This is a genomic window from Bradyrhizobium sp. WSM4874 (assembly GCF_055811835.1).
In genome coordinates this window covers 1-55135 of the sequence record NZ_JBVVPR010000032.1, presented here as the reverse complement: position 1 = coordinate 55135, position 55135 = coordinate 1, and the positions used below count along the sequence as shown (strand labels likewise).

Genomic DNA, 55135 nt, shown 5'->3' with positions numbered 1-55135 from the left:
TGGGCGGCTTGTGGCGAACGCGGCGCGCCGAACGGATTTTGCGCGAGGAGATCGTGGAGCGCCGCGTCGGCAACGGCAACGACGAGAAGAACGCCCGCGCAGACGGCGAGCCCGCGCCCGAGAGGCGTGAGTTTCGGCTTCAAGGACAATCCACCGTGATCTTGTTAGCGAACATCATGCCGAAATTCGAATTCTCGCCGTTCATGAAGGTCTGCTCGTTGAGCTTCTGGGCACTCGCGGTGCCGTCGCTCGGCCGGTCAAGTTTCATCTGGCAGCCGGCGGGCGCGCCAACCAGCTTGACCGGGTTGTCCTTGGCCATCTGGAAGTCGATGAAGAAGGAGCGGTCGAACACTTCGAGCATCAATTGCCTGGGCTTGACCGGGTTCTTAAGCGGCAGCGTGAAGTGCAGGGTCAGGACCGTATCCTTGTAGTCGAGGAAATAGTCGACCGGCTCCTGGAATCGCTCCTTCTTGCCGTCGGCTCGCGCGAAGGTGAAATAGGCATATTCCTTCAGCGACTCGACATTGGTCTGCGCCAGCGGCCCGAGCTCCTCGCGCGAATAGGTTCCCTTGGTCTTGCTCTCGAGCCCCTGCACCGCATAGGCGGAGAACATGTCGTCGAAGGTCCATGCATGGCGCACGCCGGTGATGGTGCCGTCGGGAGCGTAAAGCAGCTCGCTGGTCGCGGTGATCCAGACATGCGGATGCGCCCGCGCCGCGCCTGCCGCGAGCGACAGAGCGACGGCGAGCAGCAGTCCGAGAAGGGCGCGCATGCCCATCAGGCCGCCTTCGGGGTGTCGAGCAGGCCGCGGCGGCGCAAGAGCGCGTCGGGCTCCGGCGGCCGGCCGCGGAACGCCTCATAGGCGGCTTCCGGATCGACCGATCCGCCACTCGAGTAGATGTCGTCGTGCAAGCGCTTTGCGACGGCGGGATCGAAGATGTCGCCGGCTTCCTCGAACGCGCCGAAGGCGTCGGCATCCATCACCTCCGACCACATGTAGCTGTAATAGCCGGCCGCATAATGATCGCCGGTGAAGATGTGACCGAATTGCGTGGGACGGTGACGCAGCGATATCTCCTCGGGCATGCCGATCTTCTCCAGCTCGCGTCTCTCGAAGGCGCGGACATCCTGCGCGGCGGAGGCCGGCTGGGTGTGGAATTCGAGATCGATCAGCGCCGAGGAGACGAACTCGACGGTGGCAAAACCCTGGTTGAATTTTCGCGCAGCCAGGAACCGTTGCAGCAGATCGTCCGGCAGCGGCTCGCCGGTCTGATAATGGCGCGCGAACTGCTGCAGCACCTCCGGCCGCTCCTGCCAATGCTCGTAGAGCTGCGAGGGCAATTCGACGAAGTCGGTGAACACGGAGGTGCCCGACAGCGAGGGATAGGTCACGTTGGAAAGCATGCCGTGCAGGCCGTGGCCGAACTCGTGGAACAGGGTGCGGGCGTCGTCGGGCGACAGCAGCGAGGGTTCCCCATCCGCGCCCTTGGAGAAGTTGCAGATGTTGAGGATCAGCGGCGCGACCTCGCCGTCGAGCTTCTGCTGGTCGCGCAGCGAGGTCATCCAGGCGCCGGAGCGCTTCGACGGCCTGGCGAAGTAGTCGCCATAGAACAGCGCCTTGTGCTTGCCGTCCCGCCCCTTCATCTCCCAGACCCGGACGTCGGGATGCCAGACCGGCACATCCTTGCGCTCTTCGAAGGTGACGCCGAACAGGCGCGTGGCGCAGTCGAAGGCGGCGGCGATCATGTGGTCGAGCGCGAGATACGGTTTGATCGCGGCGTCGTCGAAATTGGCGCGCTGAAGGCGCAGCTTTTCGGCATAAAAGCGCCAGTCCCAGGGGGCCAGCTTGAAATTGCCGCCCTCCTCCGTGATCAGCGTCTGCATGTCGTCGCGGTCGGCGAGCGCCCGCGCCCGGGCGGGCTTCCAGACCCGCTCCAGAAGGCCGCGCACAGCTTCCGGCGTCTTGGCCATGGAATCCTCGAGCCGGTAGGCCGCGAAGGTCGGGTAGCCCAGGAGATTGGCGCTCTCTTCGCGCAGCTTCAGGACCTCGACGATGGTCGCGTTGTTGTCGTTGGCATTGCCGTTGTCGCCGCGCGCGGTGAAAGCCTTGTAGACCTTCTCGCGGAGGTCACGCCGGGCCGAGCTCTTCAGGAACTGTTCGACCGAGGAGCGCGACAGCGTGACGATGGCCTTGCCGGCCATGCCGCGTTCTTCCGCCGCAGCCTTGGCGCTGGCGACAAAACTCTCCGGCAGGCCCTGGCGGTCGGCTTCGCCGAGCTCCATGAACCATTCCTGCTCGTCGCCGAGCAGATGATGACTGAAGCTGGTGCCGAGCTGGGCGAGCCTCTCGTTGATCTCCGCCATCCGCGTCTTGGCCTCTTCGGAGAGGCCCGCGCCGGAGCGGTGGAAGCGGGTGTAGGTACGCTCGAGCAGGCGGAGCTGTTCCGGTGTCAGACCGAGATTGGCGCGGTTCTCGTGCAGCTGGGCGATGCGGCCAAACAGCACGGCGTTCATCATGATCGGATTCCAGTGCCGCGCCATCCGCAAGGAAACCTCCTTGTCGATCTCCAGGATGGCCGGGTTGGAATGCGCCGAGACGAGGTCGTAAAAGACTGACGCGACCTTGCTGAGCAGCTTGCCCGAGCGCTCCAGCGCCGTGATGGTGTTGGCGAAGTCGGCCGCGGTCGGGTCGTTGGTGATCGCGGCGATCTCGGCAGAGTGGTCCGCGAAGGCCTGCTCGAAGGCCGGCAGGAAGTGCTCCGGCTTGATCTCGTCGAAGGGCGGGGTCGCAAATGGCGTCACCCACGCCTTCAGCAGCGGGTTGGTCTCGGAGTCCGTAGTTTGGCGGGGTTCTGACATTACAAGTCCCGATTTGTGGCTCGATTGTTGCGGCCAGCTATAGCACGCGATGGGGCTTTTTTGGGCCATTTGCCCTTGCTCCCGGCTGCCTTTTCGGGGAGATTGCGGCCCTTCAAGCCTAGGACCCCTGAGCTCATGAACGCGACTTCCTCCTCTTCTCGTCGGATCGTCTGGCCGAGCGTCATCACCGTCATCAGCGCCGCCATCCTGATCGGCGCCGAGGTGTTCGGCGCGGCGTTTGCCGGCGGCTGGGCGCTCGCGATCCTGTTCGGGCTGGGCGAGCAGGGCACGCACATCCTTCAGGCCGCGCTGTTCGCGCTCGGCGTGCTCGTGATGACTGCCTTCATCCGCGCCGCTCAGCGCGTCGAGCCGTTCACGAAGCGCGGCTGAAGCGCGCGCGCGAGAGACACGCGCGCTGAAAACTTAACGCGCGTTCATCTTCCGGGTCGCTCGCGCAACACTGCGCAAGCAGATGTTAGGCAATTCTGTTCGCAGTCTAAAAAATCTCTTGCGAAGCAGAGTCAAAACACTTATGTGCGGATTGCCCAATTTCGCACGTGCCTGTGGTCGTGTGTCAGTCGGTAGGTATCCGGACAAGAGGCCGGACAGCCGCCAAGGGGTGAAGAAGCCGAGGGGCTCTTCGGAAGTGTGGAAGTCGGAAGGCTCATAGCCGGAAGACGAAAGCAAACCCGGAGTGTCCAGCATCTCTCTCAAAGGGATGCCTTGTCGAAGGTGACTTTGCTCTTTGCAACCGTGACTGGCAGCCGGAGGCGAACCGGCGCACCCCGCTCTCAACGGGGGACGCGACTTAAAGCAACGACGGATCGGGCTTTTTTGGTCTCTACCGGCAGTCCAACGCCGGCGCGGGCTACTGAAAAGGCTTGTCCTTCATTGCCAGGTGTGCGGGCGGGAACATTCCCAACCAATCCACGGCAGCACTGTCTGATCTGAGTCTTTGGCTCGTCGCGCCTCCATCGCGTGATCTGGCCGGAGCGCTCTTATCCGACGTCATTTTTTGAACGGATCCCCGTCGCTGGGCCGTTTGGGAGAGTGCTATGACTGACCGTATCCAGGAATTCCTGCGCAACCGCCGCAGCGAGGGCCTCGACACCGAACCGTGCCTCGTCGTCGACCTCGAAGTCGTGCGCGACAATTACCAGACCTTTGCCAAGGCGCTGCCCGACAGCCGCGTGTTCTATGCCGTCAAGGCGAACCCGGCGCCGGAAGTGCTGGCTTTGCTCGCCTCCATGGGCTCCTGCTTCGACACCGCGACGGTCGCCGAGATCGAGATGGCGCTGGCCGCCGGTGCGACGCCCGACCGCATCTCCTTCGGCAACACGATCAAGAAGGAGCGCGATATCGCGCGCGCCTTCGCGCTCGGCATTCGGCTGTTCGCGGTCGATTGCGCCGCGGAAGTCGAGAAGGTCGCCCGTGCCGCTCCCGGCGCAAAGGTGTTCTGCCGCATCCTCTATGACTGCGCTGGCGCCGAATGGCCGCTGTCGCGCAAGTTCGGCTGCGATCCGGAGATGGCCGTCGACGTGCTCGACGTTGCCAAGCGTCTGGGCTTGGAGCCGTGCGGCATCTCCTTCCATGTCGGGTCGCAGCAGCGCAAGGTGAAGGCGTGGGACCGTGCGTTGGCGATGGCCTCGCAGGTGTTCCGCGACTGCGCCGAGCGCGGCATCAACCTGACCATGGTCAACATGGGCGGCGGTTTCCCGACCAAGTACCTGAAGGACGTGCCGCCGGTGGTGACCTACGGGCGCTCGATCTTCCGCGCGCTGCGCAAGCACTTCGGCAACCAGATTCCGGAGACCATCATCGAGCCGGGCCGCGGCATGGTGGGCAACGCCGGCATCATCGAATCCGAGGTCGTGCTCATCTCGAAGAAGAGCGATGAGGACGAGGTGCGCTGGGTCTATCTGGACATCGGCAAGTTCGGCGGTCTCGCCGAGACCATGGACGAGTCGATCCGTTACGCCATCCGCACCCCGCATGACGGCGCGGACATGACGCCGTGCGTGCTCGCTGGGCCAACCTGCGACAGCGCCGACGTGCTGTACGAGAAGAACCCGTATCCGCTTCCGGTGACGCTCGAGATCGGCGACAAGCTGCTGATCGAAGGCACCGGAGCCTATACGTCGACCTACTCGGCGGTGGCGTTCAACGGCATCCCGCCGCTGAAGACCTACCACATCTGATCGCCTCTCTTTCCGAGGCCTGACGAACCCGGGAGCCGGCTTGCCGGCTCCCTCCCTGACATTTCGATTTCTGACGACGCCTTGGACCGGCGTGCTTTGCGCACGTCGGTTTCAAGCGGGGACTGACGCGCCATGACTGCTCTTCGGAAGACACAGGTTGAACCCACCTCGAAAGCCGCTCCGTTCGCGATCCGTGCGGAGCGTGCTGGCGACGTTGCGATGCGTGAAGCGCTGCTCGATGCGTCCTTTGGCGAGAACCGCCATGGCCGCACCTGTCAGCGCCTGCGCGACGGACGCGCACCCGCCGCCGGCCTTGCGCTGGCCGCGATGCGCGAGGGGAAGCTCGTGGGAACCGTGCGGCTGTGGCACGTCAGCGCCGGAGGCAGGCCCGCTCTGGTCCTCGGACCGCTGGCGGTGGACCCTGCCTGCCGCGAGCTCGGGATCGGCGCCGCGCTGATGCAACAAGCGCTGGCTGCCGCCCGGGCGCGCGGGCATGCCGCCGTGATCCTGCTCGGTGATGCCCCTTATTACGCCCGCTTCGGCTTCTCGCCTGAGAAGACCGGCGAGCTGTCGCTGCCCGGCCCGTTCGAGCGCGACCGCCTGCTGGCGATCGAATTCCATGCCGACGCACTGGATGACGCCGCCGGGATGATTGTCCCGACCGGCGCAGCCTTGCCCAAACGGAGGGTAGTTCGCGCCCTCCAGGCGCACGCGGCGTAAGAGATCGCCATGATGGCGACGACCGAGCCGCGTTAAGCGGCAACGCCCGGCTGGGCCTGCGTTAAGCTCCATTCCTTTGGGGTTGCGCAGGCCGGCAAATTGCCCGTAAACCCCACGAATTCCTCTTCAGTCGAGGCCACGACCATATCCCGCCGCCTGATTTCCACCGGCTCCCCGTTCGAGAAGACCGCCGGCTACAGCCGCGCCGTGATCGACGGCGAGTTCGCCTTCGTCGCGGGCACCACCGGCTACGACTACACCACGATGACGATGCCGGCCGATGTCACGAGCCAGTCACGCAACTGCTTCAAGACCATCGAAGCTGCCCTGAAGGAGGGCGGTTTCGAGATGGCCGATATCGTCCGTGCGACCTACTACGTCACCGACGCCAGCACCATCGATGCCCATTTCGCCGTCTGCGGCGAGGTTCTCGGCAACATCAGGCCGGCCGCGACCTTGCTGGTCGTCAGCGCCCTCGCCAAGCCCGAGATGAAGGTCGAGATCGAAGTCACCGCCAAGCGCCGCAGCGCCTGATCCACCCACCCTTTGCCGCCAGCACGTTCCGGAGAAACCATCCCATGAGCCCCGCCTCGCAGATCTACGCGAAGATTACCGGTCCCATCGTCATGGTCGGCTTCGGCTCCATCGGCAAAGGCACGTTGCCGCTGATCGAGCGGCATCTCGACTACGACAAGTCGCGGATCACCGTGATCGATCCCAAGGACGAGGGTCGCAAGGCGCATTGCGAGAAGCACAATGTGCGCTTCATCCAGAAGGCAGTGACCAGGGACAATTATCGGGAGCTGCTGACCCCGCTGCTCACCGAAGGCGGCGGCCAGGGCTTTTGCGTCAATCTCTCGGTCGATACCGGCTCCACCGACATCATGGAGCTCTGCAACGAGCTCGGCGCTCTCTATATCGACACCGTCAACGAGCCCTGGCTCGGCTTCTATTTCGATTCGTCGAAGGGCCCGGAAGCCCGCTCCAACTACGCTCTTCGCGAAGCGACGCTGGCCGCCAAGAAGGCGCGCCCCGCGGGCTCGACGACGGCCGTCTCCTGCTGCGGCGCCAATCCCGGCATGGTCTCGTTTTTCGTCAAGCAGGCGCTGCTCAACGTCGCCGCCGACCTGAAGCTCAATGCCCCCAAGCCGAAGACCAAAGCCGAATGGGCGGACTTGATGCGACAGGCCGGCATCAAGGGCATCCACATCGCTGAACGCGACACCCAGCGCTCCAAGAAGCCGAAAGAGCCGGATGTCTTCGTCAACACCTGGTCGGTGGAAGGTTTCCTGTCGGAAGGCGTGCAGCCATCAGAACTCGGCTGGGGCACCCACGAAAAATGGATGCCCGAGAATGCGCGGACTCACGAAGCCGGCTGCGGCGCTGCCATCTATCTGATGCAGCCCGGCGCCAACACGCGCGTGCGCACCTGGTGCCCGACCCGCGGCGCGCAGTATGGCTTCCTCGTCACCCACAACGAGTCGATCTCGATCGCCGATTACTTCACGGTGCGCGATGCATCGGGCACCGCGGTCTACCGGCCGACCTGCCACTACGCCTATCATCCCGCTGATGACGCCGTGCTGTCGCTGCATGAAATGTTCGGCCGCGCCGCGAAGATGCAGGAGAAGCATCACATCCTCGACGAGAACGAGATCGTCGACGGCATCGACGAACTCGGCGTGCTGCTGTTCGGCCATGACAACAATGCCTACTGGTACGGCTCGCAGCTCTCCATCGAAGAGACCCGCAAGCTCGCGCCCTATCAGAACGCCACCGGCCTGCAGGTGACCTCCGCCGTGCTCGGCGGCATGGTGTGGGCACTGGAAAACCCGAACGAAGGCATTGTCGAAGCCGACGAGATGGATTTCGATCGCCTGCTGGAGATCCAGCTGCCCTATCTCGGCCCGGTGAAGGGTTTTTACACCGACTGGACGCCGCTGACGGATCGTCCGGGGCTGTTTCCGGAGGATATCGACACGAGCGATGCCTGGCAGTTCCGGAACGTTCTGGTGCGTTGAGAGCCGTCACCCAACTCTCCGCTCGTCATTCCGGGGCGCGCCACTTGGCGCTAGCCCGGAATCCATCAGGCGACAGAATCCGCTGACAAATGGATTCCGGGGTCGCGCTACGCGCGCCCCGGAATGACAGGGGACCTACTTCCTCTCGATCGGCGGCGCGATCTTCTCGGCTGGCGCTGGCGGCAATGCTGGTTTTGCCGCGCCGGCGGCGCCTTGCGTCTGCGGATCGGGCCGCGCCGGCTCTGGGGCCGGCGTGGTCGGCCGGTCGCCGCCGGGCTTGGCTTCCGCGGGCTTGTTCTGATCGTCGGACGGCGTGCCCTGAAGCGGTTGCGTCGCCTGGGCCGTCTGCATCCGGGTCTCGGCGCGGATTTGCGCCAGCGACAGGCCTGACACCACGACGCCGGCTGCGAACAGCGTGCAGGCAACCATCAGGTCGAGCTTCAGTCTGCGCTTGTCATATTGGCCGGGCATGTCGATCACCGCCTTTGTCCGCGAGATCAACGAAATCGCCCGGCTACGGTTCCCTGCCTGCGACGTTGGGAACCCGACACCTGCGCGCCAATCGCCACGCTCAATCCGTGGTGCTGACTTCCCAGGTGGCGTGGCGGACGCCGGGCAGATGCTGGAGATCAGTCGCCACTGCATTCAGCTCATTCGGATCGACGGCGGTCGCGACCAGCTTTGCCACGATCTCGATCAGATCGTCCCCAGTTTCGACCATTTCGATGTCGGCCACCAGATATTTTGCGCTCTCAAGCTTCTCGACCAGCCGGTCACGCATGTCGGGCAAGGCGTCCGGTGCGACCGCGAGCTTGAAGTAGTAGGTCGCCTCGGAGGTCTTCTCGTTCAGCGGAATGCGGTTGATGGCGTTGACCAGCGGCCGCAGCATGGTGTTGCCGGCAATCACGAACACCGTCAGCGCCGCGGCCTGCGCGACCATGTCTGCGCCGGCGCAGGAGCCGACCGCGGCCGAAGCCCACAGCGTCGCCGCGGTATTGAGCCCGCGCACGTCCATGCCCTGCTTCATGATGACGCCGGCGCCGAGAAAGCCGATGCCCGAGACGACGTAGGAGATCACCCGCACCGCGCCGTCGGCGCCGGCCAGGTGCATGGCGAGATCGACGAAAGCGGCGGCGCCGACCGCGACCAGCACGTTGGTACGCAGGCCCGCGGTGCGCTGACGATATTGCCGCTCAGCGCCGATCAGCGTGCCCAGCACGAAGGCCGTGAACAGGCTGACCAGCGTGTCCGCAAAATCAGCGATCTGGAAGGTCGTCAGAAACCGCATGGCCCCATCTACGGTCGGAACGATGACAGATTAAAGCTCCAGCAGGCCGCCGTCCCCATTTTCGTCGGCGAACGCCAGCAGCGTCCCCTTGGCGTTCCAGGCGAGCGCGGCCACCGGCGGGGTGCCATTGCGGCGGACAAGGATCTCGGCACCGTCCTCCAGACGCACCATCAGGACGGTGCCGTCGCTATAGCCGGCGGCGGAGATGTCGTTCCTGGGATGGCAGGCAACGACCGACACGCGCGCCTGGAGCGGCGCAAGCATCGCGGGCTCCTTGCCCATCGGGCCGTCCTTGCTGGCGAACGGCCACAGGATGACCGTGTCGGCGCCCGAGGTCGCCAGCGCCTTGCCGCCCGCGCTCCACGACATCGAGCGAACGCGGCCGGGATAGCCGGTCATGCGCATGTGCCTGTTGTCGGCAAGCCGCCAGCCGTGCAGCGCCGATTCGTGCATCGTGGTGACCAGGAATTTGTTGTCCGGGCTGAAGGTGACGCCGAGATGCGAGCCGGCCCAAGGCAGGAATTCGGCCGATCCCGCCATGTTGGGAAACCACAGCGTCGCGCCGTTGTAATGGGCGATCGCGAGACGCTGGCCCTTCGGCGCAAACGCGAGGCCGCCGACGGTCGAGGGCACATCGAGCGACTTCTCCTCGCTCTTGCCGCTCTTGAAGAAGGCGGTCTTGCCGGCCGACCAGGCGTAGGCCCCATCCGGATGCAGCGCCACCGCATCGATCCAACGCCGCTTCGGGTCAGTCGCAAGCAGCGTCACTTCGCCCTTGGCGTCGAGCGACACGACTTTTCCATCGTCGCCGCCCATCACGAGGCGCTTGCCGTCGGAGGCCGCCGACAGAATGCCGCCGCTGTGCACGGCGACCTTGCTGATCTCGCCCTGGCCATCCACGAACGCGACATTCTCCTCGCCGCCGACGAAGGCGGCGCGGCTGCCAAGGAAATGCACGGAGGTCACAACCATCCCGAGCGCGAGCGGCTTGACGCGCTCGGTGACGGAGACGATCGAGGCGGAATCGGGGTCCGGCGTAAACTCTTTCATCACGAGACGATGCAGCTCTCGAAGCCCTGGCGAATGAGCTCTTGCGGCAATTCGCGGCCGATGAAGACGAGGCGGCTCTCGCGCGGCTCGCCGTCCTTCCACTTTCGCTGGTGGTTGCCCTCCAGCATCATGTGCACGCCCTGAAAGACGTAGCGGTCATCATCGTCGTGGAAGGCGAGAATGCCCTTGGAGCGCAGGATCTTGCCGCCCTCCACCTGCACCAGATTCTGGAGCCAGGGCATGAACACGTTCGGATCGAGCGGCTTGTCGGTTTTGAGCGACAGCGACTGCATGTCCTCGTCGTGATAGTGCTTCAGGCCGTGGCCGTGATCATGATCGTGGTGATGGTCGTGGCCATGATGGTGATGATCGTGGTCGTGGACATGATCGTCGGCATTCAGGAAGTCCGGCTCGATGTCGAGGATGCGGTCGAGGTCGAAGGCGCCGCGGTCGAGCACGTCGGCCAAAGCCACCGAGCAGCGCTCGGTGCGGTGCAGCTTCGCATAGGGGTTGATAGCGCGGATGCGGGCCTCGACCTCGGCAAGCTCACCCTTGGTGACGAGATCGGTCTTGTTCAGCACGATGACGTCGGCAAAGGCGATCTGGTTCTTGGCCTCGGGCGCGTCCTTGAGGCGATCGGACAGCCATTTGGCGTCCGCAACCGTGACCACCGCGTCGAGGCGCGCGTTCTTCTGCACGTCCTCGTCGACGAAGAAGGTCTGGGCGACCGGTGCCGGATCGGCAAGACCGGTAGTCTCGACGATGATGGCGTCGAACTTGCCCTTGCGCTTCATCAGGCCTTCCATGATACGCACGAGATCGCCGCGCACGGTGCAGCAGATGCAGCCGTTGTTCATCTCGAACACTTCCTCATCGGCCCCGATGATGAGGTCGTTGTCGATGCCGATCTCGCCGAATTCGTTGACGATGACGGCGTACTTCTTGCCATGGTTTTCCGACAGGATGCGGTTCAACAGCGTGGTCTTGCCGGCGCCGAGATAGCCGGTCAGGACGGTCACGGGAATTTTTGGGGCGGTCACTTCAGACATAACAACTCCGGACTTCGGGCTTTTCGCGCGACGCGAGGCGGGGTGGCCCCTGCCCTAATGGTCAAGCGCGCTGGTCAGGGTCTTTATATTGTGCCTGACCATATCAATGTAAGTGGGTGCAGGCCCCTTTTCGCCGGTCAAACCGTCCGAAATCAGGGTCCCGCCGACTTTTGAGCCGGTCTCCGCCGCGATCCGCCGGATCAGCCGGTCGTCGCTGATATTTTCCAGGAACACGGCTGGGATTTTCTGGGCCTTGATCTGGCCGATGATGGTGGCGATGTCCCGCGCGCTGGGCTCGGTTTCCGTGGAGACGCCCAAGGGCGCGATGAACTGGACGCCGTATTCAGCGGCGAAATAGCCGAAGGCGTCATGGGTCGAGATTACCTTGCGCCGCTCCTGCGGGATTTTGGCCACGGCTTCGCGGACCTCGCGGTCGAGCGTTTCGAGCTTTTCCAGATAGACCTTGGCCTGGGCGCGGAAGAACTTCGCGTCGTCAGGGTCGGCCGCGGCCAGCGCATTCGCGATGTCGGTGACGTAGACCTTCGCGTTGAGGACGGACTGCCAGCCATGCGGGTCGGCGGCAGAGCCGAGCTTGAGCGGTGCGATGCCGGCGCTCGCGGTGACCACATGCGCCTTGCTGCCCGAGGACTGCACGAGGCGCGGCAGCCAACCCTCGAGACCAAGTCCGTTCACAACGACGAGCTTTGCGTCCGCGATCCGCTTCGCATCGCTGGGCGCGGGCGTGTAGACGTGGACGTCGCTGTCGGCCCCGACCAGCGTCGTCAGATTGATCCGGTCGCCGCCGACATTGCGGACGAAGTCGGCGAGGATCGAGAAACTCGCGACGACCTTCAGCTGCTCCGCGGCGTGCAAGGGCGAGGCGATGAGCAAGAGCACACAAAGCAGGATGCGCCGCATCGCTGTCACGCTTCCAGATGCCGGCCGGGAAACAGCTGCCTGACGACGCCGCCGACCCGGCCGAACAGGACGGAGACGGTGTAGAGCGCGCTCGCCACCAGAATGATCGCAGGGCCCGACGGCACACGGGTCTGGAACGACAGCACGAGACCTGCATAGCCGGAGACGGCGGCAGCGACGACCGCGATGCAGATCATGACGGTAAGATCGCGCGACCAGAACCGCGCGATGCCGGCCGGCAGGATCATCAGGCCGACCGCGAGCAGCGTGCCGAGCGCCTGAAAGCCGTTGACGAGGTTGATCACGACCAGCGCGAGGAAAGCGAGATGCGCAGGCCCGCCAGCCCGGCTCACGGTGCGCAAGAACAAGGGATCGACGCTCTCGATCACCAGCGGACGGTAGATCACTGCGAGCACCAGCAGCGTCACCGTGGCGTTGAAAGCGACGACCAGCAGCGTCTGGTCGTCCATCGCCAGAATATTGCCGAACAGCACGTGCAGCAGGTCGATATTGGTGCCCTTGATCGAGACGATGGTCACCCCCAGCGCCAGCGATGCCAGATAGAAGGTCGCGAGCGAGGCGTCCTCCTTCAGCCCGGTCGAGCGCGCGACGAGGCCTGCGAGGATTGCGACGGCAAAACCTGCGATTAGGCCGCCGGCCGTCATCGCGAACAGATTGAGACCGGAAAGCAGGAAACCGACAGCGGCGCCGGGAAGGATTGCATGCGCCATGGCGTCGCCGACCAGGCTCATCCGTCGCAACATCAGGAACACGCCGATCGGCGCACCCGCGAGCGAGAGCGCGATCACGGCCGCCAGCGCACGTCGCATGAACTCGAATTCGGTGAACGGGCCGATCAGCGCGTCATAGAGCATCGGATATCAAGCCGCCCGTGAGCGGGCATCATCGGCCGAGCAGGCGGCGGCGCTGTCGTCGAAGGCTTCGCACATCCGCATCGCGACCATCAGGTTTTCCGGCGTCAGCACTTCCGCCGTCGGGCCCCACGCCACAGGGCCGCGCGCCAGCACCAGCGTCTCGCTGAAATGGGTGCGCACCATTTCCATGTCGTGCAGCGCGGCGAGCACGGTGCGGCCCTCGCCGTGCCAGTGCTTCACCAGTGCCAGCAGATCGGCCGTGGTCTTGCTGTCTATGGCGTTGAAGGGCTCGTCCAGCACGATCAGCCGCGCGTCCTGGAGCAGCACGCGCGCAAACAGCACGCGCTGCATCTGGCCGCCCGAGAGTGTGCCGATCGGACGGTTTTCGAAGCCGTTGAGGCCGACGGAAGCGATCGCGCGGAGGATGTTTTCGCGCGCCGCCTTGCCGATGCCGCCGAACAGGCCGGTCCCACGCCACAGCCCGGTGGCAACGAAGTCCAGCACCGAGATCGGGAAGCTGCGGTCGATCTCCGCACTCTGCGGCAGATAGGCGATATCGCGGCTGTCGAGCCCGCCGAGATGGATGCTGCCGTCGAGCGGCTTGAGGATGCCGACGATGCCACGCAGCAGCGTCGACTTGCCGGCGCCGTTCGGGCCGATCACGGCCAACAGCGCGCCCGGGGCGACCTCCCCGTTGAGGTGGTGCACGGCCGGATGGCGGTCATAGCCGAGCGTGACGTTGTGAAAATGCAGCGCCGCCATGGTCACCTCATCGCCAGGAAAACCACGGCCCAGAGCACGGCGCAGACCGCGAGCGCGGCCGCGAGGCGGGCGGCCATCGTCATGCGCAGGATCGACCAGTGCGCCGCCTGAGCCGGATGCGGAGAGGCCGCGGCGTGGACGTGTGCGTGGACGTGTGCGTGGATGTGATCGTGTCCGTGCGAATGCCCGTGGTCATTGAAATGGCCATGAGCGTGGTCGTGATGATGGGCTTGGGACGCGGCGGGAACCATACCGAAAACGTTATATTATAACATTACCCGTGTCCACGCTGGGCTCAGGGCCTGCCAATCACCATGGCGATGGCGGCGGCGACGAACGGGAACGGCACCGAAACCGCACAGCGGAACCAGACGAAACGGGCCGGCATGAACGGAATTTCCCACAAAATCACCCGTTGGAAGGCAAACAGCGCCCAGGCAACGACATAGGCGACCACTTGAGGCACCCCGCCGCCCGATTTCAGCGCTACCGTACCGATGGAGAACCCGATCACCGGGCCGCCGGGCGTCGCGGCCCCCGCGACCACGGCGGTCGCGACCCCGAGCCAGCCGCTGTCCGGGCCGAGCCAGCCGCTGATCACCTCCTGCGGGATGATGGCGGCGATGTAGCCGGAGCCGATCACCCCCAGCGCGATCCGCGGCACGATGTTGATGAAATCCATCGAGCCTTCGCGCAGCGAGGCCTTGAACACCGTTGGGCCGCGGCGAAAGGCGATCAAGCCCACGCCGAATACCGAGCCCCACAACAGGATGTCGATCAGAAGCGCGGCGCTCACGTCTCGTCGTCCTTGATGGCCGGCTTCGGATAAAGCCGGACATAGACGAAGCGGCCGAGCGCGCCTGCGAGCACCGGCAGCGGCAGCGAGATGACGATGCGCCACAGCGTGAAGTCGGTGCCCATGATCGGGATTTCCCAAGCCACCGCCCGGCCATAGCCGATCAAGGTCCAGCTCACGACCATGGCGATGGTGGCACCGAAATCGGCGCCGACCGCCAGCAGCGCACTCGCCACGGGATAGGCGGTGAAGGGACCGCCGGGCAGGATCGCGCCGAAGGCGGTGCCGATCAGAAGGCCTTTCAGGCCCGAATTCGGCCCGAGCGCGCGCGAGACTTTTTCGTGCGGCAGGATCTCGGAGATGAACGCGCCGAGCAGGCAACCGGCCAGCACGCGCGGCAGGATGCCGCCGAACAGCGAGAGATCGTGGGTCAGTATTTCGAGAACACCGTCGCTGCCGTCACGCCGCCAGACCAAACCCGCGCTCACCGCCACCAGCGCTGCAATGATGATGGTCGACCAGCCGATCGGCTTGCGCACGCGACCCGGCCGCGGCTCGGAATCCGCGTCCTCGGCGGGCGCGGTGTCTTTCGGGGAGGGTTCTGACAACGGGCGCGTTCGGCTCGAGGGTGATGCCCGTCCTGATTAAGGGCGCCGCAGATGCGATGCAAACAGTACGATGACTTGAGCGATGCGCACCTCGCGCAGGGCCATGCGAGGTGAAGTGCGAATTCCGCACAGCAAAAAGGCGGCCGCGCCTGCGACCGCCTTTTCGTTTATGTCATTCCGGGGCGGCAAAGCCGAAGCCGGAATCTCGAGATTCTCTGGTGCGGGAGCCCGCACCATAGTTCGATGATGCGCATCGTCCCGGAATGACGGAGTGAAGCCTCAGGCCTTGTCGAACAGGGACTCGACGTATTCCCAGTTCACGAGGTTCTCGACAAACGCCTTCAGATAGTCGGGACGGCGGTTGCGATAGTCGATGTAGTAGGAGTGCTCCCAGACGTCGCAGCCGAGGATCGGGGTGGCGCCGTGCACCAGCGGATTCTCGCCGTTCGGGGTCTTGGAAATCTCGAGCTTGCCGTTCTTGACCTGGAGCCAGCACCAGCCGGAGCCGAACTGGCCGACGCCGGCCGCCTGGAAGTCCGTCTTGAACTTCTCGAAGCCGCCGAGGTCCTCGTTGATCTTCTTCTCGATCTTGCCCGGCAGTTTGGTGCCGCCGCCATTGGGCTTCATCCAGCTCCAGAAATGGATGTGGTTGTAGTGCTGGCCGGCATTGTTGAACACCGCGGGGTTCTTGCCGAACGAGCCCTTGACGATCTCCTCAAGGGACTTGCCTTCCCATTCGGTGCCCTTGAGCGCGTTATTGCCGTTGGTGACATAGGCCTGATGATGCTTGTCGTGGTGGAATTCGAGCGTTTCCTTCGACATGAATTGCCCGAGGGCGTCATAGGCGTAGGGGAGTGGGGGCAGCGTAAAGGTCATGGGTGTTGTCCGCGACTGATGGGGGAACGAGACTTAACGGTCACCCCTTATAGAAGGTTCCGTGGCCGTTAAATACCGCGAATTTTCCAAAACGCTGGCGCGGCGGCTTGGCCGGATTGCATAAAATCGTCGCAAGGATGTGGGGCGTTTCAGCCGGGCCGCAAAATATCATTGCCTTTGAGGTGCTTATGGCAGAACGAAACGCACCGACGGCGCGGAGATGCGAAAGAGCGAGCGATGAGCATCGAGATCGACATTTTGAACGGCGACGCCTCGTGGCGGATGGCGGAGCCGCTGCATCAGGCGGTCTTCGGACCTGATATCGTCGGCAAGCAGCCCTGGGCTCACGTCAAATGGGCCAATGCCGATTTGCGCGTGCTGATCGAGACGCCCGAGGATGGTCTCGTCTGCCATGTCGGCATCTACTTCCGCACCGTCACCTGGAACGGGCAGAAGGTTCACATCGGCGGCATCGGCGGCGTCTGCACGCGGGAGGACCGGCGCGGCCGCGGCTATGCGACCATGGCGATCGACGCCGCAGTGCATACCATGCGCGCCAACGAGGCGGTCCGCTTCGCGCTGCTGTTCTGCGAACCGCATAATGTGGCGTTCTACCAGGGCCGCAGCTGGCTCCCCTTCAAGGGCGAGGTCTATTGCGAGCAGCCGGAGGGGCGGATCCGCTTCACCTACATGGCGCCCTATGTCTGCAATATCGTCAGCGCGCCGACGCTGGGCACCATCGACCTCTGCGGCCTGCCCTGGTGAGCCCTGCGTGAAGCGAGGCTGGTGCCGGCGCTCCACGCTATATAGTATGTCGAGCATCATCCAATATTCCGCGCGGTGACACATGACGATCGACGCCTCCATAGACGCCGTGCCGCCGCCTGCCCCGGTCACCTCCCCCATCGCCAGCTTGCTGACGGCACCGATCCTGCCGACGCTGCTGCGGCTCGCGATCCCCAACATGATCGCGATGGTCGGCAGCACGCTGGTTGCGATCGCCGAGACCTCCTATATCGGCCGGCTCGGCACCATCCCGCTGGCAGCGATCGCGCTGGTGTTTCCGTTCGCCATGCTGACCCAGATGATGAGCGCTGGCGCGATGGGCGGTGGCGTCTCGTCTGCGATCAGCCGTGCGCTCGGCGCAGGCGACCGGAACCGTGCGGCGACGCTGGCGCTGCATGCCGCCATCATCGGCCTCTGCGGCGGGCTTTTCTTCACGGTGACGATGCTCGTCTTCGGCCGCTCGTTCTTCACGCTGCTGGGCGGGCGCGAGCGCGTGCTCGAGGAAGCCAGCGGCTATTCGCAAATGCTGTTCTCCGGCGCGGTCGCGATCTGGCTCGTCAACACGCTGGCCTCGGTGATCCGCGGCACGGGCGACATGCGTCTGCCCTCGATGGCGCTGATCGGGACGAGCGTGCTCCAGATCGCGCTCGGCGGCACGCTGGGGCTCGGCCTGTTCGGTGTGCCGCAATTCGGCATGCCAGGTGTCGCTGCCGGGCAGTTGATCGCGTTCACCTGTGCTGCGATCTTTTTCCTCTGGTATCTCTGGTCCGGCCGCAGCCGGCTGCCGCTGGATTTCCGCGCCTTCCATTTCGATCGCGCGTTGTTCTTCGACATCCTCAAGGTCGGCGCGGTCGCCTGCCTGTCGCCGCTCCAGACCGTGCTTACCATTTTGATCTTCACCAAGATCCTGGCGACCTTCGGCACCGAGATGCTGGCCGGCTACGGCATCGGCTCGCGGCTGGAATTCTTGCTGATCCCGATCACCTTCGCCTTCGGTATCGCATCGGTGCCGATGGTCGGCATGGCGATGGGCGCCGGACAGGTGAAACGCGCGCGTCGCGTGGCCTGGACCGCGGCCGCGGCCTCGGGAATCACAGTCGGCCTGATCGGGCTCGTCATCGCGCTCGATCCGTCACTGTGGGTCTCGCTCTTCACCAGGGATCCCGGCGTTGCTGCCGCCGCGCACAGCTATTTCCACTGGGCAGGCCCGACCTTCGTGTTCTTCGGCATGGGCGTGTCGCTGTATTTCTCCTCGCAAGGCGCGGCGCGCGTCGGCGGTCCCGTGCTCGCCTCCACCGCGCGGCTACTGATCGTCGCGATCGGCGGAGGCACCCTCATGATGGCACAGGCTCCAGCCTGGACCCTGTTCGCGCTGGTCGGCGGCGCCATGGCGGTGTTCGGGCTTTCGACCGCAGGCTCGGTCGCCTTGGTGCGCTGGGGCAAATGAGCGCAGGTTACACGCAGGCAAATAAACGCAGGAATGTGATTCCATCCAGCGTTGCACTATCCTGCTGGGCTGCTATGGAGGCGCTCCATTTCGGGGCTCTCTCCATGACTTCAAGATTCGCTGCTCTCATCGTCCTTCTGGCTGCGCTCCTTGGAGCGACTGCCGCCCATGCGCAGAGCGTCGACGGGACCTGGCTGACCCAGGCCGGCGATGCCCGCGTCAAGATCAGCAAATGCGGCGGCGACATCTGCGGCAACGTCGTCTGGCTGCGTGAACCCCACGACACCGCGACCGGCCTGCCTGCCACCGACAGCAAGAATCCCAATCCCGCCCTCGCCAGGCGCCCGATGATCGGCTTGCCATTGTTCAGCGGCATGCAGCCTTCAGGGCCGAACAAATGGTCGGGCCAGATCTACAATGCCGACGACGGCAGCACCTATGCGAGCAGCGTGACGGTGACATCAGCGGATTCGCTGCGGGTCGAAGGCTGCGTTGGCGCGCTCTGCGGCGGCGAGACCTGGACGCGCGCGGGGCGCTAGCGCTTCACGCCATCATCGCCTTCAGCGCCGTCGCAGCCGAGGCGTAGCCACCCCGCGCGCCGTCGATGAAATGGACGTGGTCGCTGCGCAGCGGCGATGGGGTAAAGCAGGTCATCATCGCGGCGTCCTGCTGGTGGAGACCGTAGCGCACGATGCCGTCGCGCGCGGCAGTCGCGAGACGATCGCTGAGGGCGCGCTCGAGCTCCGGCGTACAGTCGAGGATCATGCGCAGGCCGTCGTCATATTTTCGGAAGTCGGAGTTCTCCACGACCTGCCGCGTATAGACCTTCGGCACGAAGCCGCCGACCTTGAGATCGAAGCGCATGATCAGATAGACGAAAAGCGTGTAGGCCAGCACCCGGGCGCGGCGTGCGAGCAGCGGACCCCCGCGCATGGTGCGCGCCTCATATTCCAGTCCCTGCGGCGGCCATGTCAGCGGCGGCCCTTGCGGCGGCACGGGCCGACCGGCGTCCGGGCTGCGCTCGACGAGATGGATGACGTCCTCGATCACCTTGCGGAAGACCCGCGGGTCGGCGCCCAGAGCCGGCATCACCAGCACCGACAAGATGAGGCCGCGCGCGGCCGGCATCACTTCGAAACGGCAGGACAGGCCGGAGAGATCGGGCTGCGTGCCCGCGGGCGCTTCCGCGACCGCGAACTCACCGCGCTTCATCGCCGCATCAGCCCAGGCGAGCCCGCCACCGGAGAACATCGCATAGGACAAATTGGCCGATGGACCGAAGCGCGCGACGCGCACGTCGAGGCCCTGAGCGCGGATAGCCCTGACCGGCACCAGCGCGACACGCATCGTCAGATCGAGATCCTCCCGCACCCAGGTCGCGGTCGCGGCCAGCGCTTCGTGCGCGCGGTTGAGATCACCCGGCGCGACCGCGAAACTCGCGCCGTCGCCGCCGAACACGAAGGGAAATTCGCGTCCCTCCAATGCGTTCGTCACCGCCGCGATCACGGCGGCACCGGCCATGTTCACCGCCTTGTAGCGCTGCGCCGCGATAGCCTTGGTGGAATCCACGATGTCGGCAACGCCGACGCTCCAGTCGTCGGGCAGCGGCGAATACAAAGCGGGGTCCATCAGGCTGGTGAAGCCGCGAAAGACCGGAATGCCGCTATAGAACGCTGATGTCATCGGATGATCCCGGATCGTTGGGACGCACGTCCAAAGAGACATACGTAGAAGAATCGATTCGGGTTCGCCGGGGCGCGCCCTTGCAACCATTGGCCGAAATAGACCCGGACAACAAGATGAGGGCGCGCTGCAATGCCACACAAGGTCATTGATCGGCATCAAACAGCTGCGCGCAAATGGCGTCTAGTCTCGATGATCTGACATGGTAGCGCGGGAACATCGACGTGTCCGACTCCGACAGGAAGGACCCCATCGCTCCGGTAAGCCGGCGCACCGGGCGTGATCCGATCAGCGCGGTGAAGATGCCGGAAAGCCTGACCGCGGCCGTCGATCATTGGGCCGAAACCCATCACCTGTCGCGCTCAGATGCCATCCGCACGCTGGTCGAGCTGGGCCTGAAGGTCGCGCCCCCGGCACTCCCGCCAGGGCACCCGCTCGCTTCGGATGCCACCAGGATCGAAGAGCTTGCGGTGCATGAACTCGAGGGACTGCTCGATCCTGCCCTGTCTGAAGACGAACGCGAGCGCCGGATCCGCCGCCTGACCGACGGCCCGCCGGAGTTCTCACACGAACGGATTGACCTGCCGAAGCACCGGACCTGAATGTCTAGTGCAGCTTCTCGTCCTGACGCTTGCGCAGCGCAGATGAGGGTACGTCGTGGCAGCCGACCAGACGCACAAATTTCTGCGGATACATTTCGTAACCGTGATCACCGGAATTCTGATGAGACATCGGCTCGCAGTGAACGGGCTGGCCGTGAACGTCGCTTTGCTGTGCGCGCTTTGCCGACGCCTTGCCCGGGTTCGAAGCGGTCATGGACTGCTCCCTATCGATTAGGGCAGATCGATTGACGTAAGCCAATCGATTGCGCGGCATCTTACGACCAAATCCGGATGATGTCATTGCGCCGGATCAATGCAATTGTGGCGGTGGAGTTCCGCCTACGCCGTGTTGCCCGCGTCGACCGTGAACACGGTCCCCGTCACATTGCGGCCGCCCTCCCCCAGCAGATATTCCACCATGCGCGCGACGTCGTCGGTCTCCGGCAGGCGGCGCAGCGCGCTGCGGCCGGCGATGCGCTTGCGGCTATCGTCGGAGAGATTGTGCGTCAGCTCGGTGTCGATGAAACCGGGCGCGATCGCGTTCACGGTGATGCCGAGCTTGCCGACCTCGCGCGCGAGCGAGCGGGTGAAGCCGGTGGCGGCAGCCTTGGTCGCACCGTAGACGGAGAGGCCGTTATAGCCTGTCGTCGCGATGATCGAGGAGATGTTGATGATACGGCCGGCGCCATCGGCCATCATCTGGCGCACGACATATTTGGTGAGAATGATCGGCGACAGCACGTTGAGCTGCACCAGCGCCTCGATCTCGGAATTGTGCATGGTCGCGAGCAGGCCTTCGGTGCCGAGGCCGGCATTGTTGACGAGGCCGTAGATCGGGCCGAATTCGTCGCGCACGAGCTTTGCATAAGCGGGGATCGCGTCGATGACGGCGAGGTCGCAGGCGCGGAAATGCAGGCGCCCCCCCGACCCGGCAATCGCTGCCTTTAGCTCGTCGCTCTCGCGCCGCGCCGCCGCGATCACGTTATAGCCGGCATCGACGAGCCGCTGGCCGATCGCAAGGCCGATGCCGCGGCTGCCGCCGGTGACGAGGACATTATGCATCGGTGCGCGCCAGTTTGCCGGCCGGGGTGACGTCGAGCGCTTCGACGAAGCGGATCACCGCCGGCACCTTGTGGGACGCGAGCTGCGCGCGGCACTGATCCAGGATCTGGTCGCGGATCTCTTTCGCGCGCGCCGGATCGGTGCCGTCGGCGAGGATCACGTCGGCGACGACGATGCCGCCGGTGATCGGGCTCTTGCGTGACTTCGCCCGCGACATCCGCACGCCGGGATGTCGATTGATCACCGCCTCGATCTCTTCGGGGTGAACCTTCAGCCCACCGATATTGATGATGCCGCCGCGGCGGCCGACGAAATAGTAGCGGTCGCCGCGCAATTCGACGATGTCGCCGCTGTCGACATACCCGTCTGTATCGGTGAGTGCAGCCGCGTCGCGCCCGATATAGGCGTGCGCGGTGCCCGTCGAACGGATGCGGAGCGAGCCGTCGACGACCTTCATCTCGACGCCGTTACGGTTGCCGAGATAGTCGGCCGGAAAGCCTTCCAGCCCGTCATTGACGGCAAAGCCGACACCGGCTTCGGTGGATGCATAGGCATGGCCGACGGAGGAATTCGGGAACGCCGCCTTTAGGCCGTCCAGCACCGCCTGGTCGGCGATCTCGCCGGAGAGGCGGACATAGCGCGGCGCGAACTGCGCGGCCGAGCCGCTCATCAACAGCTTGCGCCAGTGCGAGGGCGTACCGGAGATGTGGGAGACGCCGCGCGCGTTCAGTCGCGTGACGTGATCGCCGAGCGCCTCATGCGGATCGGACAGCACCATCGAACCGCCCGACAGGACGGCGCGGAGGAATATCTGCAGGCCGCCATAGCGGCGGATGTCGTAGAACGTCGCCCATACCGGCGCGGGTCCGCGCGCCGGGCCTTCGGCGACGATGGCGCCGGTGAGTGCTTCCAGCGTATGGCCGACGATTTTCGGCACGCCCGACGTGCCCGAAGTGAGCATCAGCCATTCCGTGGCGCGTTCGGTCCTGGCTGGTGCGGTGGCCTGAGGCGGCAGTTGTGCGGTGACGACCAGCGGCACGCCGGTCTCGGCGCAGCGATCGGGCTCGTCGGTGACGACGGCATCGATCCCGGCATCCGCCATCAGCGCATCGAGATGCGCGGGGTTGAGATCGGGCGGACACAGCAGCATGCGACGGGCAATACCGTCGAGCTCGATCATGGCAAGGCCCGATCGGAGCTGGTCGGACAATTTCAGCAGCACCGCGCGGCCGGACAGCTCGCGCAGGCGGCCACCCAGGACCGTCTGCGACAGGATATCCGTCAGCGACACGACATCGTGCGCGTCCGACAGCGTGCGGCCCGTCAGCTCCGCGCCGAGATGGTCGCGCAGCGCAAAGATCTCACGCGGGGACATTTTCGTAGGCCCGCACGAAATCGCCCACGGTGGCGGGGAACGCTGCGTCCTCGGAAATAGTGAAGGGGTCGACGCCGGTCTCGTCCTCGAGGCGCGCCACCAGGATGGCGAAGGCGAGCGAGTCGAAGCCCGTCTCGTGCAGGGACAGGTCGTCCGAGAGTGCGGGAAGCGCGACGTGCTGCTCCTTGGCGATCTGCTGGATCGCTTCAATGACCTTAGACCGTACCGACATGGCTGGCTCGCTTCTGTTGTCGTTCGTGTTGCGGCGGTTCTTGATGACCGCCTCCCTTGGCCGCTTGTTTACCCGACAGAAGTAAATGGCTTCTTGGACAATTCGGATAAAATTGGACCTATCTCCGAATTTTCGCGCGGCTAGAGCCGGATCGTACCCTCGTTGATTCGCGTATAGGCCTCCGCGTCCAGCGCGACATAGGTGCCGGCCTTCGGGTCCAGCATGAACAGAGGATCGGAGACCGCGCGGGGATCAAATCCCTCGCGCGCGAGCTCGGCCTTCTTCTGCTTGAACGTCTCGGTCGCATCGAGCTCGCGTGAGATGCGTATGAAGACAGGGTGAGCATAGGCCGGCAGGCGCTGTGCGAGATGGGCGGGCAGCCCCTCGAGGACGAAGCCCTCGTTGACCACGATCGCGCTCATGCCGGCGCGGCCGTCGGTGCCGGGGATGCTGACGCCGTAGGTGGTGGCGTCGATCACGCCGGTGAAATCGCGCACGGCGTCATTGACCTCCGAGGTCGCGACGTTCTCGCCCTTCCAGCGAAAGGTATCGCCGATGCGGTCGACGAAGTGGAAGAAGCCTTTCTCGTCGAGCCGCATCAAATCGCCGGTTCTGAACCAGGAATCTCCCTTGGCAAAGACATCGCGCAGGATCTTCTTTTCGGTCTCGCTGGCCTCGGTGTAACCCTCGAAGCGACCGCCGCCCTCATCCGCCGTGCCGATGCGGCCTATGGCTTCACCAGCCTCGCCGCGCGCGCAGGCGATACAAAATCCCTCTGCATTGCGCAGCGGCGCGCCGTTGTCGGGGTCGAGCTTGACGAGACCGGCAGGGAAGCGATGCGCGAGCAGCGGCGGAACGCGGCCGATCGCGCCGGGCTGGCCTTCGACGTTGAACAGCGAGAAATTACCTTCCGTCGCCGCGTAGAATTCGAGGATGCGCGGAATGGCGAAACGCGCCTGAAAATCGTCCCAGATGTCACCGCGAAGGCCGTTGCCGCATACGAGCCGCAGGCGATGCCGGTTCTCGTATTCCGACGGGGGCGCCTTGAGCAGATAGCGGCAGAGCTCGCCGATATACTGAAACAACGTGCAGTCGTGGCGCACGATGTCGGGCCAAAAATTCGACGCCGAGAATTTATCCGCGATCACCACCGAGCCGCCGGCCGCCAGCATGCTGCACGGCGCGACGATGCCGCCGACCGAGTGGAACAGCGGCAGGCAATCGTAGAGCCGATCCTGCGGCGTCGCGCCGGTGAGGCCGGCAAACCAAAAGCCCCAGTTGAGGATGCGGCGGTGGCTGATGCTGGCGGCTTTCGGCAGGCCGGTCGTCCCGGACGTGTAAATCAGCAGCGCCCGGTCGTCGATGGTGACGCCGCCACGCTCGTCCGGCGAAAGCGGCCCGTCATCGAGGGCGGCAAGCGCGACATCGATCGGACGCTCGCCGCGGGCATCGCCATGGGTCCAGACCTTCGCTTCCGTCTTCAGGTGCGGCGACGCGCCGTCCAGCGCCTCCGCAAGCTCGTGCGCGACAATGATGTGAGCGGGCTTTGCCACTCCGATGCAACGCGCGAGCGACTGGCCTACGAGTTTGGTGTTGATCAGCGCGACCACGCCGCCGACCCGGCTGATGCCGAGCCAGGCCGCGACATAATCGATGCCGTTCGGCATGATCAGCGCGACAGTGTCGCCCTTGGCCACACCGGCCGAGCGCGCCCACCGCGCATAACGATTGATGCGCTTCGAGAGCCCCTCATAGTCGAGGCTCGCGTCATCGGTGGCCAGCGCAATGCGGTCGGGCTGGCGCTGCGCCCAATCATCGACGACGTCGGCGAACAGCCGGCCCGGCAACGTCTCGATCGTTGCGGTGAGCTCGATCGCCTTCAGCCAGATTTTCGAAGCCGAAGGTGCGCGCGCGGCTTTCGGTTGCTCGATGACGCCGATTGTCATGCCGTTCATTCTTTCGGAACGTGTCTGCTGGTTCCCGGCAGCTTAGCTCGCACGCCCTGCCCAGGTGTTAAGAGACGAGGTAAAACCGGGTTAGCGCGCGATTAACTCTAGCGATCCTTTACCAAATCGGTGGGATCGGCGTGCGCGGGCACGCTCACCGGCTACGAGACGAGTTCGTTCTACGGTGTCGGCGCTCCGCACGACACGCCGCGCGAGATCGTCGATCTGCTCAAGCGCGAAATCGACGCCGCGCTGTCGACGCGGAGATCAAGTCCCGCATCGCCGGGCTCGGCGCAATTCCGCTGCACGGCAATGCAGGCGAGTTCGGCGGCATGCTGACGGCGAGGAACCGACCGCTGGCTGAAGGTGGTGGAGTTGTCGGGCATCCGGAAGGAGTAGCGACCGCACCTGCACGCGACGCGGAAGCGCTGAATCCGCGCATCGCTAGCCGCCTCGCTGATGGCGCGAGCGCTGCGGCGGTGCGTTGAACGGATAATACGGATTGAGATCGCAGGTGGCGGAGCGGCCCGAAGCGGTGGCGCGGCACTGCGGCAGCGAGGTGAAGGAGCAATCGTACCACTCCCCGCCCCCGCTGTTCGCACCGGAATAAACGTGCATGCAGATGGGATAGTGCGGATCGAAGGTCTGTGCACGCGACGGCGCGGCCGTGAGCAGGGCACCGACGGTCACGATCAGGCCGAATGAGCGACGCATTAAAATTCCCCTGAAAGCCGCATTGCGGAACGCTAGTGCACCTTCTTAGGGCGCCGGCGCGGCGGCGGCGGTTCATCGAAAGCATAGTAGGGATTGACGTCGCAGCTTGCCGAGCGGCCCGAGGCCGTGGCGCGGCACTGCGGCAGCGAGGTGAAGGAGCAGTCGAAATAGTCGCCGCCGCCACCGCCGAAGCCGCCGGGCATGTAGACGTGCATGCACACCGGATAACGTGGATCGTAGGTCTGAGCGCTGGCATCTGCCGCCACGAACAGCGTGGCAATCGCGGTGAGGGTCAGGATCGGCAAACGCATGGAGAAATCCTCGAATCGTTCATGTCGGCAGCCCGGATGCCAGCCACCTCGTATGGCATAACACCACGGCAGAGGCGACCGTTCCTCAGCGCAGATGACGCCAAGGTGAGTGTGGTCCGACCGCTACCCGCCGAGCCCCTGCAACACCAGCCGATTCAGCCTGGCCGCAAACGCGGCAGGGTCTTCCGGCAGTTCGCCATCCAGGATCTGCGCCTGTTCGAGCAGGAGCAGGCTGAGGTCGTCGACCGCCTTCGAGCCGGCCTGAGCCTTGGTGATCGCGGTGACCAGCGGATGGCGCAGGTTGATCTCGAGGATCGGCTTGGTGCGCATGCCACGGTTCTGCTGGGCCAGGATGCGCTCGAGCTCGCGGCTCGGTCCCTGGCTGTCGGCGACGAGGCAGGAGGCGGAGCTGGTGAGACGCGTCGATGCCTTGACGTCGCTGACGCGCTCGCCGAGCGCGGCCTTGATCACCGCGATGGTGGCGGCCTCGTCGGCGGCCGGCTCGTCCTTCTTCGCCTCGTCCGCCTCGTCGACGCGCGGGATCAGGTCGAGGTTGAGGTCGCCCTGGCTCAGCGACTTCAGCGGCTTGCCGTCGAACTCCGATGGCATCGAGGTCCAGAAGGCATCGACGGGATCGGACAGCAGCAGCACTTCGATGCCGCGCGCAGTCGCCGCCTCGAGCCGGGGGCTCGACTTCAGCCGCTCGATGCTGTCGCCGACGAGATAATAGATCTCGGTCTGGTTCGGCTTGAAATCGGCGATGACGTCCTTGAGCGAGCGCTTCTCGCCCGAGGTCGTGGTGAAACGCGACAGCGCGAGCAGCTTTTCGCGGCGTTCGAAATCCTCGTAGATGCCTTCCTTCAGCACCGCACCGAAGGCCTCCCAGATCTTCGCGAAGTTCTCCGGATTCTTCTCGGCAAGGCTTTCGAGCTCGGACAAGACGCGGGTCGCCACGGCCTTGCGGATCTGCGCGAGCTGCGGATTGTTCTGAAGCATCTCGCGGGAGATATTGAGCGGAAGATCCTCGCTGTCGACGACGCCGCGGATGAAGCGGAGGTAGCCCGGCAGCAGATCGGCATCGTCGGTGATGAAGACGCGGCGGACATACAGCTTGACGCGCCCCTTGCGGTTCGGCTCGAACAGGTCGAACGGCTTGGTCGAAGGCGCGAACAGCAGCACGGCGTAGGAGTAACGCCCCTCCGCGCGATAATGCAGCGTCATCGCAGGATCGTCGAAGGCGGAGGCAATCTGCTGATAGGCCTTCTTGTAGTCTTCCGGTGTGAGCTCGGATTTCGAGCGCTGCCACAGCGCGCTCGCAGAATTGATCTGACGCGGCTCCCCCTCTTCAGGCACGAGCTCGATGGGGAAGAGGATGTTGTCGGAATATGCGCCGACGATACGTTCGATCTCGTAAGCTTCGAGATATTTCTTCGCATCGTCCTTGAGGTGCAGGACGATCTCGGTGCCGCGCTGCACGCGGGCCGCATCCTCTTCGCTGGCACGCGCGATCTCGAAGCCCGAGCCGCCCGAGGACGTCCAGGTCCAGACGTCGCTCTCGCCGGCGCGGCGGCTGACCACGACGATCCTGTCGGCGACCATGAAGGCGGAATAGAAGCCGACGCCGAACTGGCCGATCAGGCCGAGACCATCCTTGGCCTCCTTGAGCTTCGACACGAAAGCCTTGGTGCCGGAGCGGGCGATGGTGCCGAGGTGGTCGATCAGTTCCTGCCGCTCCATGCCGATGCCGTTGTCGGCGATCGCAAGCGTTCCGGCCGTCTTGTTCGGAATGATCCGGATCTTGAGCGCGTCGCCCTCGCCCAGCAGCGCCGGACTCGCGATGGCCTCATAGCGCAGCTTGTCGCAGGCGTCCGAAGCGTTGGAGACGAGCTCGCGCAGGAAGATATCGGTCTCGGAATAGACGGAGTGCACCATCAGGTGCAGAAGCTCGGAAACCTCGGCCTGGAAGGGCTGCGTATGCACAGCCGTGTCTGACGTCGTCATGCGTTTACCCGGTCAATCGAAAAGGGGAAGAAACCCGGGATATAACGCGAGGGGGCAGGGGATCAAGTGGACGTCAGCGATCGCCCTCAGGGCGGAGGGCGATTTGTCCGCAGCAAATGCCGATCAGGTCACGCAGCGGCCGGGCTGGAGCAGTTTTGCGACCTCGGTCAGGGAGCTGACCATCGGCTCGCAGGCAATCGTCGGCTTTTTGCGGCTCTGCTTCTGGTCCGGGAGCAGCACCGGCGGCGGCTTGGCGTTGCCGGTCTCGATCACCGCGGGGACCCGCAGCAGCACCGACGTGTCGGCCAGATCGTTCAGCCGCATCGACACGGTGCGGGTCGGAACCTCCGCCGGCTTGATGTCCGCCAGCCGGTCGGCTTTGCTGGAGCGATTGACGTTATAGCCCGGCTTGTCAGCGACCGCCTGCCAGCGGTCGGCCAGATCATGGCCCGAGGCCAGCTGCACGGCGCCGACTTGGACGGCGCCGACTTGGACGGCGCCAAGCGTCGCGGCGATCGCGACGGCGCCTAAAAATACCTTTTGAATCTGTGACATGGCTGTCGGTCCCTCGCCCCATGGCGATCGCGGGAACAACGCGAGGAGAGGACCCAGAGTTCTCAGTCGTTAAGATCACTTAACCGTGTGCGAAAAGGGCACGGTCCGCGCGAAAAATTTCGCAACCGCCTGGAACGACTTTCGCGGACGGGAGTCGTCTCAACAGCCGGCTATTCCCCCCTGCCCCATAAGCCGGCGACGTAGGGCGCGACTGTGGTGATGCCAGTCGCGCCTTACTTTTGTCTGGAGTTCAGTTCGCCTTCCCCGCGAGCCACTCCCGCCCCTCCCCATAGAGCTTCTCGACCTCAGGCCCGGTCAGGCCCGGCATGTCGCGCTTGACCTTGTAGCCGATCAGCTCCTGCATGTAGGCGAGGTGGCGGTAGCCTTCCGGCAGCGCGGCAAGGGCTTTCTGGTCGAGCTGAAGTGTCGCGGCCGAGTCGACCGGGTCGATCCGGTCCTTCTCGTAAATCGGCTGGCGGCGGACGATGCCCCATTTTCCCTGCCGCTTCTCCAGGAAATCGTAGAAGCGCCCGGTGCAGACGACGTCGCAGGGCACGTCGTGCACCGGCGCGCGCTGCGAGATGGTCATCTTGGTCTGCGCGATGGCGCGCGCCCCCTCGAGATCGATATTGCAGCCGCCGAGGAAATGCAGGATGCGCACGCCCTTGGCGAACCCCTCCTGGCTCACCTTCATGAAATCCCGCGCCGGCCCCTGAAACCAGGTGGCGGACATCCAGCCCTCTTCATGCCAGACCGTGGCAAAGCGCTCCCAATCGCCGGCATCCCGCCACACCGCCCAGTTCTCGACGAGGTCGCGGATGGCGAGGCGGTCGAGGAGTTGCTGGTCCATGAACACGTCTCCGATGGCGCTGCGGCTGCAACGCGGCCGCTGCGCGAGGTATGAGCGGTGAATTCGATGGCCGTCAAGCGTGGCAACCTGATCAACGAAAATCCGGCGCACCTTGCAGCACGCCGGATCGGGATTTCGTCACATGCCGGGCGTAGGCGCTTCCTTACGCCGCCGGCACTTTCGGCGCGCGGTTGCGGGAGTTGCGCTGGAAGAACAGCGCCTGGCTCGCCACCGCCGACACCATCGCCGGCTGGAATGGTTTCGAGATCAGGAACGCCGGCTCGGGGCGCTCGCCGGTAAGGAAGCGCTCCGGGTACGCGGTGATGAACACCACCGGCACCTCGAAGGTGCGGAGCAGCTCGTTGACGGCATCGAGGCCCGACGAGCCGTCGGCGAGCTGGATGTCGGCGAGGATCAGGCCGGGTCGCTTGTTCTTTGCCAAGGCGACCGCATCGGCGTGGGTGCGGGCTACGCCGACGACATTGTGACCGAGGTTCTTCACCAGGCTTTCGAGATCCATGGCGATGAAGGTCTCATCCTCGATGATCAGCACGTCGGTGGCGATCTCGGCGGCCATTTCACGGCCTGCGGCATCTGCAAGCCGGCGCGTCTCGCCGACGTCGGTGCCGAGAATGTAGCCGACCTCTTCTTCCGAAAAACCCTCCAGCGAGAGCAGCAGGAAGGCTTGCCGCGGCAACGGCGTGATGTTCGACAGCCGTCGCTCCGGCGGCATCGGCAGGTTCGTCACCTCGGAATCGTCGTTGACAGACACGGAATTCCAGATCTGGGTGAACAGCCGGAACAGGCCGGCGCGCGGCCCGTGGCTCTCGTCGAGCACCGACGGATCTCCCAGCATGGCTTCCAACATGGCTGCGACATAGGCGTCACCGGAGGACTGGCTGCCCGTCAGGGCGCGTGCGTACCGGCGCAACAACGGCAAGTGTTCAGCAACAAGCTGTGAACGGGACATCCCCACTCCATATCATCTTCGGGCCGACCTTGACGTGCAGGCGTTAGGCGGGGGGCCCGGGTTCCCCTGCTGGGCTGATTACGCCTCAGATCAAGAAAAGTTCCGCATGGGGGCGGAACTTTTTCTCGCAGCTCGCATTGAGCCTATCCAGGGAACGGCTCCCGGTTGAGAGAACTTCTCGATTTTACAGTTACTTAACTCGGGGAAACGTGGAACAGGTCATGAAAGATCTCAAGTCTCAAGCCAGCAAAAGCACGACCCCCGGTAAGGGAGGGCTCACTCCGGAGATCCAGTCCCGGATCGGGCACCAGCTGCGCGCCATGTACGACGACGTGGTGCGGCAGGGGGTTCCGGACCGGTTCGCGGAACTGATCAAGAAACTTGATGCGCCGGGAGCGACACCCCAAGTGGAAAATGGTGGCGGTTCTAACGACAACAACAATGGGAGGGATTGATGCCTCTCACGGACTCCCTGCGTAACGACATCTTGGCGGCCGTGCCCAGTCTGCGCGCGTTCGCCATCTCGCTCAGCGGCAATGCCGATCGCGCCGACGATCTGGTCCAGGAGACGCTGTTGCGCGCGCTCGCCAACATCGACTCGTTCCAGCCCGGCTCCAATCTGCCGGCGTGGCTGTTCACGATCCTGCGCAACCTGTTCCGCTCCGACTATCGCAAGCGGCGGCGGGAAGTCGAGGACGCCGAAGGCAATTATGCCAAGACGCTGAAGACACAGCCCTCGCAGAACGCCCATCTCGAGTTCGAGGAATTCCGCACGGCGCTCGACAAGCTTCCGCAGGACCAGCGTGAAGCGCTGATCCTCGTCGGCGCCTCCGGCTTCTCCTATGAGGATGCGGCCTCGATCTGCGGCTGCGCAGTGGGCACGATCAAGAGCCGCGTCAACCGTGCGCGCTCCAAGCTCGCGGCGCTGCTCTATGTCGACGGCGCCGAGGATTTCGGACCCGACGAGACCATTCGCGCCGTGATCGGCGGCAGCGGCGGCTGACGGCCGGCCTCAATCGGACTGAGACCGCTTTTAAGGGGGCCGCTTGCTGCGGCCGCCTTCGCACGTCTGACGTGATCACGTCTGAAACGTGATGCGGCGGCGCCTGCGCCGCATCGATTATTCGTCCACGAAGGTCACGGTTTCGGCCACGCTCGCACGCGACGTGCGGTAGCTGTTGACCTTGTGGGCGTTGTCGGCATAGCCGAACGAGATGCCGCAGACGATGCGGCGATCATCGGGCAGATTGAAATGGCGGCGGATCAGGCCGGAGTGGCGCGCCAGCGCCGCCTGCGGAATGGTGCCGAGCCCGAGCGCCTGCGCCGCCAGCATGAAATTGGAGACATAGGCACCGCAATCGATCGCGCCGTAGATGCCGAGCGGCTCGCTGGTGTGAATGATCGCCACATGCGGCGCACCGAAGAAATTGTAGTTCTCCAGCGCCTGCTTGGCGTAAGCACTTCTGTCGCCGCGGGCGATGCCCAGCGTGTTGTAGAGCTGAAAGCCGCTCTCGCGGCGGCGGTCGAGATAGACGCCGACATATTCGCGCGGCGGGGTGAAATCGTAATCGTCGCCGAGACCGCTGGAGGCTTCCCTGTAGATCAGCTGGCGAAAGCGCTCCTTGGCTTCGCCGCTGGCGATGACGACCTGCCAGGGCTGGCTGTTGCACCAGGACGCGGTACGCTGCGCGGTGGTCAGCACATGCTCGATAGTGGCGCGGTCGACTTCCCTGGGCAGGAAGGCGCGGACGGAGTAGCGCTCGTTGAGCAGCTCTTCGAGCACGCCGATGCGGTTATTCTGATTGACTGCAGCGTCCATGAAATTAACCCGTGCCCTTCTCTTCGTAGGGTGGGCAAAGGCGCTCTAGCCCCGTGCCCACCGACAGACTTTCCTCGGAGCATCTGCTTTTGGTGGGCACGCTTCGCTTTGCCCACCCTACGGGATGCAGCGAGAAACGGGATCACCGCCCCTTGGTCGGGATCTTGTTATACGGTACGTCCTTGTCGACGCGGATGTCGCCCGGCAATCCCAGCACCCGCTCGGCGATGATGTTGCGCAAAATCTCGTCGGTGCCGCCGGCGATCCGCATCGACGGCGAGGACAGCAGCATCTGCTGGAATTGGCCCTGCGCCGTCTCCTCGTCGCTGCCTGTGAGAACGCCGGCCGCGCCCTGGAGGTCCATGGCATAGGTCGCGATGTCCTGGAGCATCATGCCGGAGACCAGCTTGCCGATGGAATTTTCCGGGCCCGGCTGCTCGCCCTTCGACAGCGATGAGATCGCGCGGTAGCTGGTGTATTTCAGCCCGCTCGCCTTCACGGCCCAGTTCGCCAGCTTCGAACGCACGGCGGGATCGTCGATCGCGAGCCCGTCCTCCAGCATCAGGTTGGAGCAGAACTCGAACATTTCAGGGACGCCAGTCGCAAGCCGCGAGCCGATCGACATGCGCTCGTTCATCAGCGTGGTCAGCGAGACGCTCCAGCCTTCGCCGACGGCGCCGAGCCGCTGGCGGTCCGGAATCACCACGTCGGTGAAATAGACCTCGTTGAATTCCTCCATGCCGTTGGCCTGCTTGATCGGCCGCACCTCGACGCCGGGGCTCTTCATGTCCAGGAAGAACATGGTGAGACCCTTGTGCTTGGGCACGTTCGGATCGGTGCGCGCGATTAGGAGGCCGAAGTCGGAATAATGCGCGCCGGAGGTCCAGATCTTCTGGCCGTTGACGACCCAATCGTCGCCCTTCTTCTCCGCGCGCGTGCGCAGGCCCGCGACATCGGAGCCGGCGGACGGCTCGGAGAACAGCTGGCACCAGATCTCCTCGCCCGAGGCCAGCTTCGGCAGATGGCGACGCTTGGCATCCTCGCTGCCCCAGGCCATCACGGTCGGGCCGCACATGCCCTCGCCGATCTGGAACGGCTGCGTCAGCTTGCCGTAGACGCCTTCTTCCTGCTGCCAGATGACGCGCTCGATCGGCGTCGCGCCGCGGCCACCATATTCCTTCGGCCAGTTCAGGCAGGCCCAGCCGCCTTCGGCCTTCTTCTTCTGCCAGGCCTTGCCGACATCGACGATGTCGTGATTGGCCAGGCGGATGCGGCCGAGCGAGGATTTCGACAGCTCGGCATGCAATTCCCTCGGTGCATTGGCCTCGACCCATTTGCGTGCGGTCTCGCGGAATGCGGCTTCCTGCGGGGTATCGTCGAAATTCATGGCGAACCTCTCAATCCTTGTTCGGTGCGTAGGGTGGGCAAAGCGAAGCGTGCCCACCACCTTTCCCTCATGCTCGACAGAGTTGGTGGGCACGGCGCTCCGCGCCTTTGCCCACCCTACGATTCATCTTCCCTTGGTCGGGATCTTGTTGAACGGCACGTCCTTGTCGACCCTGATATCGCCGGGCAGGCCCAGCACCCGCTCGGCGATGATGTTGCGCATGATCTCGTCGGTTCCGCCTTCGACGCGGGTGCCCGGCGCACGCAGCAGCATCGCCTGGAAGCGGCCGGCAACCTCGGCATCCTCGGCGCTGCTGATGACGCCGCTCGCCCCCTGCAAGTCCAGCGCATAGGTCGCGACATCCTGGATCATGGAGCCCGCGACCAGCTTGCCGATGGAATTTTCCGGTCCCGGGCGCTCGCCCTTCGACAGCGCCGAGATCGCGCGCATGCTGGTGTATTTCAGTCCGCTCGCCTTCACCGCCCAGTTGGCCAGCTTCGAGCGCACCGCGCGGTCCTCAATTGCCGGGCCGTCGTCCAGCATCAGGCTCGAGCAATATTCGAACAGCTCGGGGAAGCCGGTCGAAACGGCCGCGCCGATCGCGCTGCGCTCGTTCATCAGCGTGGTCAGCGAGACGTTCCAGCCGTCACCGACCTCGCCGAGGCGCTGATGATCGGGAATGCGAACGTTGGTGAAATAGACCTCGTTGAAATCGGAAGTGCCGCTCGCCTGCTTGATCGGCCGCACCTCGACGCCAGGGCTCTTCATGTCCAGGAAGAACATGGTGAGGCCCTTGTGCTTGGGCACGGTCGGATCGGTGCGGGTGAGCAAAATGCCGTAATCGGAATAGTGCGCGCCCGAAGTCCAGATCTTCTGGCCGTTGATGACCCAGTCGTCGCCATCCTTCTCGGCCCGCGTGCGCAGGCCCGCGACGTCCGAGCCGCCGGCGGGCTCGGAGAACAGTTGACACCACACCTTCTCGCCGGAGGCGAGCGGCGGCAGATAGGCGCGCTTATGCTCCTCGCGCGCGAACGCCATCATGGTCGGCCCGCACATGCCGTGGCCGATGATGAATATGCGGGATAGCTGGCCGAACGGTCCCTCTTCCTGCTGCCAGATCACGCGCTCGATCGGCGACGAGCCGCGGCCGCCATACTCCTTCGGCCAGTGCAGACAGGCCCAGCCGGCATCGGCCTTCTTCTTTTGCCAGGCCTTTGCCACTTCCAGAATGTTGGCGTTCTTCAATTGCGTGCGGCCGAGCGAGGACTTGCGAAGCTCCTCCTCGTACTGCTTGGGTGCATTGGCCGCGATCCAGGCGCGCGCTGTGGCGCGAAATTCGGCTTCCTGCGGTGTGTCGTCGAAGTTCATTGTCTCATCTCTCGTTCGCTCCCCGGACGCTGCGCAGCACGAAGTGACGCGCTGCAGAGCCGGGGTCCATTGCGGCCCCTGGGTCCCGGCTCTGCGAAGCGGCACTATGTGCCGCATCGCGTCCGGGACACGTACGGCGGCTCACGCCGCGTTCTTCTTGCGCATGCGATCGATCAACTGGTCTTCCCAATAGGACAGGCTGCCGAGCCCGAGCGCCATCGCATTGGCGCGGCGGTAATACATGTGGCAGTCGAACTCCCAGGTGAAACCCATGCCGCCATGAACCTGGATGTTGTTCTTGGCGCAGTGCTGGAACGCCTGCGTCGCGCTGATGCGCGCGGCGGCAGCCGCTTCCGGCAATTCGGATGCATTGGTCGAAAGTGCCCAGGCGCCGTAATAGCTGTTGGAACGCGCCAGCGTCGCCGAGACGTACATGTCGGCAAGCATGTGCTTCACCGCCTGGAACGAGCCGATCTGGCGGCCAAAGGCGATACGGTCGAGCGCGTAGTCGCGGCCCATCTCCAGCGCCCGGTCGGAGCCACCGACCTGTTCGAAGGCGCACAGCACCGCAGCGCGGTCGAGCACCTGAGTCAAAATGCTCCAGCCTTCGCCCGCAGCACCGAGCGGCTCGGCCTTGCAATTGCTGAAAGTGATCTCGGCCTGTCCGCGGGTCGGATCCAGGTTGGTGAGGCTCTTCACCTCGATACCGCCGGTTTTGAGATCGACCAGAAACAGCGAGATATCGCCGTCGCGTCCGCTCGATCCCGTCCGTGCCGCGACCACCGCGAAGTCGGCGATCGCGCCATCGGCGACCGGCTTCTTGACGCCATTGAGTACGCCATTCGCAGCCGTGAGCTTGACGTTCTTCGGTGACGGATTGCCTTTTCCCTCGAACAGCGCCAGCGTGCCGATCGCCTCGCCCGAGGCAATCGCCGGCAACCATTTCTTCTTCTGCGCGTCACTGCCTGCAATCAGCAGCGCTTCGGCAGCGAGATACACCGTGGAGGAAAACGGTACCGGTGCGTTCGCCCGGCCCATCTCTTCAGCGATCACGCAAAGCTCGAGATGACCGGCGCCGGCGCCACCAAAATCCTCGGGAATAGCGACACCGAGAAAACCCATCTCGGCGAGGCCCTTCCAGAGCTCCTTGTCGTAGGGCGCCTTGCCGTCGAGGACTGCGCGCACCGCCTTGGGTGGGCACTTCTCGGTGAGGAATTTGCGCGCCTGATCGCGGAGCTGCTTCTGGTCGTCGGAAAAATCGAAGTTCATGGCGCGTATCCGTGTTGATGATGTCGATTACTTGAGAACGATGACGTCCTGGTCAGGCTTGTCGGCATAAAGCCGCTCGACCAGCGGGGCACGGCGCTCGAGGCCGGCGCGCTGGTTGATGTAGCCCTTGTCGGTGAGCTCGTTCCCGTCGATCGAGGGCGGCTCGGCCATCAGCATGGCACGCGCGATGATGCGGCTGCTGGCGCCTTCGCACTCCTTGTTGTGAGCCTCCAGCCCGCGCCTGAAGCAGGCGATCACCTCGGGATGCTTCACTGCAGCCTCGAAGCTGAGATCTGCCTTGCCGACAAGTTGGCGGCAGGCATGCAGGTTCGGCCAGGCCAGCAGGCCGATGAAGGCGCGATCCTGCCCCGCGACCAGCGCATCATGCACGACGGGCGTCGCGGCCGCGATGGCATCGGTGCGCAGCGAGCCGACATGGACGAAGGTGCCGGTGGTCAGCTTGAAATCTTCCACCACGCGCCCGGCAAAGATAATGCCTTTCACCGGATCGGTGTCGTCGACGAAGACGCCGGCGTCACCGATGCAATAAAAACCTTCCTCGTCGAACATCTTCTTCGTCAGATCAGGCTGGCCGAAATATCCCGGCGTGACGTTGACGCCGCGCAGACGCAGCTCGTATTTCTCGCCGCACGGCACCATCTTCAACTCGACGCCGGGGAACGGCAGGCCGATCAGGCCGACGCGCTCGGTGTCCCAATAGGTGCCGGTCGAGGTCGGCGCGGTCTCGGTCGAGCCCCAGCCGGTGTAGAACACGATGCGCTCGCCGGTGGTCTTCACGGCGAGAGCCTGCATGCGGTCGTAGAGATCATCCGGCAGCCGCGCGCCGCCATAGGCCATGATCGAGAGGTTCTTGAAGAAGGAACGGCACAGCGCGTCGTCCTTCTCCATGGCGGCGGCGAGCGCGGCATAGCCGGCGGGGACGTTGGCGTAATAGGTCGGCGAGATTTCGCGCAGATTGCGCAGCGTCTCATCGAATTGGCCCGGCATCGGCCGGCCGTCATCGATATAGAGCGTGCCGCCATCGACCAGGATCGGGTGGAAGGCCGCATTGCCGCCCATGGTGTGGTTCCAGGGCATCCAGTCCAGCATGGTTGAGATCGGACCGCTGGGATCGCGCGGCCGCACCTGCATCATCATCGCCGCATTGGCGCACATCATCGCTTGCGTGTTGATGACGGCCTTGGGCATGCCGGTCGAGCCTGACGTGAACAGCAATTTGCCGACGGTCTCAGGCGTGATCTTTGCGATCGACGCTTCGACATCGGCGGTCACGGCTGTCGCCGCTAGCTCGGCGAAGCTGACGCTCTCGATGCCCTCGCAGGGCCGCAAGACGTGAACGACGGTGACGCCGGTGAGATCGAGGGCCTTCAGCGCCTTCTCGAAAGTCGTGCCGTCCTGCACCATCACCACGCCGGGCTTGATCAGGTCGAACAGGTATTTCAGCTTGACGTGATCATGGCTCATCAAGGAGTAGGCCGGCGAGACCGGCGCGGCCGGGACGCGCGCCTGCATCGCGGCCTGCGTCATCAGCGCGTGCTCGATCGAATTGCCGGAGAGGATCGTGACCGGTCGGCCGTCAAGCGCGAGATTGAGCAGGCCTTGCGTCAACGCATCCACGGTGCGCTTGGCCTCCCCATAGGACACCTTACGCCATTCGCGGTTAGGGCCGCCGCGCTGGGCAAGCCAGATCCGCTCGGGCGCTTCCTTCGCCCATTTTGCCAGCGAAGCCGGGATATGCTTCTCGTAGGTCTGCAGCGGGATGCGCGACTTCAGCACCACCGTGCCGTCGTCGCGGCGCTCGACATCGATGTCGCGCGCAAGCCACTTGACCTTGCGAAAGGCGGGCTTCGTCATCACCGCCGCCGCGCTTCCACTCATTTTGCGTCTCCCGGAATTTCTCGTCCTTTACGGATCTTCATTGTCAGCGCCTGATATAGACAGGCTTTCGCTTCTCAAGGAAGGCCCTGATGCCTTCCGAAAATTCCTCGGAGCGGCTGCACAGGACCTGGTTGCGATCCTCCATCGCGATCACGGCTTCCAGCGATCCGGCATCGACGCTCATGTTGAGACATTCCTTGGACAGGCGCAGACCCACGGGCGACGCCGTGATGAGCGCGTCGACATAGGGTTCGGCGGCGGCGTCGAGCTTGTCTTCGTCAACGACCTCGGAGACCAGCCCGACCGCGAGTGCGCGTTCGGCGCCGATGAAGCGTCCTGTGAGGATCAGCTCCGAGGCCACGGAGACACCGACCAGGCGTGGCAGGAAATAGCTGGTGCCGATGTCGCAGCCGCCAAGGCCGAGCTTGATGAAGGCGCAGTTCATCCGCGCCGATCTCGTCGCGATGCGGATGTCGGAGGCGAGCGCAAGTGCAAAGCCGCCGCCGGCCGCCGCGCCCTGTACCAGCGCGAGGATCGGCTGCGGACAGCGCCGCATCAGCATCACGATGTCGGCGATGCGCCGCTGCGAATCCAGCGACTCGGTGACGTCAGGCGGCTCCTGCTGCCCGGCACGGCGCGCCATCGCAGCCTTGAGATCGAGGCCCGCACAGAAATTCTTGCCGGCGCCCTTCAGCACCACGACGCGCGTGTCGCGGTTGCGCTGGAGGCCCTGGAAATAGACGTTGAGCGCGTCGATCAGCGCTGGATCGAGCGCGTTGAGGTGTTCGGGACGATTGAGCGTCACGGTATCGACGCCGTCGTTGTGCTCGATCAGCAGCGGTTGGGACATGAGGCGCCTCGTGCTTGCCGCCGTTCGCGGTGCCGATTGCTGCGCCCTCTCCCCTTGTGGGAGAGGGCATGTACGCTGCGAACCCGGAATTCGCTTGGGTGAGGGGTCTGTCTCCGCGGATAGAGACCCCTCATCCGGCGCGCTACGCACGCCACCTTCTCCCACAAGGGGAGAAGGAAAAAGAGTCCTACCGCGGCGCCATGCGGATCGCGCCGTCGAGGCGAATGGTCTCGCCATTGAGCATCGGGTTCTCGACGATGTGCACGGCCAGCGAGCCGTATTCGTTGGCGTCGCCGAGACGCGCGGGATGCGGCACCTGGGCCCCTAAGCTCTTGCGGGCCTCTTCGTTCAAGCCCATCAGCAGCGGCGTCAGGAACAGGCCGGGGGCGATGGTGTTGACGCGGATCTTCTGGCTCGCGAGGTCGCGCGCGGCAGGCAGCGTGAGACCGACGACGCCACCCTTCGACGCCGCATAAGCGATCTGCCCGATCTGGCCTTCGTAAGCCGCCACCGAAGCGGTGTTGACAATGACGCCGCGCTCTTCACCGACCGGCTCGATCGTGACGAGGCGCTCGGCGAACAGACGCAGGCAGTTGAAGGTGCCGATCAAATTGACGTTGATGATGCGCGCGAACTTTTCCAGCGGGTAGACGCCGTCGCGGCCGACGATGCGCTGCGAGCCGCCGATGCCGGCGCAGTTCATTAGCACGCGCGCGACGCCGTGCGCGGCCTCCGCCTTGGCGATCGCCGCCTTGATCTGCTCCTCGTTGGTGACGTCGGCGTGAAGCGCGATGCCCTTCACTTCGGCGGCAACCTTCTCGGCGTTTTCCTTGCTCTGGTCGATCACGCCGATCCTGGCGCCCTTGGCGGCCATGGCGCGGGCGGTCGCGGCGCCAAGGCCCGACCCGCCGCCGGTGATGAGAACGGCTACGTCTTTCAACTGCATCGCTTGTACCTTTCCTTGGGCGTTTCTTCTCTAGACTTCTGCGTTCTGGCCGGATCATCCGGCCGCGGCAGCTTCCTCGATATTCGTGAGAATGCCGCCGCAGATCAGCGTTTCCATGTGCTTGATGTATTGCCGGCAAACGTCATCGGTGACCGGGCCGACGCCGGTCGCGCGTGACATCGCGTGCCGGCCGAAGAACAAATGATCGCAGGCGCCGATCAGGCTGGTGTAGAACAGCACCGGATCGGTCGCGCGGAATTCGCCCTGACTGACGCCTTCGGCGAGCAGGCGGCGGTGAAAGTCGAGCAGCGGTGCGACGAAGAATTTCGAGACTTCGTCCGCGGAGCCCGCGACGCTCTCGTGCAGCAGATAGTGGATCAGCCGGTTCATGTAGGGAAACCGGTGATAGGCGCGGATGATGCCGCCGATATGCAGCTTCAGCTTCGCGGTGGGCGTGATCGGCTGCGCCAGCAGATATTCGAGATTGGACAGTTCCGTTCCCGCGTCGCGCTCGAGCAGCGCCAACAGCAAGCCGTCCTTGTTGCCGAAGTGATATTTAACCAGCGCGGCGTTGGCGCCGGACTTCTGGGCGATGTCGCTCAGCGAAATCTCGATCGAGGAGCGTTCGATCATCAGCTCGCTCGCGGCCACGAGCAATTTCTCTGCCGTGGAATTCTTTCCGCTGGGGAGCCTGTTCGGTACGCTGGTAGTCACGGAGATCCCTGGTTTTGGCGCGAGAGCGGCCGCAGATAAGCCCAAGCAGCGCCTCCCCACAAGAGTTAATTGATCGATTGACTAAACAACCAGTCGCCCCTTAAATCCGCTCCGACAACCAACCGTTCAAAATAATCCAGGGAGAAACCGAAATGGCCGAGGCTTACATCGTCGCCGCTGCGCGTACCGCCGGTGGGCGCAAGGGGGGCCGCCTCGCCGGATGGCATCCGGCAGATCTCGCCGCGAAGGTCCTGAACGAGCTGGTCGATCGCACCAAAGTCGATCCCGCGCTGGTAGAGGACGTGATCATGGGCTGCGTGATGCAGGTCGGTGAGCAGTCCAACAACGTCGCGCGCAACGCGATCATGGCCTCGAAGCTGCCGGAGAGCGTGCCGGGCACCTCAATCGACCGCCAATGCGGCTCGTCGCAGCAGGCGCTGCACTTCGCAGCTCAGGCCGTGATGTCCGGCGCGATGGACGTGGTGATCGCCGCCGGCGTGGAATCGATGACGCGCGTGCCGATGGGCCTGTCGTCGCAGCTTCCCGCCAAGAACGGCTTTGGCAATTACAAGAGCCCGGGTATCGAGCAGCGTTATCCGAACATCGTGTTCAGCCAGTTCACCGGTGCCGAGATGATGGCCGAGAAGTACGGCCTCTCCAAGGACGAGCTCGACCAGTACTCCTACAACAGCCATCAGCGCGCGATCGCGGCGACGCAGGCCGGCCACTTCAAAAAGGAGATCGTGCCGCTCGAGATCACCCGCGCCGACGGCTCCAAGGACACCCACCACATCGACGAGGGTATCCGCTTCGACGCCACGCTCGACGGCATCAAGGGCGTCAAGCTGATCGCCGAGAACGGCAAGCTTTCCGCGGCCAGCGCCAGCCAGATCTGCGACGGCGCCTCCGGCGTGATGGTGGTGAACGAGCGTGGCCTCAAGCAGCTTGGCGTGAAGCCGCTGGCGCGCGTCCACCACATGACCATGATGGGGGGCGACCCCGTGATCATGCTCGATGCACCGCTGCACGCCACCAAGCGCGCACTGGAGAAGGCGGGCATGACGATCGACGACATCGACCTGTTCGAAGTCAACGAGGCCTTTGCCTCGGTGCCGACGGGGTGGCTGAAGACCACCGGCGCCGATCCGGAGCGTCTCAACGTCAATGGCGGGGCCATCGCGCTCGGCCATCCGCTCGGCGGCTCCGGCACCAAGCTGATGACGACGCTGGTGCATGCCCTGCATCAGCGCGGCAAGCGCTATGGCCTCCAGACCATGTGCGAAGGTGGTGGCATGGCCAACGTGACGATCGTGGAGCGGCTGTAAGCTGCTGCGTCGCTAATGGTGTCGTCCCGGCGAAGGCCGGGACCCATAACCACACGAGCCTGTGGTTAAGCTGCGCAGGGGCGACATCGCGTTCAACAATTTGGATCGGTGGCTATGGATCCCGGCCCCCCGTGCGCAATTGCGCACTAGGCCGGGATGACACCGTTTACGTTGCGAGATCTCGGCGATGACTCACCCCTCCATCCACGCCCGCGCCACACCCGACAAGATCGCCTATCAGATGGCCGGGACCGGCAAGGCGATCACCTATCGCGAGCTCGACGAGCTCTCGAACCGGGGCGCGCACCTTTTCCGCTCGCTCGGGCTGAAGGCCGGCGACCACATCGCGCTGCTGATGGAGAACCGCCTCGCCTTCATGGAGATCTGCTGGGCTGCGCAACGCAGCGGGCTCTATTACACCGCGATCAGCCGCTATCTGAAACAGGACGAGATCGACTACATTATCGCCGATTGCGGCGCCAAGGTCGTGATCACGACACCGAAATGCGCCGACCAGATCAAGGCCCTGATCAAGGGCGCACCCGGCGAGCCGGTCTTCTACATGATGGACGAGCCGCAGGCCGGCTTCCGCTCCTACGACAAAGAAGCCGCCGCGCAGCCGACAATGCCGATCGCCGACGAGGTCGCCGGCTATGACATGCTGTATTCGTCGGGCACCACCGGCCGGCCCAAGGGCATCAAGAAGGCGTTCGAGGGCAAGCCGATCGACGAGCCGAACGCGTTTCTGCGCGTGCTCTGCGCCAGCATGTGCGGCATGAACGCCGAGACTATCTATCTTTCACCGGCGCCGCTCTATCACGCGGCTCCGTTGCGCTTCAACATGATGGCGGTCGTGCTCGGCGGCACCTCCATCATCATGGAGCACTTTGACGCCGAAGATTTCCTGAAGCTGGTCGAAAAATACAAGGTGACGCAGTCACAGCTCGTGCCGACCATGTTCGTGCGCATGCTGAAGCTGCCGGACGAGGTCCGTAACTGCCACGACGTCTCGACGCTGAAGGGCGCGATCCACGCCGCCGCGCCCTGCCCGGTCGAAGTCAAGGCCAAGATGATCGAATGGTGGGGGTCGATCCTGATCGAGTATTACGCGGGCTCCGAAGGCAACGGCGTCACCGTCTGCAACTCGAAAGAATGGCTGGAGCACCGCGGCAGCGTCGGCCGCGCCGTAGTCGGCAAAATCAAGATTCTGGACGAGAACGACGAGGAGCAGCCGATAGGCGAGATTGGCACGGTCTATTTCGCCGATGCGCCGGTTTTCACCTATCACAACGATCCCGAGAAGACGAAGAAGGCCTACAACGCAAAAGGCTGGTCGACGCTCGGCGACGTCGGATATCTCGACAGTGACGGCTTTCTCTTTCTCACCGACCGCAAGTCCTACATGATCATCTCCGGCGGCGTGAACATCTACCCGCAGGAGACCGAGGACGTGCTCATCACCCACCCGGAGGTCGCCGACGTCGCCGTGTTCGGCGTGCCGAACGAGGAGATGGGCGAAGAGGTCAAGGCGGTGGTGCAGCCGCACGATCCCAAGCGCGCCGGCAGGGAGCTAGAGGCCGACCTGATCGCCTACTGCAAGAGCCGCCTCTCGACCATCAAATGCCCGCGCTCGATCGATTTCGAGGCCGAGCTGCCGCGCACGCCCACCGGCAAGCTGGTGAAGCGGCATTTGCGCGACAAATATTGGCCGAAGGCGGCGGCGAAGATCTAACCGCCGCCGCATCGCCTCAATCAAACAAGCTCGGCGTGTGGTTCACCAGCGCGCCTTCGATCTCCAGCATCTTCAGCTTCGTCACCACGCCGCCATTCGCCGAGAAGCCGCCGGGCTTGTTGCCAGCCGCCAGCACGCGATGGCAGGGCACGACAATGGGACATGGGTTGCGGCCGAGCGCCTGGCCGACCTCGCGCGACAGCTCGACACCGCCGAGTTGCTTGGCGATGTCGCCATAGGTGACGGTCTTTCCCGGCGGAATGGTGCGGGCGATCGCGTAGACGCCGCGGTTGAAATCGGGCACGCCATCGAGATCGAGCGGGATGTCGGCGAGATCATCCGGCTCGCCCGCGAGCAGCTTTGTGATGCGGTCGATCGCCTGCTGCACTTCGGCGGTCGGCTCGGCTTCGCTCGCGTCGGCATGGCGCTGGCTGATGCGGGTGCGGATCTTCTGCTCACCGCCCATCGGCAGTTGCGTGCCGTTGATGCCGCGCGGACCCCAGGCAATGGCGCACAGGCCGATCTTGCTATCGAACAGGGCAAAATGCTGGTCAGTCATGGCTTGGTCCCTGGCTTGCGTTCCCTCGCATGCCCCCAATGTGAACTGAGCCCAAATCTAGGCTTGGAAATAGTTGCGATCCACCCGGTTTCCGGGAATCTTGCACAGGAGTTCCGCCTCCCCTTTTCGCGAGCCCAGAATGCAGAGCCTCCATGTCAACGGATACGACATGCCCTATCTCGACGTGGGCGAAGACCGGGGCCGGCCGCCGCTGGTCTGCGTTCACGGTTCGCTCAACGACTTCCGCGTCTGGGGCTGCGCGCTCGGGCCGCTGACGCAGCGGCACCGGGTGATTGCCGTCAGCCTGCGGCACTTCTTCCCGGCGCAATGGGATGGCGTTGGCGACACCTATTCGATCGCCCAACATGTCGACGACGTCATCGCCTTCATCGACAAGCTCGACCTCGGCCCGGTCGATTTGATGGGCCATTCCCGCGGCGGGCACATCTGCTTCCGTGTGGCGCAGCGGCGGCCGGAGCTGCTTCGGCGGCTGGTGCTGGCCGAGCCCGGCGGCGAGCTCGATGCGAGCCTCGACCCCGATTATGCCGGCGGCCCCTCGCCGCTGCTGGCGCGGTTCACCGCCTCGGCCGAGAAGATCGCGGCCGGCGACGTCGACGGCGGCCTTGCGGTCTTCGTCGACACGCTTGAAGGCGCCGGCACCTGGCCGCGGCTGCCGGCGCTGGTGAAGCAGAATCTGCGTGACAACGCCTTCACGCTGATCGGCCAGGTCCGCGACAACCGCCCGCCATTCTCGAAGGCCGACGCGGCGTCCATCAAGATGCCGACGCTGTTCGTCCTGGGCGCGCGCACCAAGGGCCTGCTGCCGAAAGTACTGCATGCGCTCGCGGCGCATGTGCCGTATTCCAGGACGGCGGTCATCCCGAACGCAACGCACCCGATGTTCGAGCAGGCGCCGCAGAGATACTCCGAAGTGGTGCTGGATTTCCTGGCGGGCTGATCATGCAGACATTTCGCGTCAATGGTTACGACATGGCCTATCTCGAAGTCGGGGAGGGCCAGCCGCTGGTCTGCGTGCACGGCACGCTCGGCGATTTCCGCACTTGGTATTCAGTGCTCGGCCCCCTGTCGAAATCGCATCGCGTGATCTCGGTCAGCCTGCGGCATTTCTTTCCCGAGCATTGGGATGGCGTTGGCGACGACTACAAGATGGCCCAGCACGTCGCCGATGTGATCGCTTTCATCGAGCAGGTCGAACCCGCGCCGGTCGATTTGATGGGCCATTCGCGCGGCGGCCACATCGCCTTTCGCGTGGCCCAAGCGCGGCCGGATCTGTTGCGCAAGCTGGTGCTGGCCGAGCCCGGCGGCGATCTCGATGCCGGCCTGCCGGTGCCTGCAGGCACGCCCGCGCATCCGCCGCTGGCCGCGCGCACGGCGCGCTCGGTCGAGATGATCCGCGCCGGCGACATCGAGGGCGCGCTGCAGAACTTCTACGAAGGCATCGAAGGCGACGGTTCGTGGCGGCGCGTGCCGGCGGCGGCGAAGCAGCAATTGCGCGACAACGCGATCACCTTCCTCGGCCAGATCAACGAGCAGCGCAGGCCCTACACGCTCGCGGACGCGCAGGCGATCAGGACCCCGACGCTGCTGATCGGCGGCGGCGCGACGACGGGGAGCCTGTCGGTGATGTGGCGTGTGCTGGCCGAGCACATCGCCGGGGCGAAGACGGCCGTGACCCCCAATGCCGGCCACTGGATGTTCGAGCAGGCACCGCTGGAGTTCGGGGAGGCGGTGGACGCGTTTCTCGCGGACTGAGCGGGCTCACACTCTTTTCCTCGAAAACAACCCCATGCACAGTAGCCGACCTCAGCAATATCAATGACTTGGCGGAGCGAAAAAACGGGGTTGTACGCCCCGTTGGTCGCGCTTGACGCCTTTATCCTCTCACCGTATCTTCGAATACGGAATTCCGTATTCCCTGTCACGGCTCTTGGAGCTGCCGGCGTGATCCCTCTCGACCCGCTTCCGAACCTGATCGACCAGGTCTATGCGCGGATCCTGGAGGCGATCTCCGACCGCACGCTGCAGCCCGGCCAGCGCATCCGGCAGAACGAGCTCGCCGACAGGCTCGGCGTGTCGCGCCAGCCGGTGTCGCATGCGCTGCACCTGTTGCACCGGCAGGGGCTGGTCGCCGAGAGCGGCCGGCGTGGCTTTGAAGTCACCCAGCTCGATCCCGCACGCATCCGCCAGCTCTACGAGGTGCGCGGCGCGATCGATGCGTTGGCGGCGCGGCTTGCCGGCGAACGCGCCGCAACCGATGCGGCGGGACGCGCGCGGCTGGAGGCGGCGCTCGCCGCCGGGCGCGGGATCGACGGCAAGACCACGCTCGCCGAGCTGATCGCGCTCGACGTCGAGTTTCATCGCGCGATCTATCGGCTCGCCGGCAATCCCGTGATCGAGGAGACGATTGCACCGCAATGGCCGCACATGCGCCGCTCGATGGCGACGGTGCTGTCCGAGCTCGATTATCGCGGCAGCGCCTGGGCCGAGCATGCCGACATTGCCGGACACATTCTCACGGGCGATGCGAAGGCGGCCGAACGCGCGGCGCTTGCACATGCGCAGACGGCAGGACGGCTGACCGAAGAGAGATTGAGGGCGACGGAAGAGGCGGCGGCGTAGGTCACGATCTCCGTCGCCGTCATGGCCGGGCTTGACCCGGCCATCCACGACTTTGTTCGACGCTGGAAGAACGTGGATGCCCGGGACAAGCCTGGGCATGACGAGAGAGAAAAAACGACAAAACAGGAGGATGACCCATGAAACTGTCCCAGGAGCAATTGGAGTTCTTCCACCGCGAGGGCTGGCTGTTCCTGCCCGAATTGTTCAGCCAGGAGGAGGTCGATCTCCTCGCGCGCGAGGCGGTCGGCATCTATGACGCGAACCGGCCGGAAGTCTGGCGCGAGAAGAGCGGCGCGCCGCGCACCGCCTTTGCCGCGCATCTCTACAACGAGGCGTTCGGCATCCTGGGTGCGCATCCGCGCATGATCGACCCGGTCGAGCAATTGTTCGGCGAGCAGGTCTACATGCACCAGTTCAAGATCAACGCAAAATCCGCCTTCACCGGCGACGTCTGGCAATGGCACCAGGACTACGGCACCTGGAAGCGCGACGACGGCATGCCCGAGCCGCGCGCGATGAACATCGCGATCTTCCTGGACGAGGTGATGCCGATCAACGGCCCGCTGATGCTGGTACCGCAGAGCCAGAACGCCGGCGACCTCAAGGCCTCGCACGACCTCGCGACGACCTCCTATCCGCTGTGGACGCTGGACGAGGAGACCGTGACGCGCCTCGTCAAGCAGGGCGGCATCGTGGCGCCGACGGGCAAGCCGGGCGGCATGCTGATGTTCCACGGTAATCTCGTGCATGGCTCTAGCGGCAACATCACGCCTTATCCGCGCAAGATCGTGTACCTGACGCTGAACGCGGTCTCGAACTACATCCGCACCCCGACGCGGCCGGAGTACATTGCGCATCGCGACTTCGCACCGATCAAGACGGTGGAGGACGACGCCCTGGTGCGGCTCGCCCGTGCGCCGCGGCAGGCGGCGGAGTAAGCGTAGTCGTGCAAACATCTCAGGCGTCATGCCCGGGCTTGTCCCGGGCATCCACGTCTTGACACGATCGCCAGCAGTAAGACGTGGATGGCCGGGTCAAGCCCGGCCATGACGAACTGATAGAGACACGCGCCTCACGAATTTCTGTATCACCGGACCATCCCCATGAATCTCTTCCGCCTCCTCCAGGCCCGCGCTGCCGCCGGCAAGCCCGTCCGTGTCGCGCTGATCGGCGCCGGAAAATTCGGTTCGATGTTTCTGGCGCAGGTGCCACACACGCCGGGACTGGAGGTGCCCATCATTGTCGATATCGATCGCGACCGCGCGCGCGAGGCCTGCCGCACCGTCGGATGGGACGAGAACCGCATCGCCGCCACCGTTTTCACCGATGACGGCGCGCGCGCCATTGCCGGTGGCGCGATGGACGTGGTGGTGGAGGCGACCGGCAATCCGGCCGTCGGCATCAGGCACGCCCGCGCGGCGATCGCGGCCGGCAAGCATATCGTGATGGTCAATGTCGAGGCCGACGTGCTGGCGGGTCCGCTGCTCGCCGAGGAAGCCCGCAAGGCCGGCGTGGTCTATTCGCTTGCCTATGGCGACCAGCCGGCGCTGACCGCGGAGATGGTGGATTGGGCCCGCGCCACCGGCTTTCACGTCGTTGCCGCAGGCAAGGGGACGAAATATCTGCCGGCCTATCACGACGTGACGCCGGATGGCGTCTGGCAGCATTACGGGCTGACCGCGGGCGAGGCGCAATCGGCCGGCATGAATCCGCAGATGTTCAACTCCTTCCTCGACGGCACCAAATCGGCGATCGAGATGGCCGCGATTGCGAACGCCTGCGGACTGGACGTGCCTGCGGAGGGTCTGCTGTTTCCACCCTGCGGCGTCGACGACCTCCCGCACATCATGCGGCCGCGCAGCAGGGGCGGCGTGCTGGAGCGATCGGGCGTCGTGGAGGTGGTCTCTTCGCTCGAGCGCGACGGAAGGCCGGTGTTTCGCGATCTGCGCTGGGGCGTTTACGTCGTGCTGGAGGCGCCGAACGACTACGCCGCCGACTGCTTCAGGCAATACGGCCTCAAGACCGACGGCAGCGGGCGGTACGCGGCGATGTACAAGCCCTATCATCTGATCGGCCTCGAGCTGAACATCTCGGTGCTGTCGGCAGCGCTACGGGGCGAGCCGACCGGGCAGCCCCACGGCTTCCGTGGCGACGTCGCCGCCGTGGCAAAACGCAACCTGCGCGCCGGCGAGATGCTGGACGGCGAAGGCGGCTACACGGTGTGGGGCAAGCTGGTGCCGGCGGCCGCGAGCCTCAAGGCCGGCGCGCTGCCGATCGGGCTGGCGCATCGGCTGAAGCTGAAGCACGACGTGGCCCATGGCGAGATCGTGCGCTGGAGCGACATCGAGTTTGACGCAGGCAACGAGACGGTCAAGACGCGGAAGGCCATGGAAGCTGCGTTCGTCAGCGCTGATCAGGCGACGCACTCATAATTCGAGATTGGTGCGGCCTGAGCGATGTCCGCTGGCCGACGCTTTGCGGACTCAAGCTGAACATCGATTCAGGTCAGCTATGGGCTACAAGCCGACAGGCCTTCTGCTGTGGTCGGAGCCATTTTGGGCAAGCATCGGCGTCACGCCTTATGGGAACAAAGCTAGTGGAAATCCCACGGTGAATCCTGTCTGGAAGGCCCCCACGCATACGCCTCCTCGGGGCTGTCGAAGGGGCGGATCATCGGCTCCGAGAAGCCGAGCACCTCATAGCAGTACTCGCTACCGACGAAGGAGAAATGTCGTGGCTTCCGTCCGACTGGATCGGTCGCGGCGTATGCTTTCAGCAGTGCGGAATTTACCGCCTCCTTGATATCAACGCCGCCGTCGTACATTCCCGCCCTATCCCCGTGATCGGCTACCGAGTAGATCATTTCATCGAAACCCGCATAAATCTCGCAGGACATTTCGATGCCATAAGCGCGACGACTGGGATTTGGTGCCACGACAATGAGGTAGAGCACGCCACGCCAAAGGCCTTGGTCGAAAACATAAGGCGGGCGTTCGATACCATCGATAATCGACGCATATTGCCGCCATTTAAGAGTGGGATCGGGGAACAAGCCGCCTCCATGCTACATCTGAAGTTCACATGATAGCGGAACGTGAGATGTCCGCTACGGGTCAAAAGCGTCGGCCGGACGCTGGGCTGCAATTTTTCGGTCTCCCCTTCTGAACCTACATGTTGCGGCACCGCTTTAACGGCAGCGAAGGTTCACAAGGCGACATTGCCGGCTCGTCTTGATGTACAAGGGATCCTGAATCGGCAAAGGGCCAAGACGCTTGGGCATAAACGGACAATCACCTGCGTTGGCGGGGCTCCGGTGTGACGCATTCGTGTGTGAGGGGTTTGCTCAAAACGGAGCGCTCATAGCAAACGCCAATGTCGTTCACGTCTGCTTCGCGGGCGTTTGGCACAAACTCGTTCTCGACTGCGGCTTGATAATCTGGCGGCAATCGGAGGGGCAGCCGACCCCGTGGGGCGTTGCGAGCGAGGGTTGGGAATATCCTCACGTAGATGTGGGTGCCATTTCTGGCGTCATCGGCCTTCGTCTCAGAGAATATCGGATGGAAACCATTGCTGCCGGAGGCAAGGTCGTCTTCCTGTTCGAAGGCGGGCGCACAATTACCATCATCGATGAAAACGACCAATCAAACTTCCGCGTAGATTGAAGCAATCGCTTGGTCCGCTGTGGGTCAAAAGCTGCGGTCGAGGCAAGTTCATGTGGCGACCGCATTTATCATGGACAGCGGACTTAAGGGCGGCTGAGGCGGCCGTCGGCTTAGGGCCATAGGCTGCAACGATTGTCAGATTCCAGCACAATGCCGCTGGCGTTTCCACCGCTGATCGTTCTCGGGCAGCGGGCGGCGCCATTGGTTTTTGCCGGTAAATCGTGGGGAACCACGTTGCAATCCCTTGAAACGGATGACTTTCCGCGCCACCTTGCGCGACCCTAGCGGCTTTGGCCTTATAGGGCAGCGACTCGGCCCAAGCCGATTCGCGCATGGAAAAGCCGAGCACACTTCGCAGGCGGGCTCGGCTTTCCGTGATGTTCTCAAAGGGCATGCTTTCGCATGCCCGTCACCACATGGAGACCTTAGCGTGGCTACTCCCCTCGTTCAAGACAACCGACCCCGCAAAACCCAGTTCACTTTCGACGAAGCTGTTGACGTCTGGCTGCGCCGCTGGAGCGGCCAATATCACCACGAAATCGCCGCAGCCTACGTGATCAATTGGGGCCGCGTCAGCGACGTGCTGAAAGAGGAAACGCACGCCGGCAGCAAGCAAGAAGCTACGCGGCGGATCGGGCGCACGGCTTAAATCCACTTCGGATTACGACGAGAGAGCGGCGCATTCGCGCGCCGCTTTCCTCGTACCCAGTCGATGAGCTACTTGAAAACGATCCCGATATATCGGCTTTGGTTCTCCATCAGGGAAGCAGCCGCTCTTCCTTCGCCTGCCTGAACCACTTCCGGAACATGTCCTCGGTGTCCATCATCTCGGTGAAGCCGGCGCGGTTGATCTTCACGGTCGAGACGATCGAGGGCGGACCGGATTCGGTCTGGCCGTAGCGCAGGCTGTAATCGGCATATTGGAACGAGAGGCCGACGAATTCGGCCAGCGCGGGCGATATGAGGTCGTGCTTGTGCCGCAGCGCATCCCAGGGGCCGACCCAGGATGGAAACGCCCTGGCGAGCGACAGCGGGACCGGCTTGCCCGGCTTCATCTCGAGAGCATCGGCGACCGCAGGCCAGATGTTCTCCCAGGTGAAGACGTCGCCATTGGTCACGTTGAAGGCCTCGTTGCGTGCGGTCTCGGCCTCGCCCGACCAGGCGATGGCGCGGGCGAGGAGATCGACATCGACGGCCTGCGCGACGCGCGCGGCGCCGCCGGGAAAATCGAGCGGCCTGCCCTGCTCGCGCAGCATCGCGGCATAGACGCCGAGCGGCGGAATCAAATCCATGGCGCCGCCCATGGCGAGGCCGACGATCAGCACCGGCCGCAGGATGCTCCAGTGCCAAGCCTTGCCGGTTTGGAGTTCGCGCAAGAAGCTTTCCTGCGCCCAGTAGAAGTTGGGCTGCTCGTACATTTCGGAGCGGCCTTCGCGGGCTGGCACGGTCAAGGGGCGCACGTGAACGCCGTAGGCCTTGGTGCCCTGCAGCAGAGCGACGTGCCTGAGGCCGGGCGCCACAGGCTCGAGGGCCCCCATCAGATTGCGCAGCATCAGGTCGTTGGTCTTGATCTGCTGCGGGTCGCGCCAGCCGTCGACGAGCTGCGGCGCCTCATAGAGCGCCGCGTAGATCAGATGCGTGGCGCCGCTCAGTTCCGAAGCGGCGCGCCCGCAATCCGCTGCGCTGGTCAGGTCGATCGGGACATGGCGAGCGCCGTAGAGATCGCGCGGCTTCCGCCGGGACAGGGCAATGACATCGCACCCGCCCGCTATGCCGAAGTGTCGCAACGCGGCATTGCCGACGAGACCGCTCGCTCCGGCAACTACGACCTTTTTGCCTGTCATTCGCAACCCTCCCGGTTTTTGCGTGAGTGAATAGCAGATCATTGACAGGCACGACTTGCGTCACGCCGGCGTTCGCACCTGCGAGGCGCCCATGAGACTTGAGACGTGGGACTTGATTCCGGCGAAGCGCCCGGTCATCCTCACCCGCGGAACCGCAACGATCGGAATTCCATCTTCGAGTGCCCTCAAGGGCCGTTCGGAAACGCCACAACGTCTCAACAGAAAACGTCGAGCGTCGACGAAGACAAGACGACACCAAGATCGTTCCCTGGTCGAAGCATCGACTTAACGGAGGGAAGCGCATGGAACGTCGTAAATTCCTGACGGCAGGCGGATTGGGCCTGGCCGCGAGTGCTGTCGCTGCGCCGGCGATCGCGCAGTCGATGCCCGAGATCAAATGGCGATATGCCGCGAGCTGGCCGAAGGCGCTCGATACGCTCTACGGCGGCTGCGAGTATTTCGCCAAGCGCGTTGCCGAGATCACCGACAATCGTTTCCAGATCCAGCCATTCGCCGCGGGCGAGATCGTGCCGGGCCTGCAGGTGCTCGACGCCGTCGCGAACGGCACGGTCGAGATGGGCAACACCGCGCTGTATTATTACTGGGGCAAGAACCCCGCTTTCACGTTCGGCACGTCGCTGCCGTTCGGCTTGAACACGCGCCAGCACATTTCGTGGCTGCAGTGGGGCGGCGGCCAGGACCTGATCAATGGGCTGCTGAAGGAATACAACACCATCGGCATTCCGACGGGGTCCACCGGCGCGCAGATGGGCGGCTGGTTTCGGAAGGAGATCAAGTCGATCGACGATCTCAAGGGCCTGAAATTCCGGGTTGGCGGCTTTGCCGGCACGATCATCGCCAAGGTCGGCGGTGTGCCGCAGCAGATCGCGGCGGGCGATATCTATCCCGCGCTGGAGAAGGGCACGCTCGATGCCGCCGAATGGGTCGGGCCCTATGACGACGAGAAGCTCGGCTTCGTGAAGGTTGCGAAGTACTATTACTATCCCGGTTGGTGGGAAGGCACCGGCCAGGGTCACAACATCATCAATCTCGACAAGTGGAACACGCTGCCGAAGCACTACCAGGCCGCGGTCGATGCCGCGTCGCGCGATACCTTCACCTGGGTGACCGGCAAATACGATTACGTCAATCCGCCGGCGCTGAAGCGTCTGCTGGTAGCCGGTGCGATCCTCAAGCCGTTCCCGCAGGAAGTGTTGGAAAGCTGCTATGGCGCCGCCAACGAGATCTACGCCGATCTCGCCAAGACCAACCCGCATTTCGGCAAGATGTATGCGAGCCTCACGGCTTTCCGCAGCGAATCGCTGGCCTGGATGCAGGTCGCCGAGCTGAGCTTCGACAGCTTCATGATGCGGATGCGGACGCGGACGTGAGGCGCTGAGCGACGTCTGAGGTTGGAAACGACGAAAGCCCCGGAGATGTCTCCGGGGCTTTTTGTTACGGCGGTGGCGGGGTTAAGCGAAAGCTCGCGTCACCAAAGGTGTCATCGCCCGGCCTGACCGGGCGATCCAGTATCCAGAGGCCCGCGATGGAGCTTGCGCTCATCGCATCCGCTGCGGCGTACTGGATGCCCCGGTCAAGCCGGGGCATGACAGCGGTGAGAGGAGAGGTTCAATTCTCATCGTCACCCAGCGCCGCGACCAGCTTGTCGTAGTACTTGCCGACGAGATCGATATTGGCCTTGTTCTCGATCTCCGGCGCCGGCGTCTTCAGCGCTTCGTTGAGCTCGTCGAGCGCTTCCTTCTTGTCTTTGGCCGGCATCTTCTTGTCGGCCTGGACCTGCGCGATCTGCGCCTTGATCACGGCTTCGGTGCCGACATATTTCTTGGTCGCGGGATCAAAGCCGCCGAGCACGAGGCTGATATTGTCGACGACGTTGTTGTAATCATCGTAGCTGGCAAAGCCATTCTTCTTGGCGACGCCTTCGAGCTGGCCGATCACCTTCTGGTCGGGCGCGGTGTTCTCGGGCAGTTTTTCCGTGATCGCATCCATGTCCTTCTGCGCGGCGAGCACGCCGTCGAGTCGCTTGTCGGTCAGCGCGATCTGCTTCAGCGCCGGAGCCTGCGCGGGCGCGGTCTGCTGTGCCGGCGCCGGTTGCTGCTTGGCCTGCGCGAGCGCGGTGCCGGGCGATGCAAGCGTTGCTGCGGACAGCAGGCACGCGACGCCAAGCGCGGTGAGGGCGGGACGAAGCAAGGCTGGCATGGAGGTCTCCTCGGATCTTTGATTGGCAGGGCTCAGAGCCGGAATCGGATTATCGGTCCCCGCGTGAATGCCTCATGAACTTCCGCCTGTCCGCTTTCAACTCGACGAGAGCGCGGACATGGATGCAGCGGGCATCTAGCGCCGGCTTTCGGCGGCTCAGTCGCCATCCATGCTGAACGCGGATCGTGACGGAAAGATGCAAGGGGCGCGGCCCCGCGGCGGACGACAAACGCCGCGCACAAACAAAAAAACGCCGCCTCCCGAAGGAAGCGGCGTTTTCGTATTCGAACATCGAAAGAGGAGAATTTCTTGTCCTTGGCAGGCCTGGCAGCGACCTACTCTCCCAG

General features: G+C 64.3%; 59 protein-coding genes (1 of these 59 cut by a window edge). 21 read left to right on the top strand and 38 right to left on the bottom strand.

The features are described 5' to 3' along the window. The 3 genes in view from AC0L3P_RS27570 to AC0L3P_RS27560 are tightly spaced (each overlapping or abutting the next) and all read right to left on the bottom strand, a layout consistent with a single transcriptional unit that may run on beyond the window. Positions 1-143, bottom strand: the 5' end (the start) of a protein-coding gene (locus tag AC0L3P_RS27570) for a nickel/cobalt transporter (protein WP_473306780.1). Its footprint begins 958 nt before the window's first position; the window shows 143 of its 1101 coding nt (coding positions 1-143); it begins with the start codon at positions 141-143; the stop codon falls past the left edge of the window. After that, the gene (locus tag AC0L3P_RS27565) at positions 140-778 is read right to left on the bottom strand and encodes a DUF1007 family protein (RefSeq protein ID WP_354208326.1); all 639 of its coding nucleotides are present in this window, start codon (positions 776-778) and stop codon (positions 140-142) included. Before AC0L3P_RS27565 ends, AC0L3P_RS27570 begins: the two co-directional genes overlap by 4 nt. Beyond that, a complete protein-coding gene (locus AC0L3P_RS27560) occupies positions 778-2859 on the bottom strand; it encodes a M3 family metallopeptidase (protein WP_354208327.1) in 2082 nt (693 codons plus the stop codon). The genes AC0L3P_RS27565 and AC0L3P_RS27560 overlap by 1 nt, the downstream gene beginning before the upstream one ends. A gap of 135 nt (positions 2860-2994) precedes the next feature. Here AC0L3P_RS27560 and AC0L3P_RS27555 point away from each other — a divergent pair, with 135 nt between their 5' ends. From AC0L3P_RS27555 to AC0L3P_RS27535, 5 genes are all read left to right on the top strand, one after another. After that, complete coding sequence (locus AC0L3P_RS27555) at positions 2995-3249, top strand: hypothetical protein (protein WP_007597166.1); 255 nt, start codon at positions 2995-2997, stop codon at positions 3247-3249. A 665-nt stretch (positions 3250-3914) separates the two neighbouring features. Then, positions 3915-5057 carry a type III PLP-dependent enzyme gene (locus AC0L3P_RS27550; RefSeq protein WP_018453321.1) on the top strand — a complete coding sequence of 381 codons (1143 nt, stop codon included), beginning with the start codon at positions 3915-3917 and terminating at the stop codon, positions 5055-5057. Positions 5058-5189: 132 nt separating this feature from the next. Beyond that, on the top strand, positions 5190-5777 hold the full coding sequence (locus tag AC0L3P_RS27545; protein WP_473306776.1) for a GNAT family N-acetyltransferase: 588 nt from the start codon (positions 5190-5192) through the stop codon (positions 5775-5777). Positions 5778-5921: 144 nt separating this feature from the next. Then, positions 5922-6311, top strand: coding sequence for a RidA family protein (locus AC0L3P_RS27540; RefSeq protein WP_354208329.1), 390 nt, complete (start codon positions 5922-5924; stop codon positions 6309-6311). 44 nt (positions 6312-6355) lie between these two features. Next, entirely contained in the window at positions 6356-7798 is a 1443-nt protein-coding gene (locus tag AC0L3P_RS27535; RefSeq protein WP_473306772.1) for a homospermidine synthase, read from the top strand. 135 nt (positions 7799-7933) lie between these two features. On the opposite strand, the gene AC0L3P_RS27530 is transcribed toward AC0L3P_RS27535, so the two are convergent. From AC0L3P_RS27530 to AC0L3P_RS27480, 11 genes are all read right to left on the bottom strand, one after another. After that, a complete protein-coding gene (locus tag AC0L3P_RS27530) occupies positions 7934-8269 on the bottom strand; it encodes a hypothetical protein (protein WP_354062005.1) in 336 nt (111 codons plus the stop codon). A gap of 100 nt (positions 8270-8369) precedes the next feature. Next, complete coding sequence (locus AC0L3P_RS27525) at positions 8370-9086, bottom strand: MgtC/SapB family protein (RefSeq protein WP_275170990.1); 717 nt, start codon at positions 9084-9086, stop codon at positions 8370-8372. A gap of 30 nt (positions 9087-9116) precedes the next feature. After that, on the bottom strand, positions 9117-10136 hold the full coding sequence (locus AC0L3P_RS27520) for a WD40 repeat domain-containing protein (RefSeq protein ID WP_354208367.1): 1020 nt from the start codon (positions 10134-10136) through the stop codon (positions 9117-9119). Beyond that, positions 10136-11185 carry a CobW family GTP-binding protein gene (locus AC0L3P_RS27515; RefSeq protein WP_354208331.1) on the bottom strand — a complete coding sequence of 350 codons (1050 nt, stop codon included), beginning with the start codon at positions 11183-11185 and terminating at the stop codon, positions 10136-10138. Before AC0L3P_RS27515 ends, AC0L3P_RS27520 begins: the two co-directional genes overlap by 1 nt. Positions 11186-11239: 54 nt before the next feature. Then, on the bottom strand, positions 11240-12103 hold the full coding sequence (locus AC0L3P_RS27510; RefSeq protein WP_354208332.1) for a metal ABC transporter solute-binding protein, Zn/Mn family: 864 nt from the start codon (positions 12101-12103) through the stop codon (positions 11240-11242). Between the two features lie 5 nt (positions 12104-12108). After that, on the bottom strand, positions 12109-12978 hold the full coding sequence (locus AC0L3P_RS27505; protein ID WP_007597190.1) for a metal ABC transporter permease: 870 nt from the start codon (positions 12976-12978) through the stop codon (positions 12109-12111). Positions 12979-12984: 6 nt separating this feature from the next. Then, positions 12985-13740 (bottom strand): metal ABC transporter ATP-binding protein, encoded by a 756-nt coding sequence (locus AC0L3P_RS27500; RefSeq protein ID WP_354208333.1) that lies wholly within the window; start codon positions 13738-13740, stop codon positions 12985-12987. A gap of 2 nt (positions 13741-13742) precedes the next feature. Next, entirely contained in the window at positions 13743-13991 is a 249-nt protein-coding gene (locus AC0L3P_RS27495) for a hypothetical protein (RefSeq protein ID WP_473306766.1), read from the bottom strand. A 44-nt stretch (positions 13992-14035) separates the two neighbouring features. Beyond that, positions 14036-14536 (bottom strand): hypothetical protein, encoded by a 501-nt coding sequence (locus tag AC0L3P_RS27490; protein WP_473306764.1) that lies wholly within the window; start codon positions 14534-14536, stop codon positions 14036-14038. Beyond that, positions 14533-15144 (bottom strand): permease, encoded by a 612-nt coding sequence (locus AC0L3P_RS27485; RefSeq protein ID WP_473306762.1) that lies wholly within the window; start codon positions 15142-15144, stop codon positions 14533-14535. The genes AC0L3P_RS27490 and AC0L3P_RS27485 overlap by 4 nt, the downstream gene beginning before the upstream one ends. A 279-nt stretch (positions 15145-15423) precedes the next feature. Beyond that, positions 15424-16020, bottom strand: a complete 597-nt coding sequence (locus AC0L3P_RS27480) for a superoxide dismutase (protein WP_007597204.1) — start codon at positions 16018-16020, stop codon at positions 15424-15426. 237 nt (positions 16021-16257) lie between these two features. Here AC0L3P_RS27480 and AC0L3P_RS27475 point away from each other — a divergent pair, with 237 nt between their 5' ends. The 3 genes from AC0L3P_RS27475 (at position 16258) to AC0L3P_RS27465 (ending at position 18792) form a co-directional block, all read left to right on the top strand. Next, positions 16258-16785: a GNAT family N-acetyltransferase gene (locus tag AC0L3P_RS27475; RefSeq protein WP_473306760.1), complete on the top strand. Its 528-nt coding sequence runs from the start codon at positions 16258-16260 to the stop codon at positions 16783-16785. Between the two features lie 82 nt (positions 16786-16867). After that, positions 16868-18253: an MATE family efflux transporter gene (locus AC0L3P_RS27470; protein WP_354061251.1), complete on the top strand. Its 1386-nt coding sequence runs from the start codon at positions 16868-16870 to the stop codon at positions 18251-18253. Between the two features lie 104 nt (positions 18254-18357). Beyond that, positions 18358-18792 (top strand): DUF2147 domain-containing protein, encoded by a 435-nt coding sequence (locus tag AC0L3P_RS27465; protein WP_354061249.1) that lies wholly within the window; start codon positions 18358-18360, stop codon positions 18790-18792. Positions 18793-18796: 4 nt separating this feature from the next. On the opposite strand, the gene AC0L3P_RS27460 is transcribed toward AC0L3P_RS27465, so the two are convergent. Further along, positions 18797-19936 (bottom strand): DUF3095 domain-containing protein, encoded by a 1140-nt coding sequence (locus tag AC0L3P_RS27460; protein ID WP_473306755.1) that lies wholly within the window; start codon positions 19934-19936, stop codon positions 18797-18799. Between the two features lie 224 nt (positions 19937-20160). Here AC0L3P_RS27460 and AC0L3P_RS27455 point away from each other — a divergent pair, with 224 nt between their 5' ends. Then, on the top strand, positions 20161-20538 hold the full coding sequence (locus tag AC0L3P_RS27455) for a ribbon-helix-helix domain-containing protein (protein ID WP_275170979.1): 378 nt from the start codon (positions 20161-20163) through the stop codon (positions 20536-20538). A 4-nt stretch (positions 20539-20542) separates the two neighbouring features. On the opposite strand, the gene AC0L3P_RS27450 is transcribed toward AC0L3P_RS27455, so the two are convergent. The 5 genes from AC0L3P_RS27450 to AC0L3P_RS27430 form a co-directional block, all read right to left on the bottom strand. Further along, positions 20543-20752: a hypothetical protein gene (locus AC0L3P_RS27450; protein ID WP_354061243.1), complete on the bottom strand. Its 210-nt coding sequence runs from the start codon at positions 20750-20752 to the stop codon at positions 20543-20545. Between the two features lie 125 nt (positions 20753-20877). Then, positions 20878-21600, bottom strand: a complete 723-nt coding sequence (locus AC0L3P_RS27445) for an SDR family NAD(P)-dependent oxidoreductase (protein ID WP_354061241.1) — start codon at positions 21598-21600, stop codon at positions 20878-20880. Beyond that, a complete protein-coding gene (locus AC0L3P_RS27440; RefSeq protein ID WP_473306749.1) occupies positions 21593-22975 on the bottom strand; it encodes a class I adenylate-forming enzyme family protein in 1383 nt (460 codons plus the stop codon). The genes AC0L3P_RS27445 and AC0L3P_RS27440 overlap by 8 nt, the downstream gene beginning before the upstream one ends. Continuing rightward, positions 22962-23207, bottom strand: a complete 246-nt coding sequence (locus AC0L3P_RS27435; RefSeq protein WP_007597226.1) for an acyl carrier protein — start codon at positions 23205-23207, stop codon at positions 22962-22964. The genes AC0L3P_RS27440 and AC0L3P_RS27435 overlap by 14 nt, the downstream gene beginning before the upstream one ends. A 140-nt stretch (positions 23208-23347) precedes the next feature. Next, positions 23348-25162, bottom strand: a complete 1815-nt coding sequence (locus tag AC0L3P_RS27430) for a long-chain-acyl-CoA synthetase (protein WP_473306746.1) — start codon at positions 25160-25162, stop codon at positions 23348-23350. Between the two features lie 120 nt (positions 25163-25282). Here AC0L3P_RS27430 and AC0L3P_RS27425 point away from each other — a divergent pair, with 120 nt between their 5' ends. Continuing rightward, positions 25283-25492, top strand: a complete 210-nt coding sequence (locus AC0L3P_RS27425; protein WP_354208341.1) for a hypothetical protein — start codon at positions 25283-25285, stop codon at positions 25490-25492. A gap of 105 nt (positions 25493-25597) precedes the next feature. Here AC0L3P_RS27425 and AC0L3P_RS27420 read toward each other — a convergent pair whose 3' ends face one another. The 6 genes from AC0L3P_RS27420 to AC0L3P_RS27395 all read right to left on the bottom strand — a co-directional run bounded on the left by AC0L3P_RS27420 (position 25598) and on the right by AC0L3P_RS27395 (position 30554). After that, positions 25598-25867, bottom strand: coding sequence for a DUF3551 domain-containing protein (locus AC0L3P_RS27420; protein WP_354208342.1), 270 nt, complete (start codon positions 25865-25867; stop codon positions 25598-25600). A 32-nt stretch (positions 25868-25899) separates the two neighbouring features. Then, positions 25900-26178 (bottom strand): DUF3551 domain-containing protein, encoded by a 279-nt coding sequence (locus tag AC0L3P_RS27415; protein ID WP_354208343.1) that lies wholly within the window; start codon positions 26176-26178, stop codon positions 25900-25902. Between the two features lie 123 nt (positions 26179-26301). After that, the gene (htpG, locus tag AC0L3P_RS27410) at positions 26302-28179 is read right to left on the bottom strand and encodes a molecular chaperone HtpG (RefSeq protein ID WP_473306738.1); all 1878 of its coding nucleotides are present in this window, start codon (positions 28177-28179) and stop codon (positions 26302-26304) included. A gap of 123 nt (positions 28180-28302) precedes the next feature. Beyond that, on the bottom strand, positions 28303-28734 hold the full coding sequence (locus tag AC0L3P_RS27405; protein WP_473306733.1) for a hypothetical protein: 432 nt from the start codon (positions 28732-28734) through the stop codon (positions 28303-28305). Between the two features lie 250 nt (positions 28735-28984). Further along, positions 28985-29584: a nuclear transport factor 2 family protein gene (locus AC0L3P_RS27400; RefSeq protein WP_473306730.1), complete on the bottom strand. Its 600-nt coding sequence runs from the start codon at positions 29582-29584 to the stop codon at positions 28985-28987. A 163-nt stretch (positions 29585-29747) separates the two neighbouring features. After that, entirely contained in the window at positions 29748-30554 is an 807-nt protein-coding gene (locus tag AC0L3P_RS27395) for a response regulator (protein ID WP_007597237.1), read from the bottom strand. 221 nt (positions 30555-30775) lie between these two features. On the opposite strand from AC0L3P_RS27395, the gene AC0L3P_RS27390 reads away from it, so the two are divergent. Then, positions 30776-31009: a NepR family anti-sigma factor gene (locus tag AC0L3P_RS27390; RefSeq protein ID WP_007597239.1), complete on the top strand. Its 234-nt coding sequence runs from the start codon at positions 30776-30778 to the stop codon at positions 31007-31009. Next, positions 31009-31557 (top strand): sigma-70 family RNA polymerase sigma factor, encoded by a 549-nt coding sequence (locus AC0L3P_RS27385; RefSeq protein WP_007597240.1) that lies wholly within the window; start codon positions 31009-31011, stop codon positions 31555-31557. Before AC0L3P_RS27390 ends, AC0L3P_RS27385 begins: the two co-directional genes overlap by 1 nt. A 117-nt stretch (positions 31558-31674) precedes the next feature. Here the strand turns inward: AC0L3P_RS27385 and AC0L3P_RS27380 are convergent, their stop codons facing one another. The 8 genes from AC0L3P_RS27380 to AC0L3P_RS27345 form a co-directional block, all read right to left on the bottom strand. Continuing rightward, the gene (locus tag AC0L3P_RS27380; RefSeq protein WP_473306728.1) at positions 31675-32373 is read right to left on the bottom strand and encodes a nitroreductase; all 699 of its coding nucleotides are present in this window, start codon (positions 32371-32373) and stop codon (positions 31675-31677) included. A gap of 142 nt (positions 32374-32515) precedes the next feature. Next, entirely contained in the window at positions 32516-33760 is a 1245-nt protein-coding gene (locus AC0L3P_RS27375) for an acyl-CoA dehydrogenase (protein WP_473306725.1), read from the bottom strand. Between the two features lie 123 nt (positions 33761-33883). Further along, positions 33884-35128, bottom strand: coding sequence for an acyl-CoA dehydrogenase (locus tag AC0L3P_RS27370; protein ID WP_473306721.1), 1245 nt, complete (start codon positions 35126-35128; stop codon positions 33884-33886). Between the two features lie 141 nt (positions 35129-35269). Beyond that, positions 35270-36397: an acyl-CoA dehydrogenase family protein gene (locus AC0L3P_RS27365; protein ID WP_473306718.1), complete on the bottom strand. Its 1128-nt coding sequence runs from the start codon at positions 36395-36397 to the stop codon at positions 35270-35272. A gap of 27 nt (positions 36398-36424) precedes the next feature. Then, positions 36425-38296, bottom strand: a complete 1872-nt coding sequence (locus AC0L3P_RS27360; RefSeq protein ID WP_473306715.1) for an AMP-binding protein — start codon at positions 38294-38296, stop codon at positions 36425-36427. A gap of 43 nt (positions 38297-38339) precedes the next feature. Beyond that, positions 38340-39146, bottom strand: a complete 807-nt coding sequence (locus tag AC0L3P_RS27355) for an enoyl-CoA hydratase/isomerase family protein (RefSeq protein ID WP_473306712.1) — start codon at positions 39144-39146, stop codon at positions 38340-38342. A 187-nt stretch (positions 39147-39333) separates the two neighbouring features. After that, positions 39334-40092: an SDR family NAD(P)-dependent oxidoreductase gene (locus AC0L3P_RS27350; protein WP_354061210.1), complete on the bottom strand. Its 759-nt coding sequence runs from the start codon at positions 40090-40092 to the stop codon at positions 39334-39336. 54 nt (positions 40093-40146) lie between these two features. Beyond that, positions 40147-40749 carry a TetR family transcriptional regulator gene (locus AC0L3P_RS27345; RefSeq protein WP_018453285.1) on the bottom strand — a complete coding sequence of 201 codons (603 nt, stop codon included), beginning with the start codon at positions 40747-40749 and terminating at the stop codon, positions 40147-40149. Positions 40750-40958: 209 nt separating this feature from the next. Here AC0L3P_RS27345 and AC0L3P_RS27340 point away from each other — a divergent pair, with 209 nt between their 5' ends. Together AC0L3P_RS27340 and AC0L3P_RS27335 are read left to right on the top strand one after the other, a co-directional pair. After that, positions 40959-42131 carry an acetyl-CoA C-acetyltransferase gene (locus AC0L3P_RS27340; protein WP_275170962.1) on the top strand — a complete coding sequence of 391 codons (1173 nt, stop codon included), beginning with the start codon at positions 40959-40961 and terminating at the stop codon, positions 42129-42131. A 187-nt stretch (positions 42132-42318) separates the two neighbouring features. After that, entirely contained in the window at positions 42319-43863 is a 1545-nt protein-coding gene (locus AC0L3P_RS27335; RefSeq protein WP_473306709.1) for an acyl-CoA synthetase, read from the top strand. A 16-nt stretch (positions 43864-43879) separates the two neighbouring features. On the opposite strand, the gene AC0L3P_RS27330 is transcribed toward AC0L3P_RS27335, so the two are convergent. Further along, the gene (locus tag AC0L3P_RS27330) at positions 43880-44422 is read right to left on the bottom strand and encodes a methylated-DNA--[protein]-cysteine S-methyltransferase (protein WP_473306707.1); all 543 of its coding nucleotides are present in this window, start codon (positions 44420-44422) and stop codon (positions 43880-43882) included. Between the two features lie 139 nt (positions 44423-44561). Between AC0L3P_RS27330 and AC0L3P_RS27325 the strand changes: the two genes are divergently transcribed. The 5 genes from AC0L3P_RS27325 to AC0L3P_RS27305 all read left to right on the top strand — a co-directional run bounded on the left by AC0L3P_RS27325 (position 44562) and on the right by AC0L3P_RS27305 (position 49494). Continuing rightward, complete coding sequence (locus AC0L3P_RS27325) at positions 44562-45380, top strand: alpha/beta fold hydrolase (RefSeq protein ID WP_473306705.1); 819 nt, start codon at positions 44562-44564, stop codon at positions 45378-45380. A gap of 2 nt (positions 45381-45382) precedes the next feature. Next, positions 45383-46195, top strand: a complete 813-nt coding sequence (locus AC0L3P_RS27320; protein WP_473306703.1) for an alpha/beta fold hydrolase — start codon at positions 45383-45385, stop codon at positions 46193-46195. Positions 46196-46384: 189 nt separating this feature from the next. Beyond that, positions 46385-47062: a GntR family transcriptional regulator gene (locus AC0L3P_RS27315; protein WP_473306701.1), complete on the top strand. Its 678-nt coding sequence runs from the start codon at positions 46385-46387 to the stop codon at positions 47060-47062. A gap of 137 nt (positions 47063-47199) precedes the next feature. Next, positions 47200-48000 (top strand): phytanoyl-CoA dioxygenase family protein, encoded by an 801-nt coding sequence (locus AC0L3P_RS27310; RefSeq protein WP_473306698.1) that lies wholly within the window; start codon positions 47200-47202, stop codon positions 47998-48000. A 165-nt stretch (positions 48001-48165) separates the two neighbouring features. Then, a complete protein-coding gene (locus AC0L3P_RS27305; RefSeq protein ID WP_473306696.1) occupies positions 48166-49494 on the top strand; it encodes an NAD(P)H-dependent oxidoreductase in 1329 nt (442 codons plus the stop codon). 161 nt (positions 49495-49655) lie between these two features. On the opposite strand, the gene AC0L3P_RS27300 is transcribed toward AC0L3P_RS27305, so the two are convergent. Continuing rightward, positions 49656-50114, bottom strand: coding sequence for a hypothetical protein (locus tag AC0L3P_RS27300; RefSeq protein WP_473306693.1), 459 nt, complete (start codon positions 50112-50114; stop codon positions 49656-49658). A gap of 1040 nt (positions 50115-51154) precedes the next feature. Here AC0L3P_RS27300 and AC0L3P_RS27295 point away from each other — a divergent pair. After that, on the top strand, positions 51155-51373 hold the full coding sequence (locus tag AC0L3P_RS27295) for a hypothetical protein (protein WP_473306690.1): 219 nt from the start codon (positions 51155-51157) through the stop codon (positions 51371-51373). Positions 51374-51482: 109 nt separating this feature from the next. Here the strand turns inward: AC0L3P_RS27295 and AC0L3P_RS27290 are convergent, their stop codons facing one another. Then, positions 51483-52568: an NAD-dependent epimerase/dehydratase family protein gene (locus tag AC0L3P_RS27290; protein ID WP_473306687.1), complete on the bottom strand. Its 1086-nt coding sequence runs from the start codon at positions 52566-52568 to the stop codon at positions 51483-51485. 302 nt (positions 52569-52870) lie between these two features. On the opposite strand from AC0L3P_RS27290, the gene AC0L3P_RS27285 reads away from it, so the two are divergent. Then, entirely contained in the window at positions 52871-53959 is a 1089-nt protein-coding gene (locus tag AC0L3P_RS27285; protein ID WP_275170953.1) for a TRAP transporter substrate-binding protein, read from the top strand. A gap of 238 nt (positions 53960-54197) precedes the next feature. On the opposite strand, the gene AC0L3P_RS27280 is transcribed toward AC0L3P_RS27285, so the two are convergent. After that, the gene (locus AC0L3P_RS27280) at positions 54198-54788 is read right to left on the bottom strand and encodes a hypothetical protein (RefSeq protein WP_473306684.1); all 591 of its coding nucleotides are present in this window, start codon (positions 54786-54788) and stop codon (positions 54198-54200) included. Positions 54789-55135: the final 347 nt, after the last annotated feature.

Coding starts and splice junctions, on each gene's coding strand:
- AC0L3P_RS27500 (WP_354208333.1), bottom strand. CDS start 13,740: ATGGCGGCGCTGCATTTTCACAACGTCACGCTCGGCTATGACCGCCAT.
- AC0L3P_RS27525 (WP_275170990.1), bottom strand. CDS start 9,086: ATGCGGTTTCTGACGACCTTCCAGATCGCTGATTTTGCGGACACGCTG.
- AC0L3P_RS27510 (WP_354208332.1), bottom strand. CDS start 12,103: ATGCGGCGCATCCTGCTTTGTGTGCTCTTGCTCATCGCCTCGCCCTTG.
- AC0L3P_RS27335 (WP_473306709.1), top strand. CDS start 42,319: ATGACTCACCCCTCCATCCACGCCCGCGCCACACCCGACAAGATCGCC.
- AC0L3P_RS27445 (WP_354061241.1), bottom strand. CDS start 21,600: ATGCATAATGTCCTCGTCACCGGCGGCAGCCGCGGCATCGGCCTTGCG.
- AC0L3P_RS27320 (WP_473306703.1), top strand. CDS start 45,383: ATGCAGACATTTCGCGTCAATGGTTACGACATGGCCTATCTCGAAGTC.
- AC0L3P_RS27475 (WP_473306760.1), top strand. CDS start 16,258: ATGAGCATCGAGATCGACATTTTGAACGGCGACGCCTCGTGGCGGATG.
- AC0L3P_RS27555 (WP_007597166.1), top strand. CDS start 2,995: ATGAACGCGACTTCCTCCTCTTCTCGTCGGATCGTCTGGCCGAGCGTC.
- AC0L3P_RS27355 (WP_473306712.1), bottom strand. CDS start 39,146: ATGTCCCAACCGCTGCTGATCGAGCACAACGACGGCGTCGATACCGTG.
- AC0L3P_RS27380 (WP_473306728.1), bottom strand. CDS start 32,373: ATGGACGCTGCAGTCAATCAGAATAACCGCATCGGCGTGCTCGAAGAG.
- AC0L3P_RS27465 (WP_354061249.1), top strand. CDS start 18,358: ATGACTTCAAGATTCGCTGCTCTCATCGTCCTTCTGGCTGCGCTCCTT.
- AC0L3P_RS27560 (WP_354208327.1), bottom strand. CDS start 2,859: ATGTCAGAACCCCGCCAAACTACGGACTCCGAGACCAACCCGCTGCTG.
- AC0L3P_RS27430 (WP_473306746.1), bottom strand. CDS start 25,162: ATGAACGGCATGACAATCGGCGTCATCGAGCAACCGAAAGCCGCGCGC.
- AC0L3P_RS27370 (WP_473306721.1), bottom strand. CDS start 35,128: ATGAACTTCGACGACACACCGCAGGAAGCCGAATTTCGCGCCACAGCG.
- AC0L3P_RS27495 (WP_473306766.1), bottom strand. CDS start 13,991: ATGGTTCCCGCCGCGTCCCAAGCCCATCATCACGACCACGCTCATGGC.
- AC0L3P_RS27285 (WP_275170953.1), top strand. CDS start 52,871: ATGGAACGTCGTAAATTCCTGACGGCAGGCGGATTGGGCCTGGCCGCG.
- AC0L3P_RS27350 (WP_354061210.1), bottom strand. CDS start 40,092: ATGCAGTTGAAAGACGTAGCCGTTCTCATCACCGGCGGCGGGTCGGGC.
- AC0L3P_RS27290 (WP_473306687.1), bottom strand. CDS start 52,568: ATGACAGGCAAAAAGGTCGTAGTTGCCGGAGCGAGCGGTCTCGTCGGC.
- AC0L3P_RS27415 (WP_354208343.1), bottom strand. CDS start 26,178: ATGCGTTTGCCGATCCTGACCCTCACCGCGATTGCCACGCTGTTCGTG.
- AC0L3P_RS27310 (WP_473306698.1), top strand. CDS start 47,200: ATGAAACTGTCCCAGGAGCAATTGGAGTTCTTCCACCGCGAGGGCTGG.
- AC0L3P_RS27530 (WP_354062005.1), bottom strand. CDS start 8,269: ATGCCCGGCCAATATGACAAGCGCAGACTGAAGCTCGACCTGATGGTT.
- AC0L3P_RS27400 (WP_473306730.1), bottom strand. CDS start 29,584: ATGGACCAGCAACTCCTCGACCGCCTCGCCATCCGCGACCTCGTCGAG.
- AC0L3P_RS27505 (WP_007597190.1), bottom strand. CDS start 12,978: ATGCTCTATGACGCGCTGATCGGCCCGTTCACCGAATTCGAGTTCATG.
- AC0L3P_RS27420 (WP_354208342.1), bottom strand. CDS start 25,867: ATGCGTCGCTCATTCGGCCTGATCGTGACCGTCGGTGCCCTGCTCACG.
- AC0L3P_RS27460 (WP_473306755.1), bottom strand. CDS start 19,936: ATGACATCAGCGTTCTATAGCGGCATTCCGGTCTTTCGCGGCTTCACC.
- AC0L3P_RS27435 (WP_007597226.1), bottom strand. CDS start 23,207: ATGTCGGTACGGTCTAAGGTCATTGAAGCGATCCAGCAGATCGCCAAG.
- AC0L3P_RS27360 (WP_473306715.1), bottom strand. CDS start 38,296: ATGAGTGGAAGCGCGGCGGCGGTGATGACGAAGCCCGCCTTTCGCAAG.
- AC0L3P_RS27340 (WP_275170962.1), top strand. CDS start 40,959: ATGGCCGAGGCTTACATCGTCGCCGCTGCGCGTACCGCCGGTGGGCGC.
- AC0L3P_RS27480 (WP_007597204.1), bottom strand. CDS start 16,020: ATGACCTTTACGCTGCCCCCACTCCCCTACGCCTATGACGCCCTCGGG.
- AC0L3P_RS27305 (WP_473306696.1), top strand. CDS start 48,166: ATGAATCTCTTCCGCCTCCTCCAGGCCCGCGCTGCCGCCGGCAAGCCC.
- AC0L3P_RS27565 (WP_354208326.1), bottom strand. CDS start 778: ATGGGCATGCGCGCCCTTCTCGGACTGCTGCTCGCCGTCGCTCTGTCG.
- AC0L3P_RS27515 (WP_354208331.1), bottom strand. CDS start 11,185: ATGTCTGAAGTGACCGCCCCAAAAATTCCCGTGACCGTCCTGACCGGC.
- AC0L3P_RS27535 (WP_473306772.1), top strand. CDS start 6,356: ATGAGCCCCGCCTCGCAGATCTACGCGAAGATTACCGGTCCCATCGTC.
- AC0L3P_RS27470 (WP_354061251.1), top strand. CDS start 16,868: ATGACGATCGACGCCTCCATAGACGCCGTGCCGCCGCCTGCCCCGGTC.
- AC0L3P_RS27405 (WP_473306733.1), bottom strand. CDS start 28,734: ATGTCACAGATTCAAAAGGTATTTTTAGGCGCCGTCGCGATCGCCGCG.
- AC0L3P_RS27450 (WP_354061243.1), bottom strand. CDS start 20,752: ATGACCGCTTCGAACCCGGGCAAGGCGTCGGCAAAGCGCGCACAGCAA.
- AC0L3P_RS27390 (WP_007597239.1), top strand. CDS start 30,776: ATGAAAGATCTCAAGTCTCAAGCCAGCAAAAGCACGACCCCCGGTAAG.
- AC0L3P_RS27330 (WP_473306707.1), bottom strand. CDS start 44,422: ATGACTGACCAGCATTTTGCCCTGTTCGATAGCAAGATCGGCCTGTGC.
- AC0L3P_RS27520 (WP_354208367.1), bottom strand. CDS start 10,136: ATGAAAGAGTTTACGCCGGACCCCGATTCCGCCTCGATCGTCTCCGTC.
- AC0L3P_RS27375 (WP_473306725.1), bottom strand. CDS start 33,760: ATGAATTTCGACGATACCCCGCAGGAAGCCGCATTCCGCGAGACCGCA.
- AC0L3P_RS27545 (WP_473306776.1), top strand. CDS start 5,190: ATGACTGCTCTTCGGAAGACACAGGTTGAACCCACCTCGAAAGCCGCT.
- AC0L3P_RS27550 (WP_018453321.1), top strand. CDS start 3,915: ATGACTGACCGTATCCAGGAATTCCTGCGCAACCGCCGCAGCGAGGGC.
- AC0L3P_RS27440 (WP_473306749.1), bottom strand. CDS start 22,975: ATGTCCCCGCGTGAGATCTTTGCGCTGCGCGACCATCTCGGCGCGGAG.
- htpG (WP_473306738.1), bottom strand. CDS start 28,179: ATGACGACGTCAGACACGGCTGTGCATACGCAGCCCTTCCAGGCCGAG.
- AC0L3P_RS27280 (WP_473306684.1), bottom strand. CDS start 54,788: ATGCCAGCCTTGCTTCGTCCCGCCCTCACCGCGCTTGGCGTCGCGTGC.
- AC0L3P_RS27365 (WP_473306718.1), bottom strand. CDS start 36,397: ATGAACTTCGATTTTTCCGACGACCAGAAGCAGCTCCGCGATCAGGCG.
- AC0L3P_RS27325 (WP_473306705.1), top strand. CDS start 44,562: ATGCAGAGCCTCCATGTCAACGGATACGACATGCCCTATCTCGACGTG.
- AC0L3P_RS27395 (WP_007597237.1), bottom strand. CDS start 30,554: ATGTCCCGTTCACAGCTTGTTGCTGAACACTTGCCGTTGTTGCGCCGG.
- AC0L3P_RS27385 (WP_007597240.1), top strand. CDS start 31,009: ATGCCTCTCACGGACTCCCTGCGTAACGACATCTTGGCGGCCGTGCCC.